The organism is Flavihumibacter sp. UBA7668 (assembly GCF_002483205.1).
Taxonomy (GTDB): Bacteria; Bacteroidota; Bacteroidia; order Chitinophagales; family Chitinophagaceae; genus Flavihumibacter.
The window spans coordinates 736190-793860 of the sequence record NZ_DLHM01000001.1; the positions used below are offsets into that span (position 1 = coordinate 736190).

The window sequence follows — 57671 nt, forward strand, 5'->3', positions numbered from 1 at the left end:
CAACATCCTTTTGCCAAAGCAGCTTACATGATGTTTATGATCAGTGAAGTCCATCCATTCCTCGATGGCAATGGAAGAATGGCGCGTGTAATGATGAACGCGGAACTTAGTGTAAAAGGAATGGCTAAAATCATCATTCCAACTGTTTACCGGGAAGATTATATGGGAGCATTAAAAAAACTAACCAAACAGCGGGATGCTGATGCCTATATACGGATGTTACAGCGGGCATGGGAATTCAGCAGTAATATCTATAATGAAGACCTTGATGCAATGGAGAAATATCTTGTTTCCCGTAATGCATTCCTCACGCACAAGGAAGGATATCTAAAAATAACAGAAGCTCGTTGAGCTTATCCAACAACCATGAAAAAAAACAGCTTTATTATCAGTATATCGTTAATGCTGATCATTCTTTACTCTTGTGGCGGTGTAATAGGTAATATCAAAAAATACCGGTTCGAGACCACTTCAGTGGATTCTGTCAAAGCAGCCGTTGCCAGAGTCTATCTCAAACACCCAGAATATAGAAATTTTGATACTACAAAATTTCAGGAAGGAAAAGACCTCGGAGACGGAAGCTACTATTGTAGAATTAAAACAGACGATCAGGATTATTTCTTTTGTTTTGCATATGTTCAATACGATCCTCCGAATGATACATTCATTGAGATCGCTTTAACAACAGCAGCGAAATATGGAGAAGTGATGTAATTGGCCAAAGATATTGGATATTTTAAAAAAAGAACCTATAAAAAGATTTTTGAAGAACAGTTTATTTCCGAAGTACGCAAAGAGTTATTAAAATAAGAAAGAGGCATTTGCCCCTTTCTTATACCCAATTCATTACTTTATATTATGCGGGTCAGGTTTTACATTTCTTTTTGGCAACTCCCCCTTTAACGCAGGGGCCGATAATATCCAACCAAAAAAACCTCTTACCACTTTTGCTGTACTCGCTGTTTCTGGGCTTACAGGTTTGCCTTTGATGTTATCCAACGCCCCTTCTCGGGATTTTTGAATAACCTTATTGGCCGAGTTTACCAACGTTCTATCTGCCGGTGCAATTTCTCTATTAAAAAAAGCATCACCTGCACCTGCAGCATCAGCCAGATCATAATCCATATCATGTCGCATAGCCGCAGCATCTACCTCATCTTGAGGTTCCCTTCGATAGGTCGTATTGATCTTCGCCAGCTGCATCTTTATAAGTAGGGTTATTAAGACCAATGTAAACAGACATCATCAAATTATTTGTACCAACCGGCATTAATTCATTATCACCTTGCACATATTTCCCTTCGTAATTTCGTCTCATATTCAAGCGATTACCTGACGCATCATAGTATTGATACTGAACTTTGCCTAATTCAGCAGATGCCATTGGCTTGCCAGTTCGTTTATCATATACTACTGGCTTCATATTATCGCCCAACCCAACCATACGAATCTGACCATTATCAATTTTCCTTAATAAGGTCGCCTTCCCATCTTCATATTTATAATGAATAATGTATTCTTCCAGGCCGTCGACATCTACTGTAACTATTGGTTTGTTGCCTGCAAATTGATACGGTGTGTACCAAGGATAATCTTTAGTCAATGGATCTACACTTAGGAACCTTCCCAACCATGGATCGTAGATGCGCATGCCATAATCCTACTGATTGCCCGTTCCTCAAATTTCATTGTCATTCTCTTTTCCATTAAATCCATAATGATAGGAATAAATAAGATAATCATTTCACATTCACTTAATTTCCAATATTTTTCTTCTCGACCCAAATTAAACTGTCTGGAAATATCAGATCATATTTCTCGAAATCAGATGGGAAAATTAGAAGATCATTTTTTGATGGATCTTTAGAATTATAAATTACTGGAAAATTACGTTTTATCAAGTGATTTGCCTTTGCTTGTAACCTGCCATCACCCTTAACACTGTTTATCTTAACATCTCCCACTGTAAAAGTATAATCTCCAAGAGTTGTTTTTCCTTTTTCGTACCTTATTTGAGTCAATGTACCCGTGGTTATCGAAGGAGAATCTAGAATTTCAGATACATTCATTTTATTTTTTGACAATGTATATGTCAGCGCCAACACCAGAACGATGACTGTTGAGATTCCCCATTTAGTATTATTGCTTAGTTGCATTCATAAAATATTTTCTAGTTCTTTTTACTTGAATCGCTTCATTTTTTCCGATTTCCTTCACGAGGCTTTGAATAGTAGCAATGGTAATATGCTTACCAATTTTCGATTTCCCCATTCCAATTTTTCCTATTTCCTTATTGGGAATTCCCAGGAAAGCTTCTATTCTTGTTACCCATTGTTCTAACAACTGTTTTCTATGAACCACAATTAATGCTGGTTGCTGTTTGTCTGCAATAATCTTTAATCCAATTACTGTTTTCCCTGATCCGGGCGGAGCAACCAGCACCCCCATTTCCTTTTTATGTACCGCTTCAAGAGCTGGAAGCTGGTAGTTTCGTAAGGATGATTGAAAATTAAACGATGTCGGTATTTTCTTTTGCCTGTTATCTTTAAAGCTGTAAGAAATGCCGTTTTCCTTACAAAACCTCAATAATTTACCCGCAAACCCCCTTGGTATTACGACTTCATATTCAGATTCATCTATACATCTGAAATAACGTTCTGTTCCAAAAGTATTTTTTCCGGCTTTCTTTTTTATAATGAATGCATCATTAGCGAAATTCAATTCATCTTTTAAAAAACTGATAAGTGCAAAGGGTATTGCAGACCGGTTGAGTCGTAAAGTATTATCTAAAGTTATTTGCAGGCCTCCATTATTACCGGATTTATCTGTAATTATTTTGCTGTAGCCGACATTTGAAATTGCACTGTAAATTTCATCCAGCTGTTGAATATTCACCCTTTCAATTTTTGACAGATAATCCCATTGATCAGGAAATGGAAGGAGGGTTTCCGGATCTATGAAACAACTATTCCCAGTGTTTAATGCGAGCCTATGTAGTGGTAAAGCAATTAGATTGCCCAGTCCTTTTCCCGAACGCGAATCCTGATTGGGGAATAACCTGTCAAAGCTAGAATTTTTATCAAATACTGAAATCACCCCAGATTCGGCAAGAATCGACAGGAATATTTTTCTGCTTTTAAACGCAGCATAAGCCTGACTGAAAAATATCCACACATGTCCTCCCTTACCCGAGCGGGAACGCTCCAGATAGGCAGGTATGTTGTTCGCCTGGCAATATTTCAGCATTTTTTTGCTATCAGCAATCCAATTTTGTTCATCAAAGTCCGCAGCTATAAACCAGGAGGTATTGTCCTGTAACAAAGGATATATTCCAATAAGCTGCTCCCCGTTAAAATGCCTGATAAGCTGGGCATCTGTAAGAGGCAAATATTTTTTATCTGTGTACGACTGAAAAGTGCCCCCACTCATCTTATGTGCTCTTAATCTGTTGGGATCATACAAATAAGCTGGCATATAACCGCTCTTTGCCACCCCGCCTGGTGAACTGGCCGGGATTTCCCAACGCATTGCAAAAACATCTTCCCGGTCCTTGAAAAGAGAACGAAAAAGTTGTACTTTTTTATCGATGTTTAACTCTTCCAAATGAGTAATTACTTTTTATTCAACTTTGAGAGCATGTAATGGGTTAGAAAATAGCCTCCTGTTTTTTGGCTACCTACATATTCTACCAGGGATCTCATTTTTTGCATGTCCCGTTTAATTGTTACCTCCGATACATTTAATTTATCAGCTAACTCATTTATTCGTAAGCCTGGATTTCTGTGTAGCAGTAGGATTATTGTTATAAGGCGCTTCTTTATTGTATCATTTACAGTATCATTTACAGTATCATTTACAGTATCATTTACAGTATCATTTACAGTATCATTTACAGTATCATCTATGGTAATGTCCTTCCCGCCGGGTAAAGGAATAATGGTTTTGAAGATTTCACCTTCAATAAAAGCAGCTTTGCCTCTGCCTGCATATTCTTTCATTAATCGGGTAGTAGTCAATATCCCGGAACCCAACTCTTCTGCTCTTCCCAATAGAATGAAGAATTTGGCTATAAGTGGATTCTTGGGGAAGGGGACGAAATTAGACGGATCAATGGGACCTTCGCCATGGGGATTATTGGCATTTGCGGTCTCAACACGGTCGGAATAAATAACAAAAGTCGCGGGTGCAGCATTCGTGTATTCCCGGTGAATAATCAGATTTGCTGCAATTTCCCGAAAGATGGTGGCGCGAAGGCTTATACGTTGATCACCTAACAGGTAAAATTTATCCGGCAGGTGCCTATTTATAAAATCCATCAAAAGCTCATAGGCTTCAATAAGATTGGTCTGAATTTTTAGGCGGTCATCATAACGCTCGATGTTATTTATTCTAAGCAGCGCATCAATTTTGAAGTGAGGAATAATATGTTGAATAACCTCATCTTTTCCAAGTAATAAAGCAGCAGCCAATGTAAATCCTTCCTGGGCAGACAGGTAATCCTTTTTCCATAGTCCGGAAATTTCCATCATCTGCCGATCATCCAATGCCAACCATGGGTGAGCCGGATTATTACTACGAATCAGATTCCGTATTTTAGGAAAAAGCTCCTGCTTAAAATCTTCCATCCTTAAAGCAGGATAGATAATTCCTTCCGTATAATGATTGCGCTTACGATTCGCCATTTCAGCAATCCGATGAGGTTGTTCTACTTTAAAATCACCATCATTGCTTCGGTCGTAAATGATCTTACCAGTTTTATGTACCTGCGAACTTGCCGGTACCTGAATATGAATAATTTTACGGCCATCTATGTCATATAACTGCGGAAAAAGAATAAACGGCGAATCGAGCTTTAGCGGGTTGTTGGATAGGTTCACCAAATCGGTTACCATCTTTGAGATGGCAATTTCTTCAACTCCTTTAACTGTTCCATTATCACCAACACCTAATAAAATATCACCGCCATCCCGGTTAAGCATAGCACAGATCGTTTCAAAAAGGTTACCAGGCAAAGCCATGGCAGCCTCCTTAAATTCAAGATGTATGTCTTCCTTTTGTTTTAAAGGTGTTTTATTCGTGCTGTATTCATCTGTTCAGCAATTTAATTACAATATTTTCAAAGTATTGGTAACTAAATTTTTAATTCCTGTGGTGGTCGCGACTAGAACCAAACCATACCGCAGATCCTCCATTTAACCCATCACGAAACTGCATCTCCAGCTTTTTCCAAAAAAAACCTGAAATACCTGTAATAAATACGAAAAAAAATAGACTAATAATATAAGGGGAATTCATTCTGACCATTGCCGCAACAATGGAGCCGGTGCAACTAAAGAATTTACACAGAGGAGTTTTCTCTTAGTTCTTTGACATATTGGAAAATTGAACCTTAATCGCTTCTTCAATTTATACTCCCGCATATTTGCAGGATCCAATGATGGTTGCTGTAAGAACCAAATCGTACTTCCTACTTCCAACTTCTCACCTCCTCTGGTGGTCCCGACAGGAATATGCAAGTGATTGATAATGTGTTGAATAAACCAATATAGTAAACGGTTTTGCATTAACAATAATTTAATCAATCACAGTATCAGTTATAAGTTGGCTAGAAATATATGCACATAAACAATAATAATTCCATCTCTCCATGAATCACTCTGGAAAATCAACTTTTAAGCACCTTGGAGAAGAACGTATTGCAAATAACAAAAATGATTTAGATGATATATCATATTTTAACTTATTTAATTAATAAGTTAAAATACAATTTAGGTTGAAATAACTCTTGTTTTTGCAATAATGTCGCCTATCCTCTTTTGCTCTTTGTTAGTTAGTGTAACTATAAAAGCAATAATTCCAAAAGACAAATTCAATTCAATAGGATCAAGTATACGTCTTAAAAAGACTTGTCTAATGGTAAGTTTATCGGTAAAATCAGAAATTACCCTAAGTCGAAAAACTAAATGTCCAATCGTTGCAGAAAAAAAATATTCAAATACTATAAAATATAAGAAAGCAAAAAATAGTGGTATATAAAATAATGGCCCATTCATGGAATGGGAACCGTTAGTATTCTGCTTTCCAAAGATTATTAACACAAAGATCAGAAAAAATGTTATCAACATGTAATCCAAAAATGTAGCCAGTATTCTCTTAATAATCATAGTATTTTGTATAATTCATACTCCACTATCTGATTGAATGCCGATTAATATTAAAAATAAATTTATGTCATCAGTATTATCCAAAAGCTCTAATGTCCATTTACCACCAAATGTCCAATTCTTTCGATTAATTGTCAGTTCTCCGACTTTATGGTTATTCAAAAACAAATCGTACCAAATTTTGAATAACCCATAATTAGAAACTACGGAATAAACTCTATTTCCAAAAAATAATATATGCTTTGTTCCTTCTCTCCTTATTGAAAGATCCGGAAAAATACTAAAAATAACCTCATATTTAATTCCAAATATTTTCTCCAGTTTTCTAACTCTAAGAACTAGCTCTGTGTTTGAAAAAACTTCGCAATAAGTTTTACCCCACATTTTATAGGACTTTTTAATGGTGAAAAGAACATCATCATCCTTTAAAATGTGGACTTCATAGGAATTATCCTTTAAATAATAATTACTCATGTTCTATTCTTAAACGTAACTTAAACTCTCCGCCTAAAATTACTCTATATGTAGCACCTAATTCCAATCCATGAAAAGATTCTTTATTTTTAGTTGAGATAAAAGCAATTCTGCTGAAGCAACTAAAATACAGTATTTGAGTCGATGGTCAAGAAGTCAATTGTAGAGCGACAACTTATCCCATATAATCCGTGTAATGTAATCTGTAATTATTAACACATTCAGGAAAATCAACCCAAACGCAGGGTCGTGCTACTGTATTATAATGATTCGCATCATCGAACGAGCCCGTATGCGAACCAGGAAAAGGTTGTAAAGGATTTCCTCCAACATTAATACCGTTAAGAAGCGCTCCAATGATTTCATCATGTCCTATAAATTGATAATACCAAATTGAGAAGTAACCCGTTGTTCTAGCTAGATCGACTATTGTTTCGATATCAGTAGATGGTACGGCACTCGTATATTTATTAAATTGCCTTTGGGCAATATCGGCCACTTTCAAGCGATTATCCCACCTGTCATCTTTATCAGAGTAATTAACATGGCCCGGAACTCTATCCAACCCAACCAAGTCAATAAAAGCTTGGGCCCGGGTTAAATCGTTACCTCCAACTCCGGCTTTAATTTGTACTAACCCGCCTCCGGTTATTTCTATATAGTTAATAAGATTATTTTCATGTGGCATGTGTATATACCGATTGAAAAGTGTACCATATTCCGGTTGAAAAGTGTACCACCTGGAACGGGTAAAAACCCGTCCATTTGTGTTGAAAACAAATGGGCACAAAATGCTGGATGTGGAAACGAATCATCAGATTATTTTACTTTATTATCGGGAAAAGCGAAGTATCCGCCAGATTGCTTCGCAATTAAAAGTTCACCGCAATACAGTTAAAGACAAGCTTGATAAATATGAGCGGTTTAAATCGGCACCTTTGGAGCAACAAGAGGATCCGGGTAATCCGGTTGGTCAATACCTTCAAAAAGGCCCTTCCTATGACAGCTCCAGTCGTGTTAAACGCAAGCTCACAGCTGATATTATCGATATTATTCATACCTGTTTACAGGAAAATGAAGCAAAACTTCTGGATGGCCGTCAGAAGCAACGGATGCGTAAAAGAGATATTCATGAGCGAATTTTAGCGGCTGGTCATCACATCAGCTATTCGGTTATTTGCGACTACATTCAAAAAAAGCTTCGCAGCTCTCGGGAAGCATTTATTCGTCAGGGTTATACCGGCGCACAGATCTGTGAGTTTGACTGGGCTGAAGTAAAGCTCAAATTGGATGGCCAGTACCGTCGGTATTACCTGGCCGTATTCACCAGTGCCTTTAGTAATTACCGGTTTGCTGTATTGTTCCATCGTCAGGACAGTCTTGCTTTTAAAGAAGCACACATCCTCTTTTTTGACCATGCCAGGGGAGTATTCCATCAGATGGTCTACGATAACATGCGGGTTGCCATTGCTCAATTTGTCGGCAAAACGGAAAAACAGCCTACTGCAGCCTTACTGGAACTCAGTCGGTGGTATCAGTTCAGGTGGCGGTTTTGCAATGCCGCCCGGGGTAATGAAAAAGGACACGTGGAGCGTAGTGTGGAATACATCCGCCGCAAGGTTTTTGCATTTAAAGATGAGTTCACCAGTTTTCAGGAAGCCCAGCAATACCTGAGCAGCCGGGTGGTGGAGCTCAATGCACGCGATCCGAACAAGGACCAGGATAGTCCGGCTACCAGACTGGAACTTGAGCGCAGCAAGCTGTACGCCTACCCAGGCAGGATGGAATGTTTTAGTGGTGAACACCTGCGCGTGGATAAATACGCCACCATTTGTTTTGGTACCAATCGGTATTCTGTTCCGGATCATTTAAGTGGCCGAATGGTTTTTGTAAAAGTGTATGCCAGTCATTTACGCATCTATGAAAACAATACCGTCGTGTGTACACATCAGCGCTCCTATGAGCGCTATGGCTGGCAGATCGACCTGAATCACTACCTCACTACCCTTCACAGAAAACCAGGTGCCGTGGCCGGTTCCGTTGCATTGAAGCAGGCTCCGGTCTGGTTGCAGACCATGTATGCGGATTACTTCCAGGGGGAGTCACGCGCTTTTATTGAATTGCTTCAATACTGCCAGTTACATGACATAACAGAACAACGACTTCGGGGTTGTGTTGATCGCTTAGTTCGTCAATACCCTTCGGGTATTACAGCAGAATATGTATTGGCTACCATTGGCAATCAGTCAGCAGAGCCCATACAAGCTGCCACTTCAGCAACAGCGGCAGATCCCATTGAACTACGTTCCCGGCAAAATCTGCTGGAAATGAATTCTCTGATGAATTTTAATTAATCACTTCTACTTACCTATCATATCATGAGCAAAGAGATCTTTGGACATATTAATCAAATCAGCATGGAGCTTCGGCTTCCAACCTTCCGCACTAATCTGGAATCAATTTTAATAAAAGCAACCAAAGCAAAAACGCCGTATGAGCAATTGATTCTGGAACTATTGCAGGCAGAATTAGAAACCCGCCTGGTTAACCGTAAAAAGGCTCAACTCCGCAATGCCGGCTTCCCACAACTAAAACACCTGCAAGACCTTGTACGAACCGAACTACCCACAGATGCAATGGATAAATTGCCTGTGTTGGAAACGCTGGATTTTATTACTGCCGGACAGAATGTAATCCTCGGTGGGAGCCCCGGAACAGGTAAAACGCATATTGCCATCGGACTCGGAATAAAAGCCTGCCATGCAGGGCATACGGTCCTATTTACCACTGTATCACGCTTACTTACACAAATCCGGGAGTCACATTCCAGCCGCACCTTGCGTAGTCTGGAACTTAAGTTTGAAAAATACGACCTCGTAATCTGCGATGAGTTTGGCTACATCTCTTTTGATAAACCCGGCGCAGAAATGCTGTTTAATCATCTCTCTTTACGAACCGGCATTAAATCCACTATCATCACCTCTAATCTGGCCTTTGATAAATGGAACGATGTCTTCGGTAATGATACGGTGTTGACAGCTGCCTTGCTGGATAGGCTAACGCACAAAGCCCATCTGGTCAATATGAATGGAAAATCTTTCCGGATGAAGGAAACCAAAAAACTGCAACAAGCTAAAAAATAAACAGGTGAAAGAATGCTCAGATAACCGGTGATATTCCTGACAGGTTGCTCCTCAGCAGAGCCCGCTTCCGCTTCTTACCGGTACCACAAACATACTGTAAATACTAACTACAAACGATCACAACAACAAAAAAAACAAACTCAAAAAAATGCAAAGAAAAAAGTACCAAAAAAGAAAGAAAAGGAATGGACTGTCGTCCAAAGTATTTTTCAGTAGTAGGTTTTAAAAGGCATAAATATCAAAGCATATTTATCTAAAATGAAACTACATTTACACCCCTACTGAGTGGTACAGTTTTCACCCGGAATGGTGGTACATAATTGAATCGGTACAAACATAACACTGAATTAGAGTTAATAGATGCATCAGAAAGAGGGGAATTAGTATTTGCTTTAACCACTCCCAATGAAACAATAAAATTCAAGCAGGTTCTTTTTAATAACGGGAAATACGATGACTTCAAAATCGAAAGATTCGCAGGAGCCAATGAAAGGTATTTTGTGAAAATAGGCAGGAAGCAGTACACAATTGAGGATTTCTTCTACGAAAATCCAGTGACATGGTGGTTTGTTGATGGCTCATCATTAACTGGGAACGAGTATGTAGAGTTAAAGCAGGTAATTCCAGCATATCCCAAGGAAAATATTATTAAAAAGGACTGGACAGGAGTAAATTTAAGCAGCGAATCACAGGGGGTTGACCCGAAAGTAACTGACTCCATACAGTATAAAATAATATCCGAATTAAAAGAAGGTGATTATGATATCATCTACGACGATGATTATAGCGGCGAAATAGCAGATATCATTTCTGTAAAACAATATGAGGAGTATATCAACATTCAACTTTACCACTTAAAATTTGCCCATGCTGGTCAACCGAGACAACTTATTGATGATCTTTACGAAGTATGTGGCCAGGCATTAAAGTCAATAAACTGGAAGTTTAAAGAGTCAAAAGAGTTCTTTGAACACTTATTAAGACGGGAAACTAAAAAGAAAAAAGGGAAGACTTGTTCAAGGATAGAATTAGGCACTAAAGAAAAAATAGCCTATTTAAAAGATATAGCAAGGAAGGGTTATCCCGTCGAGTTTGAAATGTTTATTGTTCAGCCCGGGCTTTCAGGTGACAATCCCAGTGCTGAACAATTAAGCCTATTAGCAGTAGTTAACTCGTATTTAAAGGGTAAAGCTGATATATCGTTAACTGTTATTGGTTCTTAAGCGGCACATCAAAAAACTATTATTACTTGTTAGGACTTTTTTATAGATCATAGATAGGTCCAATTAGCCTTTTGAGTCTGTCATTTTTGTGCTCAATGTGGCAACTCTCGCCAAGCAAATAAAGGATAGAGCCATTGTTACATCTATGGAAATTTATAACAGGTCAATCTGATTGGACATGCGTGGGTAGGAAGTTCTAACCTTAAATAATTTCCTTTCCAATTTTTTACATTTTATTGTTATTCTATAGTCTTAAGCAAATAAATGATTGTAAATTAAAATAGTACGCTTCCATTTTTTGATACCAACCTTCTTAAATCCTCTAAAAAATGGTTCGAAAATTGTCCCGACAGGACGACCACGCCCGCCGAAGCTTGATAAGCAAGGCGGGCGTTTTTAGTTGTACTACCTGATTGACAATGGCGGTCTTCGTCGGGCGCGGCCCTGTTATTATTCACCATCTAACAAACTTTCTACAACAAGCTAAACAGCCAGTTTAACTAGTAGTATCATTATACTATAGTTAAGTCATCTACCGTTCATCCACCGTTCTTGAACCGTTCATCTACCGTTCATGAACCGTTTTAAAACGGTCCGTGAACGGTAGATGAACGGTTGGTAGACGGTTAATAAACGGTTAGTGGTACATGGTCAAAACTGGGTTTAGTATACCTTAAGCGAATTGCCAAACCCATCCATACAAAGCCAAACAGGCTTCCAACAATCCTTTAACAAAATAAATTTGGTGGTGAAATTTGTATTACCGTACATTTGCTAACGCTGTTAAATTATTTCACGCAGTAATAAAATGGGAAGCAAAGACCGCATACAACGACTAAAGGACGAAACCAGGTGTAAGATCCTGGACGCCTCTTTGGCTATTGTAAAAGAGGAAGGATGGGCTGCGCTGAGTATGCGGAAAATTGCCGATAAGATTGAATATACGGCCCCCATTATTTATGAATATTTCAGTAATAAGGATGCGATCCTTACAGAACTTACCAGAATCGGTTATCTGAAACTGGCAGAGCAAATGAAAGAAGCCGAACGCAAACATGCAGACCCCATTGAACAATTGAAAAGCATGTGGCTGGCATACTGGAATTTTGCTTTCGAAGAAAAGGAATTATACCAGGTGATGTATGGAGTTGAAGTGAATTGTTGTGTTATGGAAAATGCCTGTCCGGATATGCAGGTTCCTTCCAATATGCTCTGGGATAAAATTGCAGAAATAATTCCCGAGGACATGCGCACCGACGAATATATTGATATCAAATATTATACCTTCTGGTCTGTAGTACATGGGCTCATCTCCATCAATATGACCAACAGATTAAGCACGGATGAAATAAACCGACAGGTATTGTCCGACGCATTAAATGGAATTGTCGCCTCTATGACGGTCAGAACAACCTGATCAGGATTTCAGAAGAGAAAAAACGCTTGCTTTTGCCAACGAATTTGAACGGTTGAAAAACTGTTTTTTTTAGATCAATTACTTAACACTGTTAAACGATTAAATAACGTTATGAAGAAGTATTTCATTTATGCTGCCATCCTGATAGCAGCTGCCTGTGCAAACAACCAAACCGATTCTTATGTTGCTGCTCCACAAAGCTTACCTGTAGTAAAACTGGACACCGGTTCGGTTCTAACCTGGCAGGAATTCCCTGCAGCTGTTCAGGGTACAGCAACCATTGAAATCCGCCCGAATGTAAGCGGTTACCTCGACAAAATTTATGTGGAAGACGGCGCATGGGTTTCAAAAGGGCAGCCCATCTTTCGTATCAACAGTAAAGAATACAGCCAGAACAGCAACAGCGCTGCCGCAACCATTCAATTGGCCGAGGCTGCTATAGAAAAAGCACAGGTAGAAGTTAACCGACTGCAGCCACTTGTTACCAATAAAGTGATTTCCGAAGTTCAATTAAATGTTGCCAAAGCCAACCTGCACGAAGCTGAAGCTGCCTATAAGCAGGCGGTATCAGGTAAGAATAGTGCGGATATCACCCTTGGCTATACGCTGATCACAGCACCGGTAAGTGGTTATATCAGTCATATTAATTTTAAGCAGGGCAGCCTGATTGGCAAGGGTGAACAGCAACCGCTCACCGTAATCAGTGAGGTAAAAAACGTACATGCTTATTTCTCTATGAGTGAAGCTGATTTTTTTAGCTTTTTTTCAAGCATCCCCGGTAAAACTGCAGAAGAAAAAATTGCCAATATTCCTGCTGTAGAACTTAAGCTGGCCGGTAATACTATTTACAAGGAAAAAGGGAAAGTTGAGCTGGTAGAAGGCCAGTTTGACCGCAGTACCGGCAGCATCAATTTCAGAGCCGTATTTGCCAATAATGAAAACCTGTTGCGTTCCGGAATAACAGGAAAAATCCGGATTCCATTTTCACTGGAGAACAAACTGATTGTACCCCAGGAGGCAACCTACGAATTGCAGGACAAAGTATTTGTATTTGCAGTAGGGGACAGCAATAAAGTAACCAGCAAACAGATAACTATCAGGGGAAAGTCAGCAGGTAATTATATCGTCGAAAAAGGTGTTTCACCTGGCGAAACCATTGTTTTCAGCGGATTACAACGCCTGAGAGAAGGGGCTGAAATCGTACCACAGCCGATTTCATTAGATAGTGTAGTGCAAACGATCATCGCAGCCCGTAATTAAAACGAAAGCCTTTCATTTCAATTAACCGAACAACTTATTTCATGTTTAAGAAATTTATAGAACGTCCCGTTTTATCCTCCGTAATATCCATATTACTGGTATTGGTCGGGATCGTTTCACTTACATCTTTACCAATTACACAGTTTCCGGATATCGCTCCGCCCGCTGTTTTGGTAACAACCGCCTATCCGGGTGCAAGTGCAGAAGTAGTGGCACGGTCGGTAGCTACACCACTGGAAGAAGCCATCAATGGAGTCGAGAATATGACCTATATGACCTCCAATTCCAACAATGATGGCTCTATGACACTCAGTGTCTTTTTTAAAGCCGGCACTGATCCCGACATCGCATCTGTAAACGTTCAGAACAGAGTAGCCAAAGCAACCAGCCTGGTTCCACAGGAAGTGTTACAAACCGGAATCACCACCCAGAAACAGCAGAACAGTATCATTATGGCCATTGCCATCTATGCAAGCGACAGCAGTTACGATGAAACTTTTTTGCAGAACTATGCCCGCATCAATATTGTCCCGGAAATTCAACGGGTGCAGGGAGTGGGGCAGGCCACTTTGTTTGGAGCAAAAGACTATGCTATGCGGATCTGGCTCAAACCAGACCGGCTGGCTGCCTATAATTTATCAGCACAGGAAGTACTTGCATCTATCAGGGAACAAAACCTGGAAGCAGCACCGGGAAAATTTGGTGAAGGAAGTAAAGAATCCTTTGAATACATCATCACCTACAAAGGCAAACTCAATAAAAATGAAGACTACGAGAATATCATTTTAAAAAGCAATACAGACGGTGCGATCATCCGGTTAAAAGATGTTGCACGAGTTGATTTGGGTTCCTTTAATTATACCTCGGATGCCAAAGTTGATAATGGTCCGTCTACTGCCATCCTGATCTATCAGACTGCTGGTTCCAATGCCAATGATATTCTTACTTCGGTTAATGAAATAATGGAAAAAGCAAACAAAGACTTGCCGAAGGGGGTACATACTTTTGTGCCGTACTCTGCAAAAGAGTTTTTGGATGCTTCCATTTCAAAAGTAAAGACCACGCTTATAGAAGCTTTTATCCTGGTATTTTTGGTGGTATTTATTTTTCTGCAGGATTTTCGTTCCACTTTAATTCCGGCAATTGCTGTTCCTGTGGCAATTTTGGGCACATTCTTTTTCATGCAGCTCTTTGGATTTACCATCAACCTGCTCACCCTCTTTGCTTTAATCCTTGCAATTGGAATTGTGGTAGATGATGCCATCGTGGTGGTGGAAGCGGTGCATACTAAAATGGCCGATGAAAAGTTGCCGGCAAGAGCAGCCACCATAAAAAGTATGAATGAAATATCGGGAGCCATCATTTCCATAACACTGGTAATGGCAGCCGTATTTGTTCCGGTAGGATTTATGCAGGGACCGGCAGGAATATTTTATAAACAGTTTGCCTTTACGCTGGCAATAGCCATTCTGATTTCCGCCATCAATGCATTGACCCTGAGCCCTGCTTTATCTGCTTTATTCCTGAAAAACAACCATTCGGGTGATAAAAAACCGGCTGGAATAAAAGACCGTTTCTTCCACGCATTTAATGCCGGCTTCAATAACCTGACCAACCGGTATACCAGCAGTTTGAAGTTTCTGATCAAAACAAAATGGATTGCCTTATCTGCCCTGGTACTTATAACCATCAGCACGGTATTCCTGGTAAAGAAAACGCCAACTGGTTTTATACCAACAGAGGATCAGAGTATCTTTTTGTATTCACTCAGCATGCCGGCCGGATCATCGTTGGAAAGAACCCGTAAGGTTACAGAAATGGTGGACAGTATCATAACAACGGTGGAAGGTGTGGAGAAGTCCTATAGCGTAGCAGGGATGAATATCATTACCAATGCTACCAGTCCAATCAGCGGATTGGCTTTTGTAAAACTTAAAAAGCCGGGTACCCGTGGCAAAACGGAAGATATAAATGAAATTCTGGGAGAAGTCAATCAGAAACTTTCAGTTATATCAGCTGGGGATCTGTTTACATTTACCTTACCCACCGTTCAGGGATTTGGAAATACCAGCGGAATTGAAGTAATTCTTCAGGACAGGGCAGGGGGCAAACTGGAAGACCTGAGTGCCACCGCCAATGGCTTTATTGGCGAACTGATGCAGCGGCCCGAAATCGCTTATGCATTTACAACCTTTAATACCGGCAACCCTCAGTACAGAGTAACTATTGATGAAGAAAGAGCTAAACAATCGGGCGTTTCCATAAATGAATTATTGCAGACCCTGCAGATCTACTATGGTAGTTTTCAGGCTGGAGATTTTAACCGGTTTGGTAAACAATACAAGGTAATTCTGCAATCAGATATAGAGTACCGGATTGATCCATCCACCTTAAACGATGTACAGGTGAAAAACAAACTGGGACAAATGGTGCCGGTAAAATCGCTGATAAGTCTGGAGAAAGTATACGGACCCGAAACTGTTACCAGAAATAATCTGTTCAATGCCGTTACCATAAATGGTATTCCAAAACCGGGTTACAGTTCAGGCCAGGCCCTGAAAGCCGTTCAGGAAGTAGCAGACAGTTATTTACCTAGAGGATATGCCTTTGAATGGGGGGGACTAACAAGAGAAGAACAAAGTGCCGGATCTCAAACAGCTTTGATCTTTATTATGTCACTGGTATTTGTGTATTTTTTATTGGCAGCCCAATACGAAAGTTATATTCTTCCGCTGGCAGTAATTCTTTCCGTTCCTACAGGCTTACTGGGTGTATTTGCCTTCATAAATATTGCAGGAATTGAAAACAATATTTATGTACAGGTTGGATTAATTATGCTGATTGGTTTACTGGCAAAAAATGCCATTCTTATAATCGAATTTGCTGTTCAAAAAAGGCAGGCCGGACTTACGATTCGCCAGGCAGCAATTGAAGCAGCCAGATTGCGACTGCGTCCTATTCTGATGACCTCCTTTGCATTTATTGCAGGATTAATTCCTTTATTAACTGCCACAGGTGCATCTGCAATGGGGAACCGTTCAATCGGAACAGGAGCTGTGGGAGGCATGTTAACGGGTGTACTATTGGGTATTTTCATAATCCCTGTTTTGTTTGTCATCTTTCAATCCCTTCAGGAAAAACTGATCGGCAAAAAAATTGTCGCAAAAGAGGAATGGATTACCAATCCGGTGGAATACGCCAACTAAATCTCATTTATTTTAAAGCAACTCAAATGAAAAGAGTAGTATATACAGGTTTCGCATTTATGCTGATAATTTTAAGTGGATGTAAAATATCAAAGGATATTGCGGCGCCTGACCCTTCATTACCGGCCTCCTTCAGAGGCACAGAACAAACGGATTCATCCGGCATTGCAACAATTCAATGGAAGCAATTTTTTACGGATACAACATTGCAAACAATCATTGACAGTGCATTGGTACATAATTTTGATTTGCAGGTTGCGGTAAAAAATATAGAGGCAGCCAAACTTATTGTAAGTCAGGCTAAGCTGGGTTATTTTCCGGAAGCAAAATTACAGGCTACAGCAGCAATTAACCGCCCATCCGACAATAGCCTGAATGGCCTCAGTCTAAGTGAGTTCCTGGGCAAATCATATATTGAAGATTATTCCCTTTCTGCACAATTGAGCTGGGAGGCAGATATCTGGGGTAAGATTAAAAATCAAAAACAAAAAGCAGCCAGTTCATTTTTGCAAACCAATGAGGCAAAAAATGCCATCCAAACCAATCTTATCTCTTTAATAGCTTCCGGATACTATAATTTGATTATGCTGGATGCCCAGATTTCAATTGCGAAAAAGAACCTTCTCCTCGGAGATAGTACAGTTGCCATAATCCGCCATCAATATAATGCAGGGCAGGTAACCGATCTGGCCATACAACAGGCAGAAGCGCAGCGACTGGTAGCTGCACAACTAATTCCATTTATTCAGCAGCAGATTGAAATTCAGGAAAATGCGCTTAGTGTATTAGCAGGGGTAAACCCTTCTGCCATAAACAGGAAGGGGCAATTACATGAAACAATCATTGCCAATGAGCTGTCTACAGGTGTTCCGGCTTCCTTACTGCAAAACAGACCGGATATAAGAGCAGTGGAATTACAGTTAGCAATTGCGAATGCAAATACGGGGATTGCAAAAGCGAATATGTATCCTGCACTTTCTATTACAGCAGCAGGAGGTATTAATTCCTTTAAAGCAAGTAACTGGTTTTCTATGCCCGCCTCTTTATTTGGAATGGCTGCAGGTGGAATTGTTCAGCCACTCTTTCAGCGAAAACAACTAAAGACGCAATATGAACTGGCAAAAGTGGAAAGAGAAAAAGTGGTGATACAATTCAGGCAATCGGTATTGGGTGCAGTTGGAGAAGTAAGTAATGCACAGGTTAAAATAAATAAGCTGAAAGAACAGGAAGCCATCGCTCAAAACAGAGTAGGAATGCTGCAAAAAGCAATCACCAATGCTGATCTTTTATTCAAAAACGGAATGGCCAATTATCTGGAAGTAATTACTGCTCAAAGCAATGTATTACAAGGTGAACTGGAGCTGGCCTCTCTAAGGAAAGATCGGGTGACAGCCGCCATCGAACTCTACCGCTCCCTGGGAGGCGGCTGGAAATAATTTTCCTCCTGACATAGGGCTGTCACTACCCTCCCTTTTCTTTGTTGTATCAAAACAAATAATATGAATACAACATTGAACAACCCTGTAAAAAACGAACTTCTTTCAGCTGCTGAATTGCTGGATCACTGGCAGGGACATAGAAAATTAACCCGCCGGGTGATCCTGGCTTTTCCTGAGAAGGAATTATTTGAATTTTCAATAGGGGGGATGCGCCCTTTTTTTGAACTGGTAATGGAAATGGCAACACTTGCTGGACCGGGTGTAAAAGGAGTAGCAACCGGTGAATGGCCGCATGTGGATCATACGGGTGGTAGTAAGCGACCTGCTACCAAAGAAGAAGTACTCGATTTTTGGGATGAGGTAACTGAAGAAATAAATACCTATTGGCCAGCCATTGAGCCGGTCCGCTTTCAGAAAGTGGAAAAAGCCTTTGGGTTTTATGAGGGAACGAATATCAGTACCATCCAATACCTGATCGATAATGAAATTCATCATCGCGGACAAGGGTACGTTTACCTGAGGGCGCTGGGCATTGAGCCTCCTGCATTCTGGGAAAGATAATGAAACAGGTCCTGGGCCCAGCGCCGGTACTCCAGACCTGACGGGTGTAATCCATCAGGAGCCAGTAAGGACGAATCAGTAAGAGCCAACCTGGTACCTGGCGTAATATCAATATAACCAACAGCCTGCTCTTTTGCATGCTGTTGGTTAACATTATTGAACGCATCTATTTGATTTGATATCTCTTCCCGGTTACGCTCTGCAGCAAACGGAGTTGCGCCCCAATCAGGAATGGATAACACCACAACACGATCTCTTCGTCCACCTGCCAATTGAATGGCATCATCCAATAATTGAACAAATTCGATCGAATAGGTTGCAATTGGCCACCCTCTGTATTGATTGTTTACACCTATCAGCAGGCTCACCCAATCGTAGGGGGGCTGAAATTGAAAGTCTTTTATCGCCCTGATTAATTCGTCGGTTGTCCAGCCGGTTTTAGCCAGTATTTCCGGCGCATCCAGCTTCCATCCGGCTTTTCTTGCCAGTTGAACCATCTGATAAGGAAAGCTTTCATAAAGTGGTACCAGTTCTCCAATTGTATAGGAATCACCCAGGGCCAGGTATCGCATTTTATTTTTGGATCAAATATCGGTGTTTCTTTACTGCGCCAGGTATCCACCATCTACCGGATAATAGGAGCCTGTAACAAAAGAGGCTTTATCTGAACTCAGCCAAAGAGCCAATTCAGCAACTTCCTCCGATTTGCCCAATCGACCAATGGGATGGAGAGATTTGATCTGCTCAAGAGTAGCGTCATCCAGATTATTAGTCAGAAGCGGAGTTAGGATATAACCCGGACCAATACTATTTACCCGAATACCCTGATTAGCATATTCCAATGCCGCTGCCTTGGTTAATCCAACTACGCCGTGTTTTGCGGCAACATAGGCCGGAGAAAAACGGGTACCCACGGTTCCAAGAATGGAAGCAACATTCACAATGGAGCCTCCGCCGGATTTAATCATAGCCTGTAGTTGGAAATGCATTCCATAAAATACACCATTCAGGTTTATACCAATTACCTTATTCCAGCCATCAATGGGATATTCACCGGTTGCGCCCATTGGTCCGCCAATACCGGCATTATTACAGGCTATATGCAAGCCACCATATTCCTGAACAGCTTTTTCCACCAATTGACGGTTATCTTCAATAGAAGAACTGTCTGCTTTAAAAAAAATGGCGGCTCCATTCAATTTCTTAATTTGATTGACAGTTTCAACACCTCCTTCCTCATTTATATCCGACACAATCAATTTTGCACCTTCCTTCGCATAAGCAAGTGCGATAGCCCTGCCAATTCCGGATCCGGCACCGGTAACAATTGCCACTTTATTTTCTAAAATTGCCATAATGGATGATTTATACTAAAACTAGCCTTTGCAGGCAACAAAAAAGGTGACCAGAATCAGTCACCTTTATAATTATCATTGTTGGATCTCAATTTTTGTTCCAGGCATCGCGTTCATCCGGACTGAATTTCCAGGGAGCAAAATTATTCTCCACGTTGGAAAATAGGGCGTTCCATTCCTGGGGGGCATTACTGGCTTCCATTACAAGGGACCGGCGCAGTTCAAAAATAATCTCCAGCGGATTGATGCTAACCGGACAGGCTTCCACACAGGCATTACAACTTGTACAGGCTCTGAGTTCTTCTGTTGTTATATAATCATGAACAAGTGTTTTTCCATCCGCCACAAACTGCCCGTTTTTATCTATATTTTTTCCCACTTCTTCCAGGCGATCGCGGGTATCCATCATAATTTTTCGGGGCGATAAGAGTTTACCGGTGATATTAGCCGGACAGGCAGCGGAGCAACGTCCGCATTCGGTGCAACTATAGGCATCCAGCAGATTTCTCCAACTCAGATCCATTACATCTTTGGCGCCAAAAGAGGGTGCTTCACCTGCCTCTGTAGGGGCAAGTTCCGGTTGCATGGCATACAATACTTCATTCTGGATGGCAGGCATGTTTTTCATCTTACCCTGTTCTTCCAAACGGGCATAATAGGCGTTGGGAAAGGCCAGTAGTATATGCAGGTGTTTGGAAAATGGCAGGTAGTTTAGAAAGGCTAATATTCCGGCAATATGCAACCACCAACAGGTACGTTCCAATAGTATCAGACCATTATCACTAAATCCACTGATCAGGGGATGCAGCAGAGAAGAAACAGCAAATGATCCGGTAGGATGGGTTGTATAGGCTGCCGCCCCCCGTTCCTGCAACAACGTATCAGCTGCATTCATTGTGAGGAAAAGCAGCATCAGTATTATCTCCGTAAGCAGAATATAATTGGCATCCGAACGAGGCCATCCATCCAGGTCTTTAGACATAAAGCGACGGAGTTTCAGCAGGTTTCGTCGTATAAGAAATACCACACAAAAAACCAGCACACCCAGAGCCAGCCATTCAAAACTATTGATCAGAAAACGATAGAATCCCATCCCTAAAAAACCGGTAAATAAACGATGGGTGCCCAGGATACCATCCAGCACAATCTCCAGTACTTCCAGATTGATGATTACAAAGCCGGCATAAATCACAAAATGCATTATGGCTACCAATGGGTTTTTGAACATTTTCTTCTGACCAAATGCCAGCAGGAAGAGATTCTTCCACCGCAACTCAGGATGATCGGAATAATTCTCTTCTTTTCCAAGCAGAATATTCCGTCGTATAAACTTTACCTGTCTGGAAAAAAACCAAACGGCAGCAAGCAGTAACAATACGAAGGCAATTTGTTGCAGGTAATGCATAAGAACGGTATTGTTCAACTAAATTAAGTGATTTCTTCCCGGCTCAATGATTTGTTGTAATTTTTCGCCCTGAATTTCAAGTATGTCTACAAATAGAAAATATATACTAGATGCACCGGCAGCTTCCAAAAAACTGGAACGAATGGCTTATGAAATGGCTGAAGCGTTAATCGGAACAAAGGAGCCCATCATTCTTGCCGGGATTAAAGATAACGGGGTGGTTATGGCTAGATTGCTTTCGCGACTGATCCATGAAATAGCCGGACTGAAATCGGAAATCATTGAAATAGGATTAGACAAACGGCATCCAACCACTATTTCTTTGAGTCAGGAACTCAATTTTTCGAATCGCACGATTGTGCTGGTGGACGATGTTACCAATAGCGGCAAAACGATTTTATATGCTTTACAACCGTTTCTGGCACATCATCCCGAAAAAATTCAGATTCTTACCCTGGTAGAACGTACCCATAAAGCCTATCCGGTGAAGGCGGATTATGTAGGAATAAGTCTGGCTACCACCATGCAGGATCATATCTATGTAACAGTAGAAGGAGAGCAGGTAACCGGTGCCTATCTTGAATGATTATTGGTGCAGCCAGTGCCATTTAAAACTTCCATCGTTATTATATTCCAAAGCCGGAGCAGGAATTTTAATGGCATTTAGAGCGGTGAAGATTGTTTTAACCCATTTTTTTCGCGTAGGGATCCGAGTTAGGTCGACGTCGGCCGATAAATAATAGCGTCGAACCCGCTTAATATCATTCCGGTTGACGGATATTCCATCTTCGTTTGTCCAGCTGTTTCCCATGCCACCCAGCATCAGATCGCTGGAATAGCCGAGTGAAATATTCAGCCATTTCGGCAAACCGGCTTTTGGAAAAAACCGATCCATATTAGCACTTACCCAATAGGTTTGGCCATTGTAGTCCTTAAGTATCTGTTCTGACCATCCGGCTCCAAATAATTCTTTTTGACGGGCTCTGAGCTCATTCGGATAGCGGTAGGGGAAATAACCCATTTTTATCTGAATCCGTTGTTCTTTCCATCCCAGTTCCTGTGAAACATAGGCGGCAGCTCCTGTGGTGTTGGCGGCAATATCCCACCAGCTAAAGCCCCATTTAGCAGAGTAGGCATCCTGCAATTCAATTATGCTCTGGAAGGCCATGGCACTGGCACCACCCAGCCAAACGGCTGTGTTATGTTTTAATCCCGCCCATTTCCAAAGTTCACCAGACAAGCGGCCGAGCTGGTAGGTAGTCCAGATATGGCCGGCTTTATCCATCTGGTTCCACTCTTTTCCATCGTTAAACAGATGAAATCCCTGCCGCTCATAGCCATCGTACCAGGCTTTGTTGAGGGCGATATAGGTGCCGGTCCATACAGCTGCATGTCCGCCTGCCACCCACCATTTGCGGGAGGGAGGCGGAATTAAATAACAACCCATTGAACCAGCTAACGGAGCTGCTGCCTGGATTGATAAATCAGGTATTATTGAATCTGTGTGTTGAGTAAAGGCAGTATCATTCGTTGTTTGTGCTTTAATTTCACCTGTGCCTTCCATAAGGCAGATCAGAAAAAAAATTATACGGATATAAAACTTAGTCTTGTGCAACGAAACATATTATTTAAGACCTAAAAATACGTTTTAACCAGCTAAACAGATTCCATTCAGATTCTATATCTTCAACCCCGATAAAAAAGCGAACCATATGGATGCAGCAATACAAGCAAAAGTAGACCAGTGGCTGAACGGTAATTATGATGCCGAAACCAAAGCCAGTATACAACAATTAGTAGAGAATAATCCAACCGAACTGGCTGATTCGTTTTACCGGAGCCTGGAATTTGGAACAGGCGGATTGCGTGGAATCATGGGTGTTGGATCCAACCGGATGAATAAATATACCGTAGGGATGGCTACCCAGGGATTTGCCAATTACCTGAAAGCCTCTTTCCCCAATACGGAAATCAAAGTAGCTATTGCACACGATAGCCGGAATAACAGCCGCTTTTTTGCAGAAACAACCGCCCATGTTTTTGCCGCAAACGGTATTAAAGTATTTCTTTTTGAAGCACTGCGTCCTACTCCTGAACTGAGCTTCAGTATCCGGACACTTGGATGCCAGGGTGGGGTGGTATGTACCGCCTCTCATAATCCAAAAGAATATAATGGATATAAAGCCTATTGGAATGATGGCGGACAACTGGTGCCGCCGCATGATGGGAATGTAATCAAGGAAGTGGAAAAAATTGCTTCGGTTGATGAAGTGAAATTTTCAGGAGGAGAGGAGAATATCACCCTCATTGGTGCAGATATGGATGCTGCTTACAGAAAGATGGTTAAAGGGCTGAGTGTGTACCCGGATGTAATTGCCCGCCAAAAGGATTTAAAAATCGTATTCACCCCCATCCATGGTACAGGCATTACGCTGGTTCCGGATGTACTGGCTGATTTCGGATTTACCAATGTAACTATTGTTGAAGAGCAAAGTGTACCAAATGGTAATTTTCCAACAGTTAATTATCCGAATCCCGAAGAAGCGGATGCTATGGCACTGGGGTTGAAAAAAGCAAAAGAAATTAATGCCGATATTTTATTGGGAACAGATCCGGATGCAGATCGTGTAGGTATTGGTGTTAAAGACAGTGATGGCAACTGGGTGTTGATGAATGGTAATCAAACAGCTGTACTTGCCTTTAATTATATGATTGAAGCAAGAAAAGCAAAAGGTCTGGCACAGTCGAATGATATGGTGGTTAAAACCATTGTTACCACTGAATTGATTGATGAAATCGCCCGGCAGAATGCTATTTCCTGTTATAATGTTTTAACCGGATTTAAATGGATTGCCGAATTGATCAAAGAAAAAGAAGGGAAAGAAAATTATGTAATTGGTGGCGAAGAAAGTTATGGTTTGATGATCGGACCACAACTTCGCGATAAGGATGCTGTAAGTGCGGTTGCTCTTCTCTGTGAAATGGCAGCATATGAAAAAGATAAGGGTAAGAGCCTGTACCAGAAACTAATTGAACTTTATGTTCAATATGGTTATTACAAAGAACACCTGATTTCCATTACGAAAAAAGGCATGGACGGACAACAACAGATCGCTGCCATGATGGAAGGGTATCGCAGTAATCCGCCTAAATCAATCAATGGATCAGCAGTGGTGCAGCTATTGGATTATGAATTGCAAAAAGGCAAGAATCTGCAAACTGGTGAAGAATGGACAATAGCGTTACCGAAAAGCAATGTTTTACAATTTATACTGGCTGATGGCAGTAAAATTTCTGCAAGACCCAGTGGTACCGAACCTAAAATAAAATTCTATTTCAGTGTGTTTACCAGTTTACCGGATGCTGCTTCATTTGGCGAAAAAGAAGCAGAACTGGATAGCCGGATCAAAGGCATTATCAGCGATATGAAATTGTAAGGAAAGCTACGGCATACCTGCATTTTCTATATCTTGCGGATGTTTATGAGACGATTCGAAGATACGTACCGGCATAAGGGACTGCGCAAGAAACTAGTAGATCTTTTAAAGGAGAAAGGCATTACAGACGAACATGTACTGGATGCCATTCTTCAATTACCCCGTCATTATTTTCTGGATTCGGCTTTTGACGAAAAAGCCTATGAGGATAAAGCTTTTCCCATTGCAGTAGGACAAACCATCTCACAGCCCTATACAGTTGCCTATCAAAGCCAGTTGCTGGAGATCCGACCATTTGATAAAGTACTTGAAATTGGAACAGGAAGTGCTTATCAGGCCTGTGTGCTGGCAGAAATGGGAGCCCAGGTTTATACAATTGAACGACAAAAAGCACTGTTTGATCACAACAAACAATTCAGCTATCTTAAAAAATATCCGAATATTAAATTTTTCTATGGAGATGGTTTTGAAGGCTTGCCAACCTATGCACCCTTCGACAAAGTGATTATTACTGCAGCCGCCCCATTTATTCCGGAAAAACTGATTGCCCAGCTTAAAACCGGCGGCAAGATGGTCATTCCATTAGGGGAAGGAGCTGTACAGCGCATGCTTCGACTGACCAAGCTGGCAGACGGCGGCTATTCGGAAGAAATCTTTGATAAGTTCTCCTTTGTTCCCATGCTGGGAGGAAGAGAGGGACTTTAAAGAAATTCTACCACTTTTTTAACCACTTTATTTTCTCTGTAAATTTTGCGATGCCCCAATTCTTTGGTGATCATGAATTCAATATTGGCGGGCGATTTTTTCATTATAGGTTTAACATCCTTTAAGGGCGTAACATCATCGTCTTCGTCATGAATCCATAAGATTTGTGCAAGAATATGCTGGAGTGCTCTGGAAATAGAATAATGTGCAGATGGCACTCCGCCTCTTTCGATAATGATTTCTTCAAACGATTCCTGCACTTTTTCATCCATCTGCAGCATTTTAAACAGCGTTTTTATGGCGGTGGTGGTTTCAGTGGCAGGTGCAATCAGCGCCACCCGAACCTGCTCATCATGCGGCACCTGCTCTAAAAAATGTATGATCGCAATGCCGCCAAAAGAATGGGCCATAAAACTATGAATCGGGCCCAATTCAGTATACACGGCAGAAATGGTTTTCACATATAAGGGAAGTGTGATCTGGGTTCCTTCTGAGGCACCATGCGCTGGCGCATCTGCAGCAATTACCTCATACCCTTTTTTAATAAGGGGTCCAATATAGCGATCGAAATTGATGGATGAAGATTCAAAACCATGCAGAATCATGGCTTTCCGGATACCGCCTTTATTCCACCGGTAAACCGCTACCCGTTTTCCCTCGACCTGTACAAAAAGACGATCTGCTTTCTCGAAAATGGGGGCTTCTTTTTTCTTTGATCGCCGAAAAGGGGTAGCAAAAATTTCAAAAGCCATTTCGGCAGCTTTCCGTTTGGAAAAAACCGCAGTAAAATTCAATTTGGCGCGCAGGTAATTCAGGGCCAGCTTTTGTGCTAATTTCATGGGATCAAAAATACGACATGAAAATTGTTTTGATCGGATCAGGTAATGTTGCCCAATCTCTTGGGAAAATGCTGGTTCAAAAGGGGCATACTATCCTGCAGGTAATGAACCGGACGGCAGAATCTGCCCGCGAGCTGGCAAAGGAGCTGAATGCAGGTCATACTACCCAACATGCTGAAATCAATCCGGATGCCGATCTCTATATCGTTGCTCTGGCAGACAAAGCCATCCCTGAATTAATGCTAAAATGGAGAATGGAGGATAAACTGGTGGTTCACACTGCGGGCACGGTTCCTCAGACAGCATTAATGGGCATTACCAATCGAACAGGCATATTGTATCCTCTTCAAAGTTTAAGAGGAACTATACCGGTTAGCGGAGTGATTCCATTCCTGATACAGGCCAGTCTGGAGGAGGATCTGTTAGTATTGCAGGAATTGGTTCATTCACTTGGAGCTTCCTGCCAGGTTGTAAATGATCACCAACGTTTGCGCATGCATGTCAACGCAGTTTGGGTAAATAATTTCCCCAACCTGATGTACAGTATTGCATTTCAATTATGTAAGGAAAATAAACTCTCTTTTGAGTTACTTCTACCATTGATAAAGGAGACCTTTATTCGGCTGGAACCGGAAGCGGGTGCATCAACCGGCAATCCTTTTCTGTGGCAAACCGGTCCGGCTATGCGGGAAGATCAAAACACTATCCGGAAACACCTTGATATCATGAACCCTCATCCGGACTGGAAAGATTTGTATCAGCAGTTGACTGAAGAAATCATTTCATTCAAATCACAGCTGTCAGAATAGTTTTATTCAATGGGCTGAACGATATCAGTTCTAACTTCGTACATTGATTTTTTGGTAGTGGGATCATCTACATAAATATCATATGGTGCACCTGCTGCTTTATTATTAGTAGCCTTAAGCCATTCCTGAATTCGGGCATAAGCCAGATAAGATTCTTCATAGGGGCCATAATAGTGAACCACCACTGCTTTACCCTGAGGTATGGATTTCCATTTAATTCTTCCGGTAGTAGATGCAGGGGCTTTATCAACCGGGATAGCAGCTTCCAGCACAAATGGTTCGCCACTGGTAAAATACCAGGCGAGCGGGGTGCCGGATACTTTCAGTTGAGCTGTTCCAATCAGTTGACCGATTTCACCATATGCTTTTTGTAAAACCGGCCCTATATCAGCCATCACTGCAGCTGTATCCAGAATACTTAGTGCCTGAAAAGCCGGGGTATTGATTTCCTCCAGAGTCATTTTAGGCTCCGGAATTTTTAGTTCACCGGATTCGATTTTTTGTTTCAGTTGTGCTAATCCCTTTTCAAAATCGGGCCCCATCATGTTATCGAAAAACAAACCAAACCACCTGCTGATCGGGTTATGGCCAAGATCAGCGTTTAATGTCCAGGTAATTTGAGTTGCATTGGCAGTATCTTTCAACTCCCAGTTGGCATGGGTTGGCTCATCAGCACCGCCAAAAAGCAAGGCAGTGGTAACGGACTTATTAGGCTGGACATCTGTAATTTCCAATTTCCCTTCACCCACTTTCCAATTTTCACTAGACCAGGTATACCAGGCCCCTTTGCCTTTCGTTAGGGGACCGTATTCTTTTTTCATAGCGGTATCAACCTGATTCCAGGTCATCCAGGCATCGTAGGTAGTTAAATCAGTAATCACATTGTAAACGGCAGGAACCGGCGCCTGAATAGAAGCAGATCTGGAAATGGTGGCAGAACCAGGTAAAAAAGCTCCAATCAGGAGAAAGAGTGCAACAATACCGGCAATCCATACCAAAATGCGCATTCCTTTTTTCATATACTTGCTTTAGGACTATTAAAGTAGTTAAAATCCCGTTTGTATTCATCGCTTTCGGTAGTTTTGCCCGCGATCCGGATAATCCATCAACTAATCTCAACAGAAACCTATCATGAGTCTTCTAGATCAATTTAAAAAAATTACCACTATCGCTCTGGATGTAGACGGCGTATTAACAGATGGCACCCTGTTACTGCTGGAAGACGGACAAATGGCCCGTCGAATGAATATCAAAGACGGGTATGCCATGCAGCTGGCGGTAAAGAAAGGCTATCGGATTGTAATAATTTCAGGCGGCCAATCAGAAGCTGTGCGGGAACGCCTGCAGAAACTGGGAATCCGGGATGTATTTATTAGAGCAGAGAATAAAACGGCGGTCTTGGAGAATTATCGGCAACAACATGCGCTGGATTGGGAAGAGATTTTGTTTATGGGGGATGATATACCTGATTTTGCTGTAATGCAACTCGCTGGATTAGCCTGTGCACCAGCAGATGCAGCGGCGGAAATCAAACAACTGGCAGCTTATATCAGTCCAGTGAAGGGGGGAGAAGGATGTGTCAGGGATATTCTGGAAAAAATCATGAAACTAAGAGGCGATTGGCAGATAGACACCACCGTTTCTAGTAAATAATTTATTATCATTTAATTATTTTTTTTGAAAACAATAGCTGCATTTCTACGATTGATCAGATGGCCTAATCTGGTCTTCATCGTTGTTACCCAGGTATTGTTTTATATCTGTATTCTGGTGCCGACGATTGGTGTTCATTTGAAACTGGTACTCCCCATATTTGCCCTGCTGGTCAGTTCTTCTGTTTTGATTGCAGCTGCCGGCTATATCATCAATGATTATTTTGATTTGAATATTGATCAGGTAAATAAACCTGATTCCATCGTTGTTCAACGTTTTATCAGCCGGCGCTGGGCTATTTTCTGGCATTTCCTCTTATCGAGTATTGGCATTGTGCTGGCGTTTTATATCTCTTGGGAATTGCGGAATCCAATCATTGGCTTTGCCAATTTCGTTTGTGTGCTGCTTTTATGGCTTTATTCTACCACGTTTAAAAAACAGTTATTGGTCGGCAACATATTGATATCACTCTTAACTGCCTGGGTAGTACTGGTCATTTATTTTGCTGAAATGCGGATCAGTTTATTTGATGATCCCAACTATATTGCGAGTTTTAAAAATGTATTCAAATACGCGATCTTATACAGCGGATTTGCATTTATAATTTCTCTTATTCGGGAAGTGGTAAAGGATATTGAGGATAGAGAAGGAGACGCCCGTTATGGTTGCAAAACCATGCCGATTGTCTGGGGCTTACCAGCCAGCAAATTGTTTATTGGTATCTGGACAAGCGTATTATTGGCCTGTCTGTTAATCATTCAGGTGATTGGATTATTTAAAGGATGGTGGTTAGGTGTCATTTATACTGTGGCTGCCGTTTTAATTCCACTGCTTAAATTTTTGGGGGATTTAAAAAAAGCCCGGCAGACTGCCGAATTTCACCAATTAAGCAGTTTGATTAAAGCCATCATGCTGGCGGGCATACTAACTTTATTATTTTTCAAGTGGTATTTGTAATGGAAAAAATCATACTGGCGTCCCAATCGCCCCGAAGAAAACAATTATTGGAATGGGCAGAAATTCCTTTTGAAATTTTGGTAAAGGAAACAGCAGAAATCTTTCCTTCTGATTTAGCGATTGAAGAAGTTCCTGTTTTTATCGCAAGAGAAAAGGCCCTGGTTATTCAACATGAACTGAAAGAAAAAAGAGTGGTATTGGCAGCTGATACAATCGTTGTATTGGGAACTTCAATAATTGGTAAGCCGCGGGACAGAGAAGATGCCATCGCGATTTTATCTCAGTTATCCGGACAAACACATCAGGTAATAACGGGGGTGGTTATTCGAAAAGGGACTACGGAATGGTCCTTTGCTGATATCACTCAGGTGGAATTTCATACACTCACCCTGGAGCAGATAGAATACTATGTGGATCAGTACAAGCCCTATGATAAAGCCGGGGCCTATGCCATACAGGAATGGATCGGCGTGGTTGGCATTCATTCTATCCGTGGCGACTTTTACAATGTAATGGGTCTGCCGGTGAGCAGGGTGATTCAAACATTGCAAAATCAGGTGTTTTAACCCTTGACCTGTGCCTGAACTCCGCTTATTTTTCATAAAAAATGAAAGAGCGGCTTTTACAATTTATCTGGCAGGAAAAATTTTTTCAGCTGAATGAATTAAAGGTAGAAACCGGTGAAAAATTGACCATTCGGGATCCGGGAACCTGGAATCATGACCAGGGACCTGATTTTTTGAATGCAAGGATTTTACTGCATGGGACCTTGTGGGCGGGACATGTGGAAATACATGTTAAAAGTTCCCAATGGTACCAGCACCGCCATCAGACTGACCCCTCCTACAATAATGTAATTCTACATGTTGTTTGGGAGAATGATGACAAAAAATTGTCCGCCAGTTTACCCACACTGGTTTTGCAGCATCGGGTTTCAACATTTTTATTGGATCGATACGAGCAATTGATGCAGAACGAAGGACAAATGGTTTGCCAGGAATGGTTGCCAGAAATCTCCGCTCCATACTGGCAGGCATGGAAACAGGAATTAATTTTGGAGAGATTACACCGTAAAGCAAATGAGCTGCTGCTTTTATATAAAAAAAGTAACAAAAACTGGAATGATGCAAGTTGGTGGTGGATGGCGCGTTATATGGGAGGAGTAATTAATGGAAGTTTTTTTGAACAGGTAGCGCAAAGTCTGCCTACCCGAATATTATCAAGGCATAAAGATCAGGTTATTCAATTAGAAGCAATGTTACTGGGTCAGGCCAACTTATTGAATGATTCCAACTCAGACCCCTATGTGCAGTTATTGCAACGTGAATTTGAATTTCTTCAACACAAATATCAATTACCCTTTGTACACGGCCGGGTTCAGAAGTTAAGAATGCGGCCGGCGGCTTTTCCTGAAATCAGGCTGGCACAGTTGGCCATGTTAATACACCGGCAGGGAATGTTCAGCAGAAATTGGCTGGATGCAGCGCATCCGAAATTGCTGGCTAAATCCCTGGATATAACAGCCAATGATTTCTGGCACTATCATTTTACTTTGGATGAAGCAGCACCCTATTATCCGAAGCATATGGGAGAGGAATTGATACAACAACTGCTTATTAATGTGATCATACCGTATATCTATGCGGTTGGGATGTATCAGAAACAACCTGGATTTCAGCAAAAAGCGGTGAATTGGCTGGGAGAAATCGGGGCTGAAAAAAATGCCCTGATTAAACAATGGCAACGCGCAGGGGTACCTTGTGGCAATGCGTTGGAAAGTCAGGCCCTGATAGAATTGAAGAAATATTATTGCCAGGCAAAACGTTGCCTGGATTGTTCAATTGGCCGATTTATTTTAAATCAATCCGACGGCAATGGACCGCCGGATTGAGATAAATTACCATTCGTAAACCAGGTTCATTTGAACATCGGGTGATAAGCTTTTGAACACCGGGCAATTATTTCCGATCCTTTCCAGAATGGTTTGATCTTTTTCACTAAGGTTTAACGTTTTCGGAAAGCGAAGAATTACGTCTATTTTTCCGATCCTGCGGGGGTCACTAACCATATGTTTTTGTATATCGATGGTGGTTCCGGCCAGTTCAATATCCATATCCTGCGCCTTAATGCCCATTGTAGTAATGGCGCAGGTTCCAAGGGCTACACATACCATATCGGTGGGTGAAAAGCGTTCTCCTTTTCCACGGTTATCCGTAGGTGCATCGGTTTCAATAGTAGAGCCACTCTGTACATGGGTCGCCTTGCAACGTAATTGTCCTTCGTAAACAACGGATGCTGTCATGCTGTTATTTTTGCATAAATTTACGCTAGCAGGTACCTAAAAAAATGACTGTGAAAAAAATCTTGTTATTGCCGATAGGAATTGTGATGACAACCATGGTATGGGCCCAATCCAATCCCACATCCCCTAAGAAGGATAAGAAAGCTGAGAAAAAGGAAAGAATCAATGCCCTGTTGAAGATGGAGGAGGAGGGACAACTCATCTTTGATAAACATAATGTGTTTGGCTTAAGGCTGAACAGCGATGGTTGGGGGATCTGGTATGAGCGTGGAAAATTTATTACACCTCGCAAAACACGTCTTATTCAGATTGAATTCAATGAAAAAAAACATCCAAAGGAAGATAAGGATGCAGGAAGTATTGACCTCTTTACCGGTAATGTAAACCAGTATGTATTTGGCAAAGCCAACAATTTTTACCAGTTGAAAGGAGGGTATGGCCAGCAGCATCTGATTGGTGGCAAAAGCAATAAAAACGGCGTTTCTGTAACCGGGATTTGGGCCGGAGGAATAAGTTTCGGCATTGAAAAACCTTATTATGTAGATGTCGTTGACCGAACCACAGAGGAAAGAAGCCGTAAACGTTTTACAGAGATTGAGGATTTTCGTCAATATAGTTATCTGGGCGCTTCCGGATTTACAGTAGGCTGGGGAGAGGTAAAATTCAATCCGGGTGCCCATGCGAAAGCGGCACTCCGCTTTGATTATGGTCGTTTTAATGAAGTGGTTTCAGCCATTGAAGCGGGTGTTAATCTGGAATATTACAGTCAGTCTGTTTTACAGATGGTGGATAATAAAGAAAAGAACCTGTTTTTTAACGCCTATGTTACTGTGCTCTTCGGTAAGCGGAAGTAACGTAATTTTGTTCCATTATGCAGGAATTACCCGTTGTTGCAGCCGTTCCGAAAACTGAGTCTGCAGTTAAAAAGCCAAACTGGCTAAGAGTTAAACTTCCCACCGGAGAAAACTATAAACATGTTCGTTCTCTTGTAGATACACATAAACTTCATACAATATGTGAAAGCGGCAATTGCCCGAATATGGGTGAGTGCTGGGGAGAAGGTACCGCTACCTTTATGATCCTTGGCAATACCTGTACCCGGAGTTGCGGCTTTTGTGCAGTAGCTACCGGCCGGCCTGATCCGGTGGATTGGGATGAACCTCAGCGGGTGGCGGAAGCGATTTACCTGATGAAAGTGAAACATGCCGTGTTGACTTCTGTTGACCGGGATGAGCTAAAAGATGGAGGTTCAACTATCTGGCATAATACGATTAAAGCGGTAAAACAATTAAATCCGAATACAACGCTGGAAACCCTTATACCTGATTTCAAAGGAATAAAAGAGCAGGTTCAACAGGTGATAGATGCCGCTCCCGAAGTGGTTTCACATAATATTGAAACGGTGGAACGTCTCACCAAACGGGTACGGATCCAGGCCAAATACTGGAGAAGTATGGAAGTGCTGAGAACCCTGAAAGAAGGGGGCATGCGGGTGAAAAGCGGAATCATGTTGGGATTGGGTGAAACTAAAGAAGAAGTGATTCAAACCCTGACTGATTTACGTGATAATGGCGTAGATGTTGTAACCATTGGACAGTATTTACAGCCTACCAAAAAGCACCTGCCGGTGGATCGCTTTGTACATCCGGACGAATTTGCAGAATACCGGGAGATTGGATATAATTTAGGATTGGATTATGTGGAAAGTGGTCCGTTGGTGCGTTCCTCTTACCATTCCGAGCGCCATGTTATTCCAGGTTATGGAAAAAATAAGTGGCTGGAAGAAAAAGCAGGGATGGAGATTTATAAAGCATCCTGAAATCAGTATACGCATTAAACCAGGTCATTGTTATTTCAATTGATTATGAATTTATTTCTAACTAAAAAGGCCTTTCTGGGCCTTTTGTTTTGCCCCTTGGTCAGTATTGCACAAGTAAACTGGAAAAATTGTTCTGCAGCGTATGGTCCATTACCAACAGGGATGGAAGTTTTTTCATTTGAAGGCAATTACCAGAATAAGCCCTTTCGTGCATTTTATGCAATTGCCGATCCAGGGTCTGGTAACCTCCAAATAGAACACGATACCACCAAAAACAGACGCATTACTCCATCGGGATTTTATGAAAAAAACCGTCAACCGGTGCTGGTGGTGAACACCAGTTTCTTTTCATTCAAAGACAATCTGAATTTGAATATAATAGTAAACAAAGGAAAGCTACTGGCGTTTAATAATCATACTATTCCAGGGAGAGGTGCCGACAGTGGCCTGTATTACCATCCATTTGTAAGTGCACTTGGCATAAATAAAAAGGGCGAGATGGATGTTGCCTGGACATTCACGGCAAGGAATAAACGAAAACCATTTGTCACAGATGCTGTATTCGAATTGTACATGGATTCAATCCCGACATTCTCCCTACAAACTGCCCGCAATACAAGTCGTTTAAATGGTCGGCATACAGCAGTTGCAAAACATCGCCTTGTTAAATGGAAAAAAGAAACTGTAATCGGAGGAGGGCCGGTGCTGGTCCAAAACAATTTGGTTGCCATCACCAATAACGAAGAATGGAAATTTGCAGGAAAAGCCATTCAGGATGCTCACCCCCGTACAGCCATAGGTTACACAAAAGAAGGTAAGCTGATAGTTTTGGTAATTGAAGGTCGCAATCCGGGTATTGCTGCAGGTGCCACATTGGAAGAAACGGCCTCCATTTTGGTGGAATTAGGTTGCGTTGAAGCATTGAATCTGGATGGTGGTGGAAGTTCCTGCATGTTGATCAATGGAAAGGAAACGATTCGTCCATCCGATAAAGAAGGACAGCGGGAGGTACCGGCAGCGATGATAATGAGAGAGGGGAGATGAGGAGGTGAAAAGTGAAAGGTGAGAAGTGAAAGGGAGACTATTTTTGCAAGATGAAAAAGGACTGGTAACCAATTTATTCAAACCTTGTTTTTACAAAAACGGCAGTTTGTGTTGCAGAAATATCCGCATTTTACCAATCGTCTTCCCCCAACACAAATAGCCGCTTTTTAGGCATACCTCCTGAATTTCTAAGCCGACTGCGAAAGTTGGCAGAGTGCCTAATCAGCAATTTAGAAATCATACTGTTCAACATATTTCTTATCCGCATGCAAAGTTTGATATGCTTCGAAAATCAGCACCAGGGAAATATGAAAGCGCGGCTCCGGAATAGGTTTGTATGTAGACATTGGTACAATCGGCTATTTTAAAGATTTAAAAGTAAAGAAGCGAGCATTGAAAACCGAACCAAAATCCGGCAGTAAGATTAGTGGTATCTAATAAAATTCCCGTTCGGCTGCAATCAGCCGAACGGGAATCCCTCTTACTTTTAACTTCTAATTTTTAACTTTTAACTTCAAAGTGACGCATTACTCTGCTTCATCTCCCAAACGAGTGCACTTGCACCAAGAATGGCAGCATCGGCTTCGTGTAAATCGCTTTTTATAACTTTTACTTTGTTCTTGAAGATGGGGAGCAGGTTTTTTTCCATATGCTCGATGGTAGGATCAAAAATCAGGTTACCGGCTTTGATCAGTCCGCCGAATAATATAATGGCTTCCGGAGAAGAGAACATTACAAAATTGGCCAGTGATTCACCCAGTATTTGTCCGGTAAATCGATATACTGCCTGAGAAATTTCATCCCCCTGCATAGCACAATCAAAAATCTGTTTGCTGGTCAGTTCTTCGAGATTGAATTTTCTGAGCAGGCTGGCTTTTTCCGGTTGGTTTTGCAGCATTTCTTTCGCGGTTAAAACCACTCCTGTAGCAGATGCATAGGCTTCCAGGGATCCTACCAATTCGGTGGACCAGTGCGGACGGCCACCCGGACGAATAATGGTATGTCCCAATTCTCCTGCAAAGCCATCGTGCCCATATATAAGTTGACCATTTGCAACAATACCGCTTCCAACTCCGGTACCCAGGGTAATGGTGATGAAATCGCGCATCCCTTTGGCAGCACCATATTGCATTTCCCCAACAGCTGCAGCATTAGCATCATTGGTGAGAGCCGTAGCCAGATGCATCCGATGGCTTACCATATCAGCCAGGGGCACCACACCAACCCAGCGAAGATTGGGAGCATATTCAATAGTACCGGTATAATAATTACCATTCGGTGCACCAATGCCGATCCCTTTGATCAGCTCAGCTCCACCTACTTTATCAATCATCAGGTTCAACCGAACACAAAGGGCATCTACAAATGCATCCGGTGTTTCATATTCCGGGGTAGACAATTGTTCATACTGAAGAACTTCCCCGCGGCGATTAACAATACCACATTTTGTATTTGTACCACCTATATCCACTCCGATGGCATATTCTAAAGGAATTTTTGTCATGCTCATATTCGCTTGCAATTAATGTCCACCACCGATCTGACTGTCGAAATCCAGTCCCTGGGAGGTTAATACGTTTTTAAGTTTCAGCGCAAGATAAGCAAGGAATGCAAAACAGGCCGCTGCTAATAGATAAGAAAAATGCATATCCTTGAGATCGCCCAATACTCCTTGTAAAGGAGGAAGTACGGCGCCACCCAGGATCATCATGATAAGAAATGCAGAACCCTGACTGGTATATTTACCAAGTCCGGCTACCGCAAGGGAGAAAATTGAAGGCCACATAACAGAACAGCATAATCCACCTGCCATAAACGCATATACGGAAATAAGTCCGTTTGTAAATACCCCGATCAGCATGAAAATGGTAGCGAGTACAGAAACAGTCAACAGTGTCTTAACGGGTTTTTCCTGTCCATAAAAGAAAGCCAGGATCATAATCACCACCACAACAGAATAGCCATAAAGATCACTTATATCGTTTCCTTTAAGATGATTGGCAAAGAGCACCACGGCAAAAGCTATGAATGGCACCACAATGGTCGCAATTCGTTTACCCATGGCTGATAGATTGAATACGCCAATTGCTCCGGTCCAGCGCCCGATCATAAGGCTGCCCCAATAAAGGGAAATAAAATGGGAAATTTCGCTTTCATCGAGCCCCATTTCATTAAAATAACCGGGTGTTTTTAATAATGCGCCGAAGTTATTATCAATGGTAACTTCAACACCAACATAAACAAATATGCCGATCATTCCATAAATAAGTTGCTCATATTTCATTGCACCCCAACCATCGGGACTCTTTCTTGCAGCACCATTGGAATAAAATAGTATAACTACTACAGCAATAAGTGTAAGCAGTAGTAATACCAGTTTGCTGGTATCTGTAAATTGTCCTATCAGGATGATCCCCAAAATAATTCCCGTCATTAATAACAATGCACCGGCGGCTTTATTTGCCTTTTCAAAACGTTCATCGTTTTTACCATCTGGCAGATTTGAAAACGAGAAAAACAAGGCAACAGCTGCGAAAACCGCTGCAACAATTATGTACAGTGTATTGATATTGGTAATTGTAACCTCCTTTCCGGTATCGGTTACTGAACCAAAAAGGAAAAAACTAACAATAATGGGCCCCAGTGTAGTACCGAAAGAGTTAACCCCACCACCCAGATTCAGTCGCTGGGTTCCGGTGGACGGGTCACCTAATGCAATGGCAAAAGGCTGTGCCGCGGTTTGTTGAAGTGAAAAGCCAAGTGCAACAATAAATAAGGAGCCCAAAATGGCAGGAAAGGAATTGGCATTGGCCGAAGGAATGATCAGCAAAGCACCTGCCACAGAGATCCAAAGTCCGTAAATAATCCCTTTTTTGTATCCAATCTTATTAAGGATATCGTACCCTAAAACATTGGAGACGATAAACAAAATCAGGCTTCCGATAAAATAAGCTCCATAATACGCAGAACCGATCAACTGGCTCTGGAACTGGTTCAGATTAAAATGGGTTTTGCAGAATGGGATCAGTATACTGTTTGAGGCAGCAATGAAACCCCAGAAAAAGAAAACCATTACAAGCGTTGCTAAAGCGCCTGTATTTGTTGGTTGTTTGGTTTGCGACATGATAAAGTCCAGGTTTTTAATTTGTCAATATGACCTTGCACAGAAGCAGTGAAAATAGGAAGAATTTTATTTGTCTGAAATTTTTTCAATGGATCGTCCCCCCAATTCAATTTCTTATTATATTCAATCGTAATTATTTCTATGGAAATTCTTCATGTATCAGCCGAATGCTATCCGGTAGCAAAGGCAGGTGGTTTAGGGGATGTGGTCGGAGCATTACCTAAATACCTGACAGAAGCCGGTCATATTTGTAAAGTTGTAATGCCTATGTACAGGACGAAATTCCTGTATGAAAATAAATGGGAGGTCGTGCATAAGTCGAGTGCTTATTTGGGCGCCACCTGGTTCGATTATACCATTATAAAGGAATCCACCAATAAACTTGGATTTGATTTATACCTGGTCGACATCAATGGTTTACTTGACCGCGAGAAAATTTATGGCTATGCCGATGATCCGGAACGGTTCACTTCTTTCCAAATTGCAGTTGTGGACTGGATTAGTTCCTGGAAACATCATCCGGATTTAATACATGTGCATGACCATCATACAGCACTGATCCCGTTTATGATCAAACATTGTTACCAGTACAGTCATCTGGAAGCAATTCCTACCGTACTTACTATTCATAACGCCCAATACCAGGGCTGGATGGATTGGAGTAAAGCCGATTATATTCCGCATTGGGATGGCTGGCGCTGGGGAGTGCTGGACTGGAATAATATGATTAATCCGCTGGCTGCGGGTATTCGCAGTGCCTGGAAGGTGACAACGGTAAGCTGGAGTTACCTGTATGAGATGCGGCAGGAAAGTAACGGACTGGAAGCTCTTTTCGAATATGAGAAAGGGAAATGTGTGGGAATCATCAACGGAATTGATTCGGATGTATGGGATCCGGCAAGCGACACCTATCTGGAAGAACATTATTCCATTGAAACGCTCGCAATAGGGAAAAGAGCCAATAAAGAGGCGCTTTGTAAAGAGTTTAACCTGAATCCGGATAAGCCACTTTTTGTGTTTATCGGCAGACTGGTTGGGGAAAAAGCAGCGGATTTGTTACCAAGAGCAATTGGCGATTCTTTATATTATATAGATCAGCGCATGAATTTTCTGGTGCTGGGTAGCGGTGAAACACATGTGGAGCAGGAATTGGAGAACATGAGATCGTATTGGATGGGGTATTATAATTCCAAAATCGGATACAACGAACAACTGAGCCATCGAATGTATGCAGGAGCGGATTTTTTGCTAATGCCGAGCAGGGTAGAGCCATGCGGACTGAACCAGCTATACGCCATGCGTTATGGAACGGTGCCGGTTGTGCGCAGAACAGGTGGACTCAGAGATACGGTGCTGGATATTGGTGAGCCCGGCGGATATGGCATTTCCTTTAATAATGCCAGTGTGGGAGATATAACCCAGGGAGTTTATCGTGCCGTTGAATTGTATGAAGATCAGTTGCAGTTTGATTCCATCCGCCGCAAATTAATGGAACTTGATTTCGGGTGGGATGTCAGTGCCAAACAATACATCGACTTATATAAATCTTTATTACCTTAAGAGTCCCGAGTGCTTTAAATCAATCTAATCCAAACGTAACGATATGTCAATCAGCAAAGAAATACTTGCCGTAATCCTTGGCGGAGGTGCAGGTACCCGCCTTTATCCGCTCACTGCCAGCAGAAGTAAACCCGCTGTTCCCATTGCAGGAAAATACCGACTGGTGGATATTCCCATTTCAAACTGTATGAACTCCAATATCAATCGGATGTTCGTACTAACCCAGTTCAATTCGGCTTCGCTTAACCGGCATATTAAGAACACGTATCATTTCAGTGCATTCAGTGCTGCTTTTGTAGATATCCTGGCGGCAGAACAAACGCCGGATAATCCCACCTGGTTTCAGGGTACAGCCGATGCCGTTCGGCAAAGTTTGCGACATATTACACCTTTTGAAAGCGAATACGTCTTGATTTTATCAGGTGATCAGTTGTACCAGATGGATTTCAGTGAAATGCTGGAAAACCACAAGAAAAACGGGGCTGATATTTCAATTGCTACCATTCCCGTTGCTGAGCGGGAAGCACCGGAATTCGGAATATTAAAAGCATCGGAAGGATTCATTACCTCCTTTGTTGAAAAACCCAAAAAAGACGTATTACCGGAATGGATCAGTGATACCGGCGACGAAATGCGGACCCAGGGACGTCAATACCTGGCATCAATGGGGATTTATATTTTCAACCGAAAACTGCTCTTTGATCTGCTTGAAAACGAGAAAAAAGATGCTACGGATTTCGGTAAGGAAATTATACCGGAATCAATTCATAAATACAAGGTTTGCAGTTACCAGTACGATGGCTATTGGACGGATATCGGAAATATCTATTCCTTTTTTGAAGCGAATATCAGCCTGACTAAAGACATTCCGGAATTCAATTTGTTTGATAATAAAAACGCGATTTATACCCGTGCACGTATGTTGCCGCCTGCAAAAATCAGCGGCTCTACGCTGGAGAAAACGGTGATTGCGGAAGGTTCTATTATAAATGCATCCCGGGTAGAAACTACAGTTGTGGGGATTCGTTCCCGGATCGGTCATGGTAGTACGGTGGTAAGCAGTTACCTGATGGGAAATGATTATTTCGAAACCATCAATGATATGAACCAGGCAAGGCAAAGCGGTCAACCGATTTTAGGAATCGGAGATCGCTGTTATATTAAAAATGCTATTGTTGATAAAAACGTGCGGATAGGAGACGATGTTCGCATCAATGGTGGCCCTCATCTTGAAAATTGCGATCACGCATTATATACGGTGAAAGATGGAATTGTAGTGGTGAAGAAAGGGGCGGTGATCCCGAATGGATTTGTGATATAGTAGGTGAAAGGTGAAAAGTGAGAGGTGAAAAGGGTTTCCGGATTGTGGGGACTTTTTTCACCTTTTTTCATATTTCACCATGCACCTTTCACCTTTTTTCTTATTTTCGACTGTTGTGTAATTCTTACACATTATAAAACGATTGCTATGGCTGTAACGGCACCTTCCGGTGGTCAGCAGAAAAACGGACTGCATCCAAAACCTGTTTTATCAATTGCGCAGATTGTTACCATGAGTTTTGGATTTATGGGAATTCAGTTTGGTTTCGCTTTGCAGAATGGCAATACCAGCCGGATTTTACGTTCCTTTGGCGCAGATGTGGAACACCTGCCGGCATTTTGGCTGGTAGCTCCGGTGGTGGGGATGATTGTACAACCAATAATTGGACATTACAGTGACCGCACCTGGAATCGGGTTGGGAGGAGAAAGCCATATTTTTTGACGGGGGCCATTCTATCTTCCATCGCTTTGATTTTTTTACCGAATTCCGCAAGTCTGGCAGGATTGGTTCCTGCCTTATGGATAGGTGCAGGAATGGTGATGGTGATGGATGCATCCTTTAATATTGCCATGGAGCCATTCAGAGCCCTGGTGGCAGATAACTTATCAGATAAGCAGAGTACACTTGGGTTTAGTATTCAGACTTTTTTAATTGGATTAGGAGCTGTTGTTGGATCCATATTGCCGGAATTACTGGCAGAATCGGGATTCAGTAAAGATGCCGGAGTTTCTGGTGTAGCTGATAATATTAAGTACTCCTTTTATATAGGTGCAGCAGTTTTTATAGCTGCCATATTGGTAACTGTATTTTTTTCCAGGGAATATCCACCTGCAGAATATGAAAAATACCATGGTAAGCCGGAGTTATCAACAGAAAAAGGCAGTTTGCTTGATATATTTAAGGATTTCGGAAATATGCCGAAAACAATGAAGCAATTGGGTTTGGTGCAATTCTTCAGTTGGTTTGCCCTTTTTAGTATGTGGGTGTTTACGACGGATGCTGTGGCTACCCATGTATATGGATTATCGGGTGATTATTCAAAATCGGTTGAATACAATGATGCCGGAAACAAAGTAAGCTCAGCATTTGGAGTGTATAATTTCGTGGCAATGGTGTATGCACTAATGTTGCCGATAATTGCACGTCAGTTTGGACGTAAAATGACCCATGCTTTGTCGCTTTTTGCAGGTGGAATTGGGTTGATTTCAATATTCTTTTTGAAGGATCCGGCTATGCTGAAGTTTTCCATGGTAGGGGTGGGTTTGGCCTGGGCCAGTATACTGGCAATGCCTTATGTAATTCTTTCAGGTTCCATCCCTGCGGGAAAACTCGGCATATATATGGGCATCTTCAATTTCTTTATTACCCTTCCGCAAATTGTAAATGGTTTGGTGAATGGTTGGATTGTAAAAAACATATACGATGGCCAACCGATTTACGCTATTGTACTGGCGGGTTTTTTTATGATATGTGCCGCCATCAGTGTATTATTTGTATATGATGAAGGCTGGATAAAAATTCAGCAGGAAAAGAAATTGATGTCCAACAGGGCTTGATTATTTAATCACTCATTGATATTATATGGCGTTTAGAAACAGTTTGACGGTAGGGTTTTTGATGACGATCATTACTACTCTTCAGGCACAGGAAATCAATTGTTATCCGACCAACTGGTGGGTTGGCATGAATAATCCGAAAGTACAGGTAATGGTACATGGAAAGGAATTTGGCAAAGGGGTGATTTCAGTTGGTGATTATCCCGGTGTGGTGGTGGAAAAAATTACGGCGGCCGAAAATCCGAATTATGTATTTATTGATTTGATAGTATCAAGTGCTGCTAAACCGGGAAAATTACAGATCAATAGTAAAGTCGGAAAAAATACAGCAACGGCTTCCTTTCCTTTGAAAGCCCGGCGAACTGGTAACGGCGATACCTATGCGCAGGGTATTCGTTCGGAGGATCTGGTGTATTTATTGATTCCGGATCGGTTCAGTAATGGAAATCCGGATAATGATAAGATCGCTGGATTATTGGATCAGACGCTCAACCGCGATTCAATTTATCACCGGCATGGAGGCGATATTCAGGGCATCATTAATCACCTTGATTATTTACAGGATCTGGGAATAACGGCGCTTTGGCCGCTCCCTGTTTGGCAGAATAATATGCCGGATCGCACCGAACATGGTTATGCCATCACCAATCATTACAAGGTGGAACCACGGTTAGGAACAAACGAAGATTATCTGCGATTAAGTGATGAATTGCACAAGCGGGGAATGAAACTGATTCAGGATGTAATCTATAACCATACGGGGCTCTATCATTTTTTTGTTCAGGATAAACCAATGAAGGACTGGCTACATGAATGGCCCTCCTATACCGGTACCAATTATAAAGACCAGGCACTTTTTGATCCGTATGCCAGTCAGGCGGATAAAACAAAATTACTGGATGGCTGGTTTACGCCCTTGATGCCTGATTTAAATCAGCGAAACCCATATGTTGCTAATTTTTTGATTCAACATGCCATCTGGAGTGTGGAGGAATTTGGCGTGGATGGATGGCGGGTAGATACCTATATCTACAATGATCTTGCTTTTATGAACCGTTGTAATAAGGCCTTGCTGGAGGAGTATCCGAGGATTAGTATTTTTGGTGAAACCTGGGTGCATGGGGTTCCCAATCAGGCTTATTTTACTGAAAATAACCTGGGTGATGTACCATTTAAAAGTAATCTGCCTGGTACTACTGATTTTCAAACCCTTTTTTATGGGATTCAGGAAAGTCTGACAAAGCCATTTGGCTGGACGGATGGCGTGAATAAATTATATACCACAGCGGCACAGGATTATATGTACCGTGATCCGATGAAACAGGTAATCTTTCTGGATAACCACGATCTTGCCCGGTTTTACAGTGTGATAGGGGAGGATACCGCAAAATATAAACTTGCCTTGAGCTGGCTGCTGACCTTTCGGGGCATTCCTCAATTGTATTATGGAAATGAATTACTGATGACTGGATTTACCAATCCGGATGGTTGGGTACGGCTCGATTTTAAAGGTGGCTGGCCAGGGGATAAAGAAAATAAGTTTACTGCAGCCGGACGAACTCCAAAAGAAAATTCAGTTTATCAGCATATCCGGACACTGGCGCAGTTCAGGAAAACTTCATCGGCATTGAAAACCGGTAAGATGATGCAGTTTGTTCCGGAAGACGGGGTGTATGTTTATTTCAGGTATGACGGCAGCCAGACGGTTATGTGTATCATGAATACGATGCCGCATGCTAAAACCCTGGATTTCAACCGTTTTGCAGAGAGAACTGCCGGATTTAAGTCGGGGGTTGATATCCCATCCGGTATTTCTTACTCATTAACTGCCCCCTTAACCCTTCGTCCCATGTCCATGCTCGTATTGAACCTGGATTAGGTGTCAGACAGGTGTTGGAACTCTGTTGGAGAGGTGTCAGATACATGTCTAAGAATGTTCTAACATGTATCTGACGTCTAATGGTAGTGTGTTCTAACATGTGTCTGACACCTCTCTAACACTTAAAGGAGGGACCACCAGACGAATTTCTCTCCGCGTTTACCCCAGTCGGTGAAGGTGGATTGGAGAAGTGTGGCCATTTGAGAGCCTGCAATTTTTTTACCCCGCTCATTTATCTTGAAGGCTGAAGCTGGTGCTTCCGTAATTTCTACTTTGGTCGCAAACCAGGTAGTATACAAACGGGGCACGGCCAAACCAAGAATCATTCCCGGCAAACCGCCAAAGGACTCCGGACCGCCACTCACCGGGATTTCATCTGTATAGAAAGCTACAACATATACAGAATCACTGATCACTGCCACAGCCTTCCGGCATTCAAATCCGGCTATTTCCCTGGTTTCACTGGAAATCTTCCATTCCAATCTATCCAGGCTATCTTCTACAATAAAATTTTCTTCAAAGACCTTCCTTCTGCTAATCAGCTGATTGCTTGAATAGTCCGTAAGTACAATATTCTCTTTAGCCGGACCCAATAACCAGGGCTCCAGCTTTTTATCCGGTTCCCGTCCCGGCTGATACAAACCTTTGTCTTTATTAAAAGATAAATTGAAATACGAATTCTGAAATTTTGGCTGCTTCGACATAAATTCTTTCCAGAAATCACTTTCTTCTTCGACATTTTCCCTCTCCATCTGCCGGTGTATATTGATCCGACGTTCGAATTCTATGGTACCTGCACCTAAAAACCTGGCCTGACAAAAGCCAGTCAACAGTCCACCTAATACCAACCCTATTGAAAGAATGATTTTTTTCATATACTTATTTTTGACCAGGATTACGACTGAAATTCCAGATTACACCCAATAACCAATAACGGCGCAGGGTACTATAGGTATTTTCAGAAATGAAATTGCTGGATGCACTCCGCTGAAATCCGATATTCTGATTTAAAATATCATTAATGGACAACCGAATTTCAGCAGTTTTCTTCTTCAGGAATTTTTTAGCAACGTGTGCATTCCATAAAATCACATTCCGGTCTTGCCCAAACACATCCGTTTTTTGTCTCCACTGATAATTAATATTCGAATTGAATTCAAAATCTTTCAGGAAAAAAACGGTTGCTCCCAGCCTGGTATCAGTGGTCCAATATTTTGTTACAACATCGGGACGAAGAGAAGATACATTTCTGGTATAATTTGGTCCAAATGACATATCAACTTCGTATTTTTTCTCTTTTTGTTTGAAAAACCCAACCTGACCGCCCAATGTAGAATACTTGTTGGTGTTTTTTACCTGGTTGACAAAGTTGTTATTTTTTCCTCCGTTAAAATTTAAACTAAAGTTGAAGTTCGCTTTAATCTTTTTCAGCTCTTTCCAGTAACCGGTATATAAGTAATAATTGTAATTCCCGTCTACGTTTACAAAACTAAATTGCCGGCGTCCCTGATCATCCACATTGTCCGCTCTGCTAATGGCGTTGTCGATAAAATTTATTCCGCCGTTGAAATACAGGCTTCTCCCGGTCAGCACTTTATAATCATTATAATTCAATCCGATATTATGGCGGAACTCCTGTTTCAAATTCGGATTACCCACCTGAATATTCAATGGATCCGTATTCTCTAAAATCGGTTGAATCTGCTGTAAGGTAGGTTGGGAAGTTTGTCCATTGTAACGCAAATTCAACCCTCTCTGCGCCCCCATTTTAAATCGGATATTCGCCTTGGGGAAAAAGTTGGTGAAGTTATAATCATACACTGTGTCCCGAACCAGGTCCTTCTGCAGGAAATTTGCAAAATTGATATTCGATCCAAAGGAGGCGGTTATCTTAGAACCATTGAAACGGAAATTAAGGCCGGTACTATGTGTATTGAAATCAAATGCATAATCACTACTAAACAGGCTATCCAGGACTTCGTATTTCCCGTTAAAATCCTTTACAAAGGAACTGCGTAATGCTTTACTGTTATTAATCCGGTATCCGTAATTCGTTTCAACAAACCATTTTTTAGAAATCGGCTCTGTATAGGAAATGCGGGCTCCCCAGATATTGGACTGGGTATAATTGTTTTTTACCTGATCCACCGTATCCGAATTTACAAGCTCACCGTTTTCATCAAAAAAACGGTTAACAGAATACAGGTTTCCGGTGGTCTTATTATTTTGGTATTGCTGATCAAAATTCACGGAAAGTGTCCGGCCCACTTTCATGAATTTTTTTCTCCAGATTGCAGAGGTTTTCATCTGCTGCCGATCACCAATAGAACTCAGCCGGCGATCCTGGTTATTAATCAGTTGCTCCAAATCTCCAAGTGATTCAGCTGTAAATACCGAAGCATTCCTTGCCTGGCCAACCACCCCACTTACATTTACTTTCAGACTCGATAAGGAATCCAGCTTTACATCATAAAAACCCGAAACCTGGTGCTTCAGATTCATCGTGGAAGTTTTACGGGTGCTGTTATTATAAAACAACCGGTCTGCGAGTATCGACTGACTTGTATTCGTCCCTTCATTTTCAATATTCTGCTTGTAAAACTGGTAGTTGCCGTTGACATGTGTTTTATCGGCATTCAGTTTATTTGAATAATGCGCTCCGGCCGTCCAGGCTTTGGGTAATCCTTCTCCATTGAATCGCCCCCCCCAGGTATTAAACTCATCCGATTCTGCGAAGGAATAAAAATATCCCTCATCCTCATTGTATTCCATATTGGAACCACCGCCAAATCGATCATTATCCTGCCAACTCAAACCTGCTTTACCTGTGTTGGCCATGGTTCCATAGGCAGCAATCTTACGTTTTCCCTTAAACGCATTAATCATAGCTTCATTCTCAAAATAATGGGGGGTTCCTCCACTCAATTTTGCTTTGCCGAAATAACCTTTTTTCCGGTCTTCTTTTAAAGTCAGGTTGATGGTTTTTTGTTTTTCACCATCATCAATCCCCGTGAATGTAGCCTGTTCACTTTTTTTATCGAACAACTGTACTTTATCAATAGCATCTGCCTGGAGATTCTGTGTAACTACTGCAGGATCATCACTGAAAAACTCTTCTCCATCCACCAATACCTTCTGCACCCGTTCCCCCTGTGCCGTAATTTCTCCTTTCTGGTTCACCTGAAATCCAGGGAATCGCTTTAATAATTCCTCCACATTTGCACCTTGCCGTACAGCAAAACTGTCTGCTTTGAATTCAAGCGTATCGCCTTTCATGCGGATAGCACCAATTTTTTGAGAAACGATTACTTCCTCCAGTAAAACTGATTTTTTAATCAGGTTGATTTTGCCCATTTCAAAACGGGGGCCCACCGGATTAACCACATCCAGAAAATCAGCAAACTTGGGATAAGTAACCATCAGCAGGTGAGGCTTTCCATCTGTTGCTTTTAAACTGAATCTGCCCTGCGCATCTGTGCGCGTATGTTTTAATAAAACGGAATCGGTGGAGAGAAGCGCAACCACCGCATTGGCAAGTGGTTTTTTTTCAGAAGTATCTGCAATTTCTCCTCTTATTTCAGTAGTTTGGGCATAGAGAATCGCAGATAGAAATAATGCTCCAATCAGGCTCAATAATTTTCTCATAGTTGGGTTTAGCTGGCGTGCTCAAAATTTGGATTTAATTTTTAAATAGAATTACCGCTAATCATTAATACTTAGTTAAAGCTGCTTTTAACAAACCACCCATTAACCCCTAATTTCCCTTAATTTTAAGAATAACGTGTTGATTATGCCTTCATTACCAGAAAGATCCTACGAACAAGATAACTTTATTGATACCACGAAAAATGTCTGGAATTACTCCCTGCTAACGGAAGAGGATATCCGAAACTTCCAACAGGGCACCCATTATACGCTCTATGAAAAATTCGGCTCCCATTCCATTCAGGTGCTGGATACCTGGGGAATTTATTTTGCTGTATGGGCCCCGAATGCCACCAGTGTATCAGTAAAAGGCAATTTCAACGATTGGCAGAACAATGAATACGAATTAAATCCCCGTTGGGATAAAAGCGGCATTTGGGAGGGATTTATTCCAACACTTGGATTAGGGGAGGTGTACAAATACAGAATCAAGGGGTTCCAGGGCATCGAAGCGGATAAAGGGGATCCTTTCGCCCGCTTTTGGGAAAAAAGACCACTCACTGCATCCATTACCTGGGATACAACTTACGCCTGGCAGGATGCTGAATGGATGAAAACCAGAAAACAACACAATTCACTGAAAGCTCCCTGGAGTGTCTATGAAATCCATCTTGCCAGCTGGATGCGTCCGGATAAAAATGATGAAGAAAGTTATAACAGTTATGAGCAGATAACAGCCAGACTTGTCCCCTATATTAAAGAGATGGGCTTTACCCATGTTGAATTTATGCCAATAATGGAGCATCCCTTTGATGGCAGTTGGGGTTATCAGGGTACAGGATATTTTGCGCCAACATCGCGCTTTGGTTCACCGCAGGATTTCAAAGCAATGGTGGATGCTTTTCATACTGCAGGAATTGGTGTTATTCTCGATTGGGTTCCATCCCATTTTCCTTATGATTCACATGGATTATTTATGTTTGACGGTACCCATACCTATGAATATGCAGACATGCGCAAGGGCTATCATCCCGATTGGAATTCCTATATTTTCAATTATAAAAGGGGAGAAGTTAAATCCTTTCTGATCAGCAGTGGTCGGTATTGGTTTGATCAGTTTCATATTGATGGCTTCAGGGTAGATGCCGTTTCGTCTATGTTGAAACTGAATTATAGTCGGACAGAAGGTCAATGGGAGCCCAATGAATTCGGGGGCGATGGCAATCTCGAAGCCATTGCTTTCATCAAAGATTTTAATGAAACCATTTACCGCGATTTTCCTGATGTACAAACCATTGCCGAAGAAGCAACCGATTGGCCCGGTGTATCGAAACCCACTTTTGAAGGCGGACTCGGATTTGGCATGAAATGGATGATGGGCTGGATGCACGATACCCTTCGTTATTTTAAAAAAGATCCGCTTTATCGCCAGTTCGAACAGGATGCTTTCACCTTCAGCATGATGTACTATTACGATGAAAATTTCATGCTGCCCCTGAGTCACGATGAAGTAGTACACGGCAAGAGCCCGATGATTTACAAAATGCCGGGAGATGAATGGCAAAAATTTGCCAATCTGCGTTTGTTATATACCTATATGTTTACGCATCCCGGAGGAAAATTATTATTCATGGGGGATGAATTCGGTTCCTCTGTTGAGTGGAATTATAAATCCGAACTGCCCTGGGAATTACTGCAGTTTGATAGTCATGCTGGCATGAAAAACTGTGTCAAAGCACTCTGTCATCTGCTTAAGGCCGAGCCCGCGATGTATGAAAAACAATTTGAAAAAGGGGGCTTTGAGTGGATCGACCTGAATCATCGTGCCGAGTCGGTGGTTGTGTACCGCCGTAAGGGTGAAAATCCGGCCGATGATTTGCTGGTAATTCTAAATATGACACCGGAAGTGCGGATGAACTGGAAATTCACCGCCTTTGGAAAAAAATCATGGAAGGAACTGTTCAATAGCAACCAAAAGGAATATTGGGGAACAGGAGATGTGTACAATCCGGAAATAATCGTAACTGAGGTGGATAAAAACAACGAATTATTTGAAATAAACCTACACCTCCCTCCGTTAGGGGCTGTAGTACTCAAATAAAAGAGGGGTTAAACCCACCGTCCATTAACTATGAAACAGCTGATAACTCTACTACTTTGCGTAAGTATTGTTCTCTTCGCAGAAGCGCAACAGGACAGTATTTCCTATTATGTTCAACAAGGGGAGGAAGCCGCCTCCCGCCGTCAATACCTGCCTGCTTATCAAAATTATAAACAGGCAACCAGTTTTGATGACAATCATCCGGAAGCATTAAAGGGGATGGCAGATATGGCGATGGAACTTCGCTATTATGTCATTGCCCGCGAAACCTACAAGAAGCTACTTACAGCGACTCCAAAAGATACGGCGCTGGTTCGGCAACTGGCCGAGTTGAATTTCCAGACCCGTCAGTTTCAGGAAGCTATCAATCTGGTTCAACAGGCAAAAACCATGGGATCGAAGGCCAATTTAGACTGGCTGGCAGCCCGTTCCTTTTTCGAGCTCGAACATTATGGCAGTTGCCTGGAATCCATTGAACGCGCCTGGAAAAAAGACAGCAGCAATGCGCAGATGCCTTTTATTGCAGCCCGTTGTTATATTGAAATGAATAATTATCGCCGGGCCGCAGGATGTTATGAACAGGCCCTTCGACTGGATCCGGCCAATAACAAATGGATGTATGAAGCAGCGATGACCTTTTCCGCTATTCCTGATGAACCACATGCCATTGTATGGTTTGAGAAAGCATTGGCAGCCGGACATCCGCGTAGCAATGATTTTCTGGAGAATTATGCTAATTCTTATTACGGCAATAAACAATTTGATAAAAGTATACCGCTCTATCAGGAAATCATTCAACGCAAACCACAGGATATGGAAGTGCTGTTCAGTTTGGGAGAATCTTTCTATTATTCCGGAAAATCAAACGAAGCCATTGAGACCTGGGATAAAATGCTGGCAATTGATCCCGGTCAGGCCCGAGCTGTTTACATGATCGGCATCGCTTATATCAAAAAAGGCGAAGACAATAAAGGCAAAGACCTCTGCGAAAAAGCCATTAAAATGGATCCTTCCTTAGCTAAGCTTAAGGAGAAGAAATCCATGTTTGGATTATAGGAGGAAAGGAGAGCTTCCCTTCTTCACATCTTCTCCGGAACCCGAATACCCAACATACCCATTCCTGCCGAAATAACATGCGCCGTCATAACAGCTATGCGTAATCGAAGTTCTTTTTTATTGACAGATTCCGCCCGGCTTATCTGATGAACCGTTAAAAACGAATTGAATTGTTTGCAGAGATGGAAGATATAGTTGGCCATAGCTGAAGGATTATGTTCAGTAGCGGCCTGTTCTATTACTGAAGGGAATTGTTCAAGAGTAACCAGCATTGATTTCTCCATTGGCAGTAAACTATCCTGCATCCAGTCTATAGAATCGGTAACAGATTCCCTTCTTAATATTGATTTGGTTCTGGCGTGAGTGTATTGAATAAATGGACCAGTGAATCCATGTATATCTATAGACTCTTCCGGATTGAAGATCATTTTCTTTTGAGGATCCACCCGAAGCAGGTAGAATTTCAATGCACCCAACCCGATGGTATTGTACAGTTCGCTCAATTCGATATCGGTGAAGCCATCCACCTTGCCCAGTTCTTTGGTATTTTGCTCGGCTATGGAGATCATTTCAGCTACCAAATCGTCCGCATCTACTACGGTTCCTTCCCTGCTTTTCATTTTTCCACTTGGTAATTCAACCATCCCATAGGAAAGATGATAGATTCCGTCTGCTTTCGGCAATTGCAGTTTTTCAGCAATCAGCTTGAGCACTTTAAAATGATAATTCTGTTCATCGCCCACAACATAAATGCTCTGCTCCATTCCATACTCTTCGTATTTCTGTTGGGCCAGCCCAATATCCTGAGTTATATATACCGATGTTCCATCTTTCCGTTGCACGAGTTTTTCATCGAGTCCGTCTTCGGTCAGATCTATCCAAACGCTGCCATCTTCCTTTTTATAAAAGACGCCTTTTCCAAGACCTTCCTGAACAATTTTTTTCCCTAACAGATAGGTATTGCTTTCGTAATAAGTGATATCGAAGTTTGCACCGATTGATTCATAGGTAGCGGCAAATCCATCATAGACCCATCCATTCATTTGTTTCCAGAGTTCGATCACATCCGTTTTGCCGGCTTCCCAATCCACCAGCATTTGCTGTGCTTCCAGCATTATTGGAGCCTGCTTTTCAGCTTCTTCTTTTGTTTTTCCGGCAGCTACCAGTGCTTCCACCTCTGCTTTATATGCATCATTGAACTTTACATAATAATCACCCACAAAATGATCCCCCTTAGTGCCCGCCAATCCGGGTGTTTCACCATTGGAAAAACGCAACCAGGCAATCATGCTTTTACAGATATGAATACCTCGATCATTAACAATGCAGCTTTTAATTACTTCATACCCGCCGGATTTTAGAATTTCCGCAATACTCCAGCCAAGGAAAATATTCCGCAAGTGCCCCAGGTGCAGGGGTTTATTGGTATTGGGAGAAGCATACTCAACCATCACTTTTTTCCCGTTGGGAGCTGCTTTACCATAGGAAGGATTATAATAATGTTCTTCCAGCAACGCATTCCAGTAAGAATCGGCGATGGTAAGGTTCAGAAACCCTTTTATCACATTATAAGCAGTAAAAAAATTGGAGTTCTGGTTAACCAGAAATTTTCCCAGGGTTTCACCTAATTCCTCCGGTTTTTGGCGGAGGGCTTTGGTGAGCCCAAATAAAACGACGGTATAATCGCCTTCAAACTCAGGTTTGGTCTGGTTGATCTGAAAATTTGCCGGTCCGCTTAATTCCGGATATAACCCGCTGAGTGCGCTGTTAACAATGCTTTGGATCTGTTGTGTAATAGCCATAGGCGGCAAAAATATATATTTGCGCCCATGTTAGCATGGGTGAGTCAAAGCATTAGTCGGGTGATTGATTTCTTTTATCCTCCGTTCAGGCGATATATTCCGCTGCAAACCTTTCGGTACATCGCCTGCGGGGGCGGGAACACGGTGCTTGATATTCTGATCTATTTTATTTCTTATAATTATATTCTTGATAAACAGGATATAGATCTTGGATTTACTGCTTTTGGGCGGGATGCCATCGTTACGCCCCATATTATGGCTTTTGTCATTTCTTTTTGTATTAGTTTTCCAATGGGATTTTTTCTTAACCGGACAGTCGTCTTCAATGACTCTGTTTTGAGGGGCAGGGTTCAGCTATTTCGTTATATCTTGCTTGTAACAGCTTGTATTTTCTTAAATTATATATTTATAAAACTTTTTGTGGAACAGTTTGGTATTTATCCAACAGTGGCCAAAATTCTCACTACTTTGATCGTCGTTTCCTTCAGTTACTTCTCCCAGCGAAATTTCACTTTTAAAAGATAGGGCAAAATGGCGGTTTTTCTTCACCCGCCGGGTGCCACCCGACCGGTGGTACCCGGCGGGTAAAAGCGTTTTGGCAGTTTAGCAGCGGCCAACCTGACAAAACTGCCATTTTAACACTTAAAACTGGGCTTGGCATATTGATTGTCAATAGAAAATACATTCATTCATTAAAGGAAAATTATAGATATGGGAAAGATAATAGGCATCGACCTGGGAACTACCAACAGTTGCGTATCGGTTATGGAGGGAAATGAACCCGTAGTAATCGCGAACGATGAAGGACGCAGAACAACGCCTTCGGTGGTAGCCTTCCTGAAGAACGGAGAACGTAAAGTGGGCGATCCGGCCAAACGCCAGGCCATCACCAATCCGCATAATACCATTATGTCGGTGAAACGCTTCATGGGACGCCGCTTTGATGAAGTAACTGAAGAAATCAGCCATTGGAGCTATAAGGTTGCCAAAGGTGATAACAATACTGTACGAATTGACATTGATGGTCGATTGTACACCCCACAGGAAATCAGTGCCATGATTCTGCAGAAAATGAAGAAAACTGCTGAAGATTACCTGGGACAGGAAGTAACAGAGGCGGTAATTACCGTTCCTGCTTATTTCAATGATGCCCAGCGTCAGGCAACCAAGGAAGCCGGTGAAATAGCCGGACTGAATGTACGCCGCATCGTGAATGAGCCAACTGCTGCGGCATTGGCATATGGTTTGGATAAAAAAGGAAAAGACCAGAAAATCGCGGTATTTGATCTGGGTGGTGGTACGTTTGACGTGTCCATCCTGGAATTGGGTGACGGTGTTTTTGAAGTAAAATCAACCAATGGTGATACACACCTGGGTGGTGATGATTTCGATAAAGTGATTATGGACTGGCTTGCAGAAGAGTTCAAAAAGGACGAGAATGTAGATCTTCGGAAAGACCCAATGGCGCTGCAGCGTTTGAAAGAAGCTTCGGAAAAAGCCAAAGTTGAACTTTCATCTTCTTCTGAAACAGAAATCAACCTGCCCTACGTAACCGCAGTAGACGGTGTGCCCAAGCACCTGGTTAAAAAACTGACTCGTGCTAAATTTGAGCAGCTGGCGGATAATCTGTTCACCCGCTGTCTGAAACCATGTGAGCAGGCATTGAAAGATGCCGGAATGAACACCTCCGAAATTGATGAGATCATTCTCGTTGGTGGGTCTACCCGGATTCCCAAAGTGCAGGAAATTGTAGAGAAATTCTTTGGTAAAAAACCAAATAAGGGAGTTAACCCGGATGAAGTAGTAGCAGTAGGGGCAGGTATTCAGGGTGCAGTATTAACCGGTGAAGTAAAAGATGTGTTGCTGTTGGATGTTACTCCGCTTAGTCTGGGTATCGAAACAATGGGCGGAGTAATGACCCGACTGATTGAATCCAATACCACCATCCCATCCAAAAAATCAGAAACCTTCTCAACTGCCAGCGACAATCAGCCGGGCGTACAAATTCATGTACTGCAGGGCGAGCGTCCAATGGCAAATCAGAATAAGAGTCTGGGTATGTTCAACCTGGATGGTATTCCTCCGGCTCCCCGCGGCGTTCCTCAGATCGAAGTGATTTTCGATATCGATGCCAATGGTATCCTGCATGTAACTGCTAAGGACAAAGGAACCGGTAAGGAGCAAAAGATCCGGATTGAAGCTGGATCCGGGCTTACCAAAGAAGAGATTGAAAAAATGAAAGCTGAAGCGAAAGCCAATGAATCTACCGATAAAGAAGCCAAAGAGCGGGTGGAAAAAATCAACCAGGCAGATAGCCTGATTTTCCAAACCGAGAAGCAATTGAAAGAATTCGGAGAAAAGATTCCAACCGATAAAAAAGCGCCGATTGAAACTGCGTTGGGCAAATTGAAAGATGCCCACAAGAGCCAGGATATCGCCGCCATTGATGCAGCAGTAACAGAAATGAATACTGCCTGGACAGCTGCATCTGAAGAGATATACAAAGCTCAGCAGGAAGGTGGTGCGCCGCAACCGGATGGAAACGCAGGAGCACAGGGCGCGAGTGGAGAAAATGTGACAGACGCAGAATTTGAAGAAGTCAAATAAAAAAGGTGAAAGGTGAAAGGTGAAAGCATCTTTATAAAAAAGCGGCCGGTAAAATCGGCCGCTTTTTCCTTTTGGGTATTTGGTAGAATTGGCTATTTTTGCGGGGTCTTTACTTTTTACTTTTAATTTTTTACTTTGCAAAACATGGAAACTCAGAAGAAAAATACCGGAATCTGGTGGTTAGGTTTTTTTGTATCGACAGCCGCATTATTGGCAGCTATCTTCCTGCATTGGGAATACCTGACGATGATTATTCCTTTTGTGTGTACCAGTTTCGTAAAGGCCATGGACATCATCTAAGCCTGTGTTGAAATTCTTACTATATTTCCCTGCCAATGGCGGGGTTTTTTTTATCCTACAGGAAAACAAATGTGTAAAATATACACAAATAAATTATTTTTACTGCAGATTCGACCAGCCCAAACAACGATTGCATGATTATTCAGTTTTACCTACGCTTTTATACAACCGTCGGACAGGAACTCCTGATTTCCGGACTACCCAATGAACAGGCCCCAATTCGCATGAATTGGTTTAATAATCAATACTGGTTTGCCCAGATTGACCTGGATCCCTCTCTGATTGAAAATTTTACCTATTATTATCAGCTACAGGATATTGACGGTAAAATAACTTCGGAATGGGGAAGGGATCGCCAGTTGCAGAGCGATTTAACTGGATTTGACGAAATCCAGGTGGTAGATACCTGGAACCATGCAGGATTCTATGAAAATGCTTTTTACACGGCACCATTTCAGGATACATTGTTGCAGCATACTGGAAAAAAGAAATCCAAACTACCAAAACATTTCAGTCATATTTTTCGCGTAAAAGCACCGCTGCTGAAAAAAAATGAAGTGGTTTGCCTGTCTGGTGCGGGAACTACACTCGGGGAATGGTCTACCGAAAAACCGATCCTGCTGCAGGCAGAAGGTACCTGGTGGACAATTGCCATGGAATTGCCCAAAGAAGGTTTTCCGCTTCAATATAAATACGGCATCTACAATACAAAAAATAAAAGTTTTGTACAGTTTGAATCGGGTGAAAATCGTCAATTATTTGGTGATGCAGGACAACATCTCACCATTGTACAGGATGGCTTTCTGCAGGTTCCCAGTACTGGTTGGAAAGGTGCAGGAGTTGCGATCCCCGTTTTTAGTTTAAGAACAAAAAATAGTTGGGGAATAGGGGAATTTACAGATCTGAAGGAATTGGTTGACTGGGCAGCATCTGTTGACATGAAACTGATTCAGCTGCTTCCCATCAATGATACAACAGCTACTCATAGTTGGATAGATTCCTATCCATATGCGGCCATTTCCGCTTTTGCACTACATCCTATTTTTATAAATCTGGAAGTAGTTGCAGGAAAAAAATCCGCTTCGCTGCTAAAACCATACAAGGAGCAGCAGAAATTTTTGAATGAATTACCTGTGGTGGATTATGAGGCGGTATTGAAATTGAAATTGGAACTGCTGTTGCAATTATTTGAAATCCAGAAAGAAAACTGGCTACAGGATAAAGACTATCAGGAATTTTTCAACCGAAATGAAGATTGGCTGGTACCCTTTGCAGCATTCTGCTATCTGCGTGATGAAAATGGAAGTTCCGATTTCACCCGATGGTCAAGCCATGGTCAATATGATGCTGCTGCTATTGCCAAATTGGTTGCCACTGACAGCGATGCCTACTCGAAAATAGCGTTTCATTACTATCTGCAGTTTCAATTGCATACCCAATTGAAAGCAGCCACTGAATATGCTCATAAAAATGGCATCATCGTAAAAGGTGATATTCCTATTGGGAT

Annotated in this window: 51 protein-coding genes (2 of these 51 running past the window's edge); 31 read left to right on the forward strand and 20 right to left on the reverse strand. The window is 41.9% G+C overall.

Going from position 1 to position 57671, the window contains the following annotated elements:
* Together B2746_RS03130 and B2746_RS03135 are read left to right on the forward strand one after the other, a co-directional pair.
* Positions 1-351: the end of a Fic family protein gene (locus B2746_RS03130; RefSeq protein ID WP_290790910.1), read on the forward strand. 1113 nt of this gene lie to the left of the window's left edge; 351 of the gene's 1464 nt are visible here — the last part of the coding sequence; its start codon lies beyond the left edge, outside the window; its stop codon occupies positions 349-351.
* A 15-nt stretch (positions 352-366) separates the two neighbouring features.
* Positions 367-714, forward strand: a complete 348-nt coding sequence (locus tag B2746_RS03135) for a hypothetical protein (RefSeq protein ID WP_290790912.1) — start codon at positions 367-369, stop codon at positions 712-714.
* A 132-nt stretch (positions 715-846) separates the two neighbouring features.
* Here the strand turns inward: B2746_RS03135 and B2746_RS03140 are convergent, their stop codons facing one another.
* The 8 genes from B2746_RS03140 to B2746_RS03170 all read right to left on the reverse strand — a co-directional run bounded on the left by B2746_RS03140 (position 847) and on the right by B2746_RS03170 (position 7326).
* Complete coding sequence (locus B2746_RS03140; protein WP_290790914.1) at positions 847-1125, reverse strand: hypothetical protein; 279 nt, start codon at positions 1123-1125, stop codon at positions 847-849.
* Positions 1126-1153: 28 nt separating this feature from the next.
* Positions 1154-1651, reverse strand: coding sequence for an RHS repeat-associated core domain-containing protein (locus B2746_RS03145; protein ID WP_290790916.1), 498 nt, complete (start codon positions 1649-1651; stop codon positions 1154-1156).
* A 103-nt stretch (positions 1652-1754) separates the two neighbouring features.
* Entirely contained in the window at positions 1755-2156 is a 402-nt protein-coding gene (locus B2746_RS03150) for a hypothetical protein (RefSeq protein WP_290790918.1), read from the reverse strand.
* Positions 2140-3603 (reverse strand): TOTE conflict system archaeo-eukaryotic primase domain-containing protein, encoded by a 1464-nt coding sequence (locus B2746_RS03155; RefSeq protein WP_290790920.1) that lies wholly within the window; start codon positions 3601-3603, stop codon positions 2140-2142. Before B2746_RS03155 ends, B2746_RS03150 begins: the two co-directional genes overlap by 17 nt.
* Positions 3604-3611: 8 nt before the next feature.
* Entirely contained in the window at positions 3612-5045 is a 1434-nt protein-coding gene (locus B2746_RS03160; RefSeq protein ID WP_290791051.1) for an RNA-binding domain-containing protein, read from the reverse strand.
* 723 nt (positions 5046-5768) lie between these two features.
* Positions 5769-6164, reverse strand: coding sequence for an RDD family protein (locus B2746_RS22800; RefSeq protein ID WP_414655271.1), 396 nt, complete (start codon positions 6162-6164; stop codon positions 5769-5771).
* Between the two features lie 15 nt (positions 6165-6179).
* Positions 6180-6638, reverse strand: coding sequence for a hypothetical protein (locus B2746_RS03165; protein WP_290790921.1), 459 nt, complete (start codon positions 6636-6638; stop codon positions 6180-6182).
* 175 nt (positions 6639-6813) lie between these two features.
* Complete coding sequence (locus B2746_RS03170) at positions 6814-7326, reverse strand: hypothetical protein (RefSeq protein WP_290790923.1); 513 nt, start codon at positions 7324-7326, stop codon at positions 6814-6816.
* 112 nt (positions 7327-7438) lie between these two features.
* On the opposite strand from B2746_RS03170, the gene istA reads away from it, so the two are divergent.
* The 8 genes from istA (at position 7439) to B2746_RS03210 (ending at position 18887) form a co-directional block, all read left to right on the forward strand.
* Entirely contained in the window at positions 7439-8992 is a 1554-nt protein-coding gene (istA, locus tag B2746_RS03175) for an IS21 family transposase (protein ID WP_290790925.1), read from the forward strand.
* 24 nt (positions 8993-9016) lie between these two features.
* Positions 9017-9781, forward strand: a complete 765-nt coding sequence (gene istB / locus B2746_RS03180) for an IS21-like element helper ATPase IstB (protein WP_290790927.1) — start codon at positions 9017-9019, stop codon at positions 9779-9781.
* A gap of 320 nt (positions 9782-10101) precedes the next feature.
* Positions 10102-11004 (forward strand): hypothetical protein, encoded by a 903-nt coding sequence (locus B2746_RS03185; RefSeq protein WP_290790928.1) that lies wholly within the window; start codon positions 10102-10104, stop codon positions 11002-11004.
* An 808-nt stretch (positions 11005-11812) separates the two neighbouring features.
* Positions 11813-12421 carry a TetR/AcrR family transcriptional regulator gene (locus tag B2746_RS03190; protein WP_290790929.1) on the forward strand — a complete coding sequence of 203 codons (609 nt, stop codon included), beginning with the start codon at positions 11813-11815 and terminating at the stop codon, positions 12419-12421.
* A gap of 111 nt (positions 12422-12532) precedes the next feature.
* Positions 12533-13681 (forward strand): efflux RND transporter periplasmic adaptor subunit, encoded by a 1149-nt coding sequence (locus tag B2746_RS03195; RefSeq protein WP_290790931.1) that lies wholly within the window; start codon positions 12533-12535, stop codon positions 13679-13681.
* Between the two features lie 41 nt (positions 13682-13722).
* On the forward strand, positions 13723-16887 hold the full coding sequence (locus B2746_RS03200; protein ID WP_290790933.1) for an efflux RND transporter permease subunit: 3165 nt from the start codon (positions 13723-13725) through the stop codon (positions 16885-16887).
* 26 nt (positions 16888-16913) lie between these two features.
* On the forward strand, positions 16914-18323 hold the full coding sequence (locus tag B2746_RS03205; protein ID WP_290790935.1) for an efflux transporter outer membrane subunit: 1410 nt from the start codon (positions 16914-16916) through the stop codon (positions 18321-18323).
* A gap of 63 nt (positions 18324-18386) precedes the next feature.
* Positions 18387-18887: a DinB family protein gene (locus B2746_RS03210; RefSeq protein WP_290790937.1), complete on the forward strand. Its 501-nt coding sequence runs from the start codon at positions 18387-18389 to the stop codon at positions 18885-18887.
* On the opposite strand, the gene B2746_RS03215 is transcribed toward B2746_RS03210, so the two are convergent.
* The 3 genes from B2746_RS03215 to B2746_RS03225 all read right to left on the reverse strand — a co-directional run bounded on the left by B2746_RS03215 (position 18839) and on the right by B2746_RS03225 (position 21647).
* Positions 18839-19459 (reverse strand): SGNH/GDSL hydrolase family protein, encoded by a 621-nt coding sequence (locus B2746_RS03215; RefSeq protein ID WP_290790939.1) that lies wholly within the window; start codon positions 19457-19459, stop codon positions 18839-18841. The genes B2746_RS03210 and B2746_RS03215 overlap by 49 nt on opposite strands.
* 30 nt (positions 19460-19489) lie before the next feature.
* On the reverse strand, positions 19490-20242 hold the full coding sequence (locus B2746_RS03220; protein WP_290790941.1) for an SDR family NAD(P)-dependent oxidoreductase: 753 nt from the start codon (positions 20240-20242) through the stop codon (positions 19490-19492).
* Between the two features lie 88 nt (positions 20243-20330).
* Positions 20331-21647, reverse strand: a complete 1317-nt coding sequence (locus tag B2746_RS03225) for a (Fe-S)-binding protein (RefSeq protein ID WP_290790942.1) — start codon at positions 21645-21647, stop codon at positions 20331-20333.
* An 82-nt stretch (positions 21648-21729) separates the two neighbouring features.
* Here B2746_RS03225 and B2746_RS03230 point away from each other — a divergent pair, with 82 nt between their 5' ends.
* Entirely contained in the window at positions 21730-22233 is a 504-nt protein-coding gene (locus B2746_RS03230) for a phosphoribosyltransferase family protein (protein ID WP_290790943.1), read from the forward strand.
* Here B2746_RS03230 and B2746_RS03235 read toward each other — a convergent pair whose 3' ends face one another.
* Positions 22234-23211, reverse strand: coding sequence for a DUF2279 domain-containing protein (locus B2746_RS03235; protein ID WP_290790944.1), 978 nt, complete (start codon positions 23209-23211; stop codon positions 22234-22236). It abuts the gene before it with no gap.
* A gap of 148 nt (positions 23212-23359) precedes the next feature.
* On the opposite strand from B2746_RS03235, the gene B2746_RS03240 reads away from it, so the two are divergent.
* Together B2746_RS03240 and B2746_RS03245 are read left to right on the forward strand one after the other, a co-directional pair.
* Positions 23360-25084 carry a phospho-sugar mutase gene (locus B2746_RS03240; protein WP_290790946.1) on the forward strand — a complete coding sequence of 575 codons (1725 nt, stop codon included), beginning with the start codon at positions 23360-23362 and terminating at the stop codon, positions 25082-25084.
* Between the two features lie 45 nt (positions 25085-25129).
* A complete protein-coding gene (locus B2746_RS03245) occupies positions 25130-25789 on the forward strand; it encodes a protein-L-isoaspartate(D-aspartate) O-methyltransferase (RefSeq protein WP_290790947.1) in 660 nt (219 codons plus the stop codon).
* Here B2746_RS03245 and B2746_RS03250 read toward each other — a convergent pair.
* Positions 25786-26628, reverse strand: a complete 843-nt coding sequence (locus B2746_RS03250) for an alpha/beta hydrolase (protein WP_290790949.1) — start codon at positions 26626-26628, stop codon at positions 25786-25788. The two genes, B2746_RS03245 and B2746_RS03250, sit on opposite strands and share 4 nt — an antisense overlap.
* Positions 26629-26645: 17 nt before the next feature.
* On the opposite strand from B2746_RS03250, the gene B2746_RS03255 reads away from it, so the two are divergent.
* A complete protein-coding gene (locus B2746_RS03255; RefSeq protein ID WP_290790951.1) occupies positions 26646-27437 on the forward strand; it encodes a Rossmann-like and DUF2520 domain-containing protein in 792 nt (263 codons plus the stop codon).
* Between the two features lie 2 nt (positions 27438-27439).
* Here B2746_RS03255 and B2746_RS03260 read toward each other — a convergent pair whose 3' ends face one another.
* On the reverse strand, positions 27440-28456 hold the full coding sequence (locus tag B2746_RS03260) for an SRPBCC family protein (RefSeq protein ID WP_290790953.1): 1017 nt from the start codon (positions 28454-28456) through the stop codon (positions 27440-27442).
* 112 nt (positions 28457-28568) lie between these two features.
* Here B2746_RS03260 and B2746_RS03265 point away from each other — a divergent pair, with 112 nt between their 5' ends.
* From B2746_RS03265 to B2746_RS03280, 4 genes are read left to right on the forward strand one after another with little or no spacing between them, the layout of a single operon-like run.
* On the forward strand, positions 28569-29090 hold the full coding sequence (locus B2746_RS03265) for a KdsC family phosphatase (protein WP_290790955.1): 522 nt from the start codon (positions 28569-28571) through the stop codon (positions 29088-29090).
* Between the two features lie 24 nt (positions 29091-29114).
* The gene (locus B2746_RS03270) at positions 29115-30047 is read left to right on the forward strand and encodes a geranylgeranylglycerol-phosphate geranylgeranyltransferase (protein ID WP_290790957.1); all 933 of its coding nucleotides are present in this window, start codon (positions 29115-29117) and stop codon (positions 30045-30047) included.
* A complete protein-coding gene (locus B2746_RS03275) occupies positions 30047-30613 on the forward strand; it encodes a Maf family protein (protein WP_290790958.1) in 567 nt (188 codons plus the stop codon). The genes B2746_RS03270 and B2746_RS03275 overlap by 1 nt, the downstream gene beginning before the upstream one ends.
* 41 nt (positions 30614-30654) lie before the next feature.
* Positions 30655-31938 carry a DUF2851 family protein gene (locus tag B2746_RS03280; RefSeq protein WP_290790960.1) on the forward strand — a complete coding sequence of 428 codons (1284 nt, stop codon included), beginning with the start codon at positions 30655-30657 and terminating at the stop codon, positions 31936-31938.
* A 6-nt stretch (positions 31939-31944) separates the two neighbouring features.
* On the opposite strand, the gene B2746_RS03285 is transcribed toward B2746_RS03280, so the two are convergent.
* Entirely contained in the window at positions 31945-32349 is a 405-nt protein-coding gene (locus tag B2746_RS03285) for an OsmC family protein (RefSeq protein ID WP_290790962.1), read from the reverse strand.
* 50 nt (positions 32350-32399) lie between these two features.
* Here B2746_RS03285 and B2746_RS03290 point away from each other — a divergent pair, with 50 nt between their 5' ends.
* From B2746_RS03290 to B2746_RS03300, 3 genes are all read left to right on the forward strand, one after another.
* The gene (locus B2746_RS03290; RefSeq protein ID WP_290790965.1) at positions 32400-33203 is read left to right on the forward strand and encodes a hypothetical protein; all 804 of its coding nucleotides are present in this window, start codon (positions 32400-32402) and stop codon (positions 33201-33203) included.
* 17 nt (positions 33204-33220) lie between these two features.
* Positions 33221-34168 (forward strand): lipoyl synthase, encoded by a 948-nt coding sequence (lipA, locus tag B2746_RS03295; RefSeq protein WP_290790967.1) that lies wholly within the window; start codon positions 33221-33223, stop codon positions 34166-34168.
* A gap of 162 nt (positions 34169-34330) precedes the next feature.
* A complete protein-coding gene (locus B2746_RS03300; RefSeq protein ID WP_290790969.1) occupies positions 34331-35212 on the forward strand; it encodes a phosphodiester glycosidase family protein in 882 nt (293 codons plus the stop codon).
* Between the two features lie 514 nt (positions 35213-35726).
* Here the strand turns inward: B2746_RS03300 and B2746_RS03305 are convergent.
* Complete coding sequence (locus B2746_RS03305; RefSeq protein WP_290790970.1) at positions 35727-36722, reverse strand: ROK family protein; 996 nt, start codon at positions 36720-36722, stop codon at positions 35727-35729.
* A gap of 12 nt (positions 36723-36734) precedes the next feature.
* Positions 36735-38336, reverse strand: a complete 1602-nt coding sequence (locus B2746_RS03310) for an MFS transporter (protein WP_290790972.1) — start codon at positions 38334-38336, stop codon at positions 36735-36737.
* 141 nt (positions 38337-38477) lie between these two features.
* Here B2746_RS03310 and B2746_RS03315 point away from each other — a divergent pair, with 141 nt between their 5' ends.
* From B2746_RS03315 to B2746_RS03330, 4 genes are all read left to right on the forward strand, one after another.
* Complete coding sequence (locus B2746_RS03315) at positions 38478-39896, forward strand: glycogen synthase (protein WP_290790973.1); 1419 nt, start codon at positions 38478-38480, stop codon at positions 39894-39896.
* Positions 39897-39939: 43 nt separating this feature from the next.
* Positions 39940-41217: a glucose-1-phosphate adenylyltransferase gene (locus B2746_RS03320; protein WP_290790974.1), complete on the forward strand. Its 1278-nt coding sequence runs from the start codon at positions 39940-39942 to the stop codon at positions 41215-41217.
* 147 nt (positions 41218-41364) lie between these two features.
* On the forward strand, positions 41365-42774 hold the full coding sequence (locus B2746_RS03325) for an MFS transporter (RefSeq protein ID WP_290790975.1): 1410 nt from the start codon (positions 41365-41367) through the stop codon (positions 42772-42774).
* A 25-nt stretch (positions 42775-42799) separates the two neighbouring features.
* Positions 42800-44653, forward strand: coding sequence for a glycoside hydrolase family 13 protein (locus B2746_RS03330; protein WP_290790976.1), 1854 nt, complete (start codon positions 42800-42802; stop codon positions 44651-44653).
* 122 nt (positions 44654-44775) lie between these two features.
* On the opposite strand, the gene B2746_RS03335 is transcribed toward B2746_RS03330, so the two are convergent.
* Positions 44776-45528 (reverse strand): GLPGLI family protein, encoded by a 753-nt coding sequence (locus B2746_RS03335; RefSeq protein WP_290790977.1) that lies wholly within the window; start codon positions 45526-45528, stop codon positions 44776-44778.
* Between the two features lie 4 nt (positions 45529-45532).
* Complete coding sequence (locus B2746_RS03340; RefSeq protein WP_290790978.1) at positions 45533-48298, reverse strand: outer membrane beta-barrel family protein; 2766 nt, start codon at positions 48296-48298, stop codon at positions 45533-45535.
* Between the two features lie 145 nt (positions 48299-48443).
* On the opposite strand from B2746_RS03340, the gene glgB reads away from it, so the two are divergent.
* On the forward strand, positions 48444-50399 hold the full coding sequence (gene glgB, locus B2746_RS03345; RefSeq protein WP_290790979.1) for a 1,4-alpha-glucan branching protein GlgB: 1956 nt from the start codon (positions 48444-48446) through the stop codon (positions 50397-50399).
* 30 nt (positions 50400-50429) lie between these two features.
* Positions 50430-51455: a tetratricopeptide repeat protein gene (locus tag B2746_RS03350; RefSeq protein WP_290790980.1), complete on the forward strand. Its 1026-nt coding sequence runs from the start codon at positions 50430-50432 to the stop codon at positions 51453-51455.
* Between the two features lie 23 nt (positions 51456-51478).
* Here the strand turns inward: B2746_RS03350 and argS are convergent, their stop codons facing one another.
* A complete protein-coding gene (gene argS, locus B2746_RS03355; protein WP_290790981.1) occupies positions 51479-53257 on the reverse strand; it encodes an arginine--tRNA ligase in 1779 nt (592 codons plus the stop codon).
* Positions 53258-53284: 27 nt separating this feature from the next.
* Here argS and B2746_RS03360 point away from each other — a divergent pair, with 27 nt between their 5' ends.
* The 4 genes from B2746_RS03360 to B2746_RS03375 form a co-directional block, all read left to right on the forward strand.
* Positions 53285-53782 carry a GtrA family protein gene (locus B2746_RS03360; RefSeq protein WP_290790983.1) on the forward strand — a complete coding sequence of 166 codons (498 nt, stop codon included), beginning with the start codon at positions 53285-53287 and terminating at the stop codon, positions 53780-53782.
* 186 nt (positions 53783-53968) lie between these two features.
* Positions 53969-55864 (forward strand): molecular chaperone DnaK, encoded by a 1896-nt coding sequence (gene dnaK / locus B2746_RS03365; RefSeq protein ID WP_290790984.1) that lies wholly within the window; start codon positions 53969-53971, stop codon positions 55862-55864.
* A gap of 144 nt (positions 55865-56008) precedes the next feature.
* Positions 56009-56164 (forward strand): hypothetical protein, encoded by a 156-nt coding sequence (locus B2746_RS03370; protein ID WP_214457374.1) that lies wholly within the window; start codon positions 56009-56011, stop codon positions 56162-56164.
* Between the two features lie 134 nt (positions 56165-56298).
* A protein-coding gene (locus tag B2746_RS03375; RefSeq protein ID WP_290790986.1) for a 4-alpha-glucanotransferase crosses the window boundary here: on the forward strand, positions 56299-57671 show its 5' portion. It continues 1300 nt past the right edge of the window; the window shows 1373 of its 2673 coding nt (coding positions 1-1373); the start codon lies at positions 56299-56301; its stop codon lies beyond the right edge, outside the window.

Excerpts from the sequence above, each read along its gene's own strand:
- B2746_RS03145 (WP_290790916.1), bottom strand. The coding sequence starts at position 1,651 with ATGCGCATCTACGATCCATGGTTGGGAAGGTTCCTAAGTGTAGATCCA.
- B2746_RS03190 (WP_290790929.1), top strand. The coding sequence starts at position 11,813 with ATGGGAAGCAAAGACCGCATACAACGACTAAAGGACGAAACCAGGTGT.
- glgB (WP_290790979.1), top strand. The coding sequence starts at position 48,444 with ATGCCTTCATTACCAGAAAGATCCTACGAACAAGATAACTTTATTGAT.
- B2746_RS03170 (WP_290790923.1), bottom strand. The coding sequence starts at position 7,326 with ATGCCACATGAAAATAATCTTATTAACTATATAGAAATAACCGGAGGC.
- B2746_RS03370 (WP_214457374.1), top strand. The coding sequence starts at position 56,009 with ATGGAAACTCAGAAGAAAAATACCGGAATCTGGTGGTTAGGTTTTTTT.
- B2746_RS03195 (WP_290790931.1), top strand. The coding sequence starts at position 12,533 with ATGAAGAAGTATTTCATTTATGCTGCCATCCTGATAGCAGCTGCCTGT.
- B2746_RS03275 (WP_290790958.1), top strand. The coding sequence starts at position 30,047 with ATGGAAAAAATCATACTGGCGTCCCAATCGCCCCGAAGAAAACAATTA.
- B2746_RS03240 (WP_290790946.1), top strand. The coding sequence starts at position 23,360 with ATGGATGCAGCAATACAAGCAAAAGTAGACCAGTGGCTGAACGGTAAT.
- istB (WP_290790927.1), top strand. The coding sequence starts at position 9,017 with ATGAGCAAAGAGATCTTTGGACATATTAATCAAATCAGCATGGAGCTT.
- B2746_RS03230 (WP_290790943.1), top strand. The coding sequence starts at position 21,730 with ATGTCTACAAATAGAAAATATATACTAGATGCACCGGCAGCTTCCAAA.
- B2746_RS03200 (WP_290790933.1), top strand. The coding sequence starts at position 13,723 with ATGTTTAAGAAATTTATAGAACGTCCCGTTTTATCCTCCGTAATATCC.
- B2746_RS03285 (WP_290790962.1), bottom strand. The coding sequence starts at position 32,349 with ATGACAGCATCCGTTGTTTACGAAGGACAATTACGTTGCAAGGCGACC.
- B2746_RS03165 (WP_290790921.1), bottom strand. The coding sequence starts at position 6,638 with ATGAGTAATTATTATTTAAAGGATAATTCCTATGAAGTCCACATTTTA.
- B2746_RS03245 (WP_290790947.1), top strand. The coding sequence starts at position 25,130 with ATGAGACGATTCGAAGATACGTACCGGCATAAGGGACTGCGCAAGAAA.
- B2746_RS03260 (WP_290790953.1), bottom strand. The coding sequence starts at position 28,456 with ATGAAAAAAGGAATGCGCATTTTGGTATGGATTGCCGGTATTGTTGCA.
- B2746_RS03255 (WP_290790951.1), top strand. The coding sequence starts at position 26,646 with ATGAAAATTGTTTTGATCGGATCAGGTAATGTTGCCCAATCTCTTGGG.
- B2746_RS03315 (WP_290790973.1), top strand. The coding sequence starts at position 38,478 with ATGGAAATTCTTCATGTATCAGCCGAATGCTATCCGGTAGCAAAGGCA.
- argS (WP_290790981.1), bottom strand. The coding sequence starts at position 53,257 with ATGGCTATTACACAACAGATCCAAAGCATTGTTAACAGCGCACTCAGC.
- B2746_RS03340 (WP_290790978.1), bottom strand. The coding sequence starts at position 48,298 with ATGAGAAAATTATTGAGCCTGATTGGAGCATTATTTCTATCTGCGATT.
- B2746_RS03225 (WP_290790942.1), bottom strand. The coding sequence starts at position 21,647 with ATGCATTACCTGCAACAAATTGCCTTCGTATTGTTACTGCTTGCTGCC.
- B2746_RS03150 (WP_290790918.1), bottom strand. The coding sequence starts at position 2,156 with ATGCAACTAAGCAATAATACTAAATGGGGAATCTCAACAGTCATCGTT.
- B2746_RS03135 (WP_290790912.1), top strand. The coding sequence starts at position 367 with ATGAAAAAAAACAGCTTTATTATCAGTATATCGTTAATGCTGATCATT.
- lipA (WP_290790967.1), top strand. The coding sequence starts at position 33,221 with ATGCAGGAATTACCCGTTGTTGCAGCCGTTCCGAAAACTGAGTCTGCA.
- B2746_RS03350 (WP_290790980.1), top strand. The coding sequence starts at position 50,430 with ATGAAACAGCTGATAACTCTACTACTTTGCGTAAGTATTGTTCTCTTC.
- B2746_RS03265 (WP_290790955.1), top strand. The coding sequence starts at position 28,569 with ATGAGTCTTCTAGATCAATTTAAAAAAATTACCACTATCGCTCTGGAT.
- B2746_RS03325 (WP_290790975.1), top strand. The coding sequence starts at position 41,365 with ATGGCTGTAACGGCACCTTCCGGTGGTCAGCAGAAAAACGGACTGCAT.
- dnaK (WP_290790984.1), top strand. The coding sequence starts at position 53,969 with ATGGGAAAGATAATAGGCATCGACCTGGGAACTACCAACAGTTGCGTA.
- B2746_RS03320 (WP_290790974.1), top strand. The coding sequence starts at position 39,940 with ATGTCAATCAGCAAAGAAATACTTGCCGTAATCCTTGGCGGAGGTGCA.
- B2746_RS03235 (WP_290790944.1), bottom strand. The coding sequence starts at position 23,211 with ATGGAAGGCACAGGTGAAATTAAAGCACAAACAACGAATGATACTGCC.
- B2746_RS03335 (WP_290790977.1), bottom strand. The coding sequence starts at position 45,528 with ATGAAAAAAATCATTCTTTCAATAGGGTTGGTATTAGGTGGACTGTTG.
- B2746_RS03220 (WP_290790941.1), bottom strand. The coding sequence starts at position 20,242 with ATGGCAATTTTAGAAAATAAAGTGGCAATTGTTACCGGTGCCGGATCC.
- B2746_RS03330 (WP_290790976.1), top strand. The coding sequence starts at position 42,800 with ATGGCGTTTAGAAACAGTTTGACGGTAGGGTTTTTGATGACGATCATT.
- B2746_RS03280 (WP_290790960.1), top strand. The coding sequence starts at position 30,655 with ATGAAAGAGCGGCTTTTACAATTTATCTGGCAGGAAAAATTTTTTCAG.
- B2746_RS03215 (WP_290790939.1), bottom strand. The coding sequence starts at position 19,459 with ATGCGATACCTGGCCCTGGGTGATTCCTATACAATTGGAGAACTGGTA.
- B2746_RS03205 (WP_290790935.1), top strand. The coding sequence starts at position 16,914 with ATGAAAAGAGTAGTATATACAGGTTTCGCATTTATGCTGATAATTTTA.
- B2746_RS22800 (WP_414655271.1), bottom strand. The coding sequence starts at position 6,164 with ATGATTATTAAGAGAATACTGGCTACATTTTTGGATTACATGTTGATA.
- B2746_RS03250 (WP_290790949.1), bottom strand. The coding sequence starts at position 26,628 with ATGAAATTAGCACAAAAGCTGGCCCTGAATTACCTGCGCGCCAAATTG.
- B2746_RS03210 (WP_290790937.1), top strand. The coding sequence starts at position 18,387 with ATGAATACAACATTGAACAACCCTGTAAAAAACGAACTTCTTTCAGCT.
- B2746_RS03140 (WP_290790914.1), bottom strand. The coding sequence starts at position 1,125 with ATGGATTATGATCTGGCTGATGCTGCAGGTGCAGGTGATGCTTTTTTT.
- B2746_RS03310 (WP_290790972.1), bottom strand. The coding sequence starts at position 38,336 with ATGTCGCAAACCAAACAACCAACAAATACAGGCGCTTTAGCAACGCTT.
- B2746_RS03300 (WP_290790969.1), top strand. The coding sequence starts at position 34,331 with ATGGAAGTTTTTTCATTTGAAGGCAATTACCAGAATAAGCCCTTTCGT.
- B2746_RS03360 (WP_290790983.1), top strand. The coding sequence starts at position 53,285 with ATGTTAGCATGGGTGAGTCAAAGCATTAGTCGGGTGATTGATTTCTTT.
- B2746_RS03305 (WP_290790970.1), bottom strand. The coding sequence starts at position 36,722 with ATGAGCATGACAAAAATTCCTTTAGAATATGCCATCGGAGTGGATATA.